This is a genomic window from Bacillus sp. AM1(2019), from assembly GCF_009906915.1.
In the GTDB taxonomy this organism is placed as follows: Bacteria; Bacillota; Bacilli; order Bacillales; family Bacillaceae; genus Bacillus; species Bacillus velezensis.
Genome location: NZ_CP047644.1, coordinates 37,501 through 95,171, shown reverse-complemented (window position 1 = coordinate 95,171; position 57,671 = coordinate 37,501). Strand labels below are relative to the sequence as shown.

At 46.2% G+C, this 57,671-nt stretch carries 57 protein-coding genes, 2 tRNA genes and 2 rRNA genes (2 of these 61 only partly in view); 1 reads left to right on the top strand and 60 read right to left on the bottom strand.

All coding sequences use genetic code 11. The features are described from left to right. From GNE05_RS00495 to metG, 49 genes are all read right to left on the bottom strand, one after another. Positions 1-2,328: ribosomal RNA gene (locus GNE05_RS00495) — 23S ribosomal RNA — on the bottom strand; it reaches 602 nt to the left of the window's first position. 175 nt (positions 2,329-2,503) lie between these two features. Further along, positions 2,504-4,053: ribosomal RNA gene (locus GNE05_RS00490) — 16S ribosomal RNA — on the bottom strand. The 16S and 23S rRNA genes sit together here, the layout of an rRNA operon. A 327-nt stretch (positions 4,054-4,380) precedes the next feature. Then, complete coding sequence (gene lysS / locus GNE05_RS00485) at positions 4,381-5,880, bottom strand: lysine--tRNA ligase (RefSeq protein ID WP_014416740.1); 1,500 nt, start codon at positions 5,878-5,880, stop codon at positions 4,381-4,383. An 89-nt stretch (positions 5,881-5,969) separates the two neighbouring features. Then, positions 5,970-6,971 carry a tRNA dihydrouridine synthase DusB gene (gene dusB, locus GNE05_RS00480; protein WP_007409948.1) on the bottom strand — a complete coding sequence of 334 codons (1,002 nt, stop codon included), beginning with the start codon at positions 6,969-6,971 and terminating at the stop codon, positions 5,970-5,972. Positions 6,972-6,992: 21 nt separating this feature from the next. Next, on the bottom strand, positions 6,993-7,202 hold the full coding sequence (locus GNE05_RS00475) for a helix-turn-helix domain-containing protein (RefSeq protein WP_043020639.1): 210 nt from the start codon (positions 7,200-7,202) through the stop codon (positions 6,993-6,995). Continuing rightward, positions 7,154-7,657: a 2-amino-4-hydroxy-6-hydroxymethyldihydropteridine diphosphokinase gene (gene folK / locus GNE05_RS00470; protein ID WP_007409947.1), complete on the bottom strand. Its 504-nt coding sequence runs from the start codon at positions 7,655-7,657 to the stop codon at positions 7,154-7,156. Before folK ends, GNE05_RS00475 begins: the two co-directional genes overlap by 49 nt. Beyond that, positions 7,654-8,016, bottom strand: a complete 363-nt coding sequence (gene folB, locus GNE05_RS00465) for a dihydroneopterin aldolase (RefSeq protein WP_003150671.1) — start codon at positions 8,014-8,016, stop codon at positions 7,654-7,656. Before folB ends, folK begins: the two co-directional genes overlap by 4 nt. Further along, entirely contained in the window at positions 8,009-8,866 is an 858-nt protein-coding gene (folP, locus tag GNE05_RS00460; protein WP_007409946.1) for a dihydropteroate synthase, read from the bottom strand. The genes folB and folP overlap by 8 nt, the downstream gene beginning before the upstream one ends. After that, positions 8,847-9,731: an aminodeoxychorismate lyase gene (gene pabC / locus GNE05_RS00455; protein WP_160182329.1), complete on the bottom strand. Its 885-nt coding sequence runs from the start codon at positions 9,729-9,731 to the stop codon at positions 8,847-8,849. The genes folP and pabC overlap by 20 nt, the downstream gene beginning before the upstream one ends. Beyond that, positions 9,728-10,315: an aminodeoxychorismate/anthranilate synthase component II gene (pabA, locus tag GNE05_RS00450; protein WP_007409944.1), complete on the bottom strand. Its 588-nt coding sequence runs from the start codon at positions 10,313-10,315 to the stop codon at positions 9,728-9,730. The genes pabC and pabA overlap by 4 nt, the downstream gene beginning before the upstream one ends. 6 nt (positions 10,316-10,321) lie before the next feature. Then, complete coding sequence (gene pabB, locus GNE05_RS00445) at positions 10,322-11,743, bottom strand: aminodeoxychorismate synthase, component I (protein WP_025650395.1); 1,422 nt, start codon at positions 11,741-11,743, stop codon at positions 10,322-10,324. A gap of 166 nt (positions 11,744-11,909) precedes the next feature. Continuing rightward, a complete protein-coding gene (gene cysK, locus GNE05_RS00440; protein ID WP_007615206.1) occupies positions 11,910-12,836 on the bottom strand; it encodes a cysteine synthase A in 927 nt (308 codons plus the stop codon). 75 nt (positions 12,837-12,911) lie between these two features. Then, on the bottom strand, positions 12,912-13,802 hold the full coding sequence (locus GNE05_RS00435; RefSeq protein WP_061861771.1) for a peptidyl-prolyl cis-trans isomerase: 891 nt from the start codon (positions 13,800-13,802) through the stop codon (positions 12,912-12,914). A 45-nt stretch (positions 13,803-13,847) separates the two neighbouring features. Then, a complete protein-coding gene (hslO, locus tag GNE05_RS00430) occupies positions 13,848-14,723 on the bottom strand; it encodes an Hsp33 family molecular chaperone HslO (RefSeq protein WP_004264606.1) in 876 nt (291 codons plus the stop codon). Positions 14,724-14,733: 10 nt separating this feature from the next. Then, the gene (locus GNE05_RS00425) at positions 14,734-15,510 is read right to left on the bottom strand and encodes a type III pantothenate kinase (protein WP_007409940.1); all 777 of its coding nucleotides are present in this window, start codon (positions 15,508-15,510) and stop codon (positions 14,734-14,736) included. A gap of 148 nt (positions 15,511-15,658) precedes the next feature. Beyond that, positions 15,659-17,578 carry an ATP-dependent zinc metalloprotease FtsH gene (gene ftsH, locus GNE05_RS00420; protein ID WP_004264608.1) on the bottom strand — a complete coding sequence of 640 codons (1,920 nt, stop codon included), beginning with the start codon at positions 17,576-17,578 and terminating at the stop codon, positions 15,659-15,661. A gap of 97 nt (positions 17,579-17,675) precedes the next feature. Further along, positions 17,676-18,215, bottom strand: a complete 540-nt coding sequence (gene hpt, locus GNE05_RS00415) for a hypoxanthine phosphoribosyltransferase (RefSeq protein WP_004264611.1) — start codon at positions 18,213-18,215, stop codon at positions 17,676-17,678. Beyond that, positions 18,212-19,630, bottom strand: a complete 1,419-nt coding sequence (gene tilS, locus GNE05_RS00410; protein ID WP_160182328.1) for a tRNA lysidine(34) synthetase TilS — start codon at positions 19,628-19,630, stop codon at positions 18,212-18,214. The genes hpt and tilS overlap by 4 nt, the downstream gene beginning before the upstream one ends. A gap of 104 nt (positions 19,631-19,734) precedes the next feature. Next, the gene (locus GNE05_RS00405; protein ID WP_014416732.1) at positions 19,735-20,736 is read right to left on the bottom strand and encodes a protein kinase domain-containing protein; all 1,002 of its coding nucleotides are present in this window, start codon (positions 20,734-20,736) and stop codon (positions 19,735-19,737) included. Further along, complete coding sequence (locus GNE05_RS00400) at positions 20,702-21,439, bottom strand: vWA domain-containing protein (RefSeq protein WP_004264624.1); 738 nt, start codon at positions 21,437-21,439, stop codon at positions 20,702-20,704. Before GNE05_RS00400 ends, GNE05_RS00405 begins: the two co-directional genes overlap by 35 nt. Before the next feature lie 67 nt (positions 21,440-21,506). After that, a complete protein-coding gene (gene spoIIE, locus GNE05_RS00395) occupies positions 21,507-23,996 on the bottom strand; it encodes a stage II sporulation protein E (protein WP_007409936.1) in 2,490 nt (829 codons plus the stop codon). A gap of 209 nt (positions 23,997-24,205) precedes the next feature. After that, positions 24,206-24,277: transfer RNA gene (locus tag GNE05_RS00390), tRNA-Glu, on the bottom strand. Positions 24,278-24,286: 9 nt separating this feature from the next. After that, positions 24,287-24,363: transfer RNA gene (locus tag GNE05_RS00385), tRNA-Met, on the bottom strand. A gap of 158 nt (positions 24,364-24,521) precedes the next feature. Beyond that, positions 24,522-24,908, bottom strand: a complete 387-nt coding sequence (locus tag GNE05_RS00380) for a S1 domain-containing RNA-binding protein (protein ID WP_004264630.1) — start codon at positions 24,906-24,908, stop codon at positions 24,522-24,524. Positions 24,909-24,988: 80 nt separating this feature from the next. Beyond that, on the bottom strand, positions 24,989-25,366 hold the full coding sequence (gene divIC / locus GNE05_RS00375) for a cell division protein DivIC (protein WP_004264632.1): 378 nt from the start codon (positions 25,364-25,366) through the stop codon (positions 24,989-24,991). 17 nt (positions 25,367-25,383) lie between these two features. After that, the gene (yabQ, locus tag GNE05_RS00370) at positions 25,384-26,019 is read right to left on the bottom strand and encodes a spore cortex biosynthesis protein YabQ (protein ID WP_011996177.1); all 636 of its coding nucleotides are present in this window, start codon (positions 26,017-26,019) and stop codon (positions 25,384-25,386) included. Next, positions 26,016-26,318 carry a sporulation protein YabP gene (gene yabP / locus GNE05_RS00365; RefSeq protein ID WP_004264638.1) on the bottom strand — a complete coding sequence of 101 codons (303 nt, stop codon included), beginning with the start codon at positions 26,316-26,318 and terminating at the stop codon, positions 26,016-26,018. Before yabP ends, yabQ begins: the two co-directional genes overlap by 4 nt. 78 nt (positions 26,319-26,396) lie before the next feature. Then, positions 26,397-26,657, bottom strand: coding sequence for an RNA-binding S4 domain-containing protein (locus GNE05_RS00360; protein WP_007409934.1), 261 nt, complete (start codon positions 26,655-26,657; stop codon positions 26,397-26,399). Between the two features lies 1 nt (position 26,658). Then, positions 26,659-28,134: a bifunctional methyltransferase/pyrophosphohydrolase YabN gene (gene mazG / locus GNE05_RS00355; protein ID WP_160182327.1), complete on the bottom strand. Its 1,476-nt coding sequence runs from the start codon at positions 28,132-28,134 to the stop codon at positions 26,659-26,661. After that, positions 28,124-29,704 carry a putative polysaccharide biosynthesis protein gene (locus tag GNE05_RS00350; protein WP_160182326.1) on the bottom strand — a complete coding sequence of 527 codons (1,581 nt, stop codon included), beginning with the start codon at positions 29,702-29,704 and terminating at the stop codon, positions 28,124-28,126. Before GNE05_RS00350 ends, mazG begins: the two co-directional genes overlap by 11 nt. Positions 29,705-29,872: 168 nt before the next feature. Further along, positions 29,873-30,409 carry a stage V sporulation protein T gene (gene spoVT, locus GNE05_RS00345; RefSeq protein WP_004264646.1) on the bottom strand — a complete coding sequence of 179 codons (537 nt, stop codon included), beginning with the start codon at positions 30,407-30,409 and terminating at the stop codon, positions 29,873-29,875. 136 nt (positions 30,410-30,545) lie between these two features. After that, entirely contained in the window at positions 30,546-34,079 is a 3,534-nt protein-coding gene (gene mfd, locus GNE05_RS00340; RefSeq protein WP_160182325.1) for a transcription-repair coupling factor, read from the bottom strand. 69 nt (positions 34,080-34,148) lie between these two features. Then, entirely contained in the window at positions 34,149-34,379 is a 231-nt protein-coding gene (locus tag GNE05_RS00335; RefSeq protein WP_004264650.1) for an anti-sigma-F factor Fin, read from the bottom strand. A 61-nt stretch (positions 34,380-34,440) separates the two neighbouring features. Beyond that, on the bottom strand, positions 34,441-35,007 hold the full coding sequence (gene pth / locus GNE05_RS00330) for an aminoacyl-tRNA hydrolase (RefSeq protein WP_025650338.1): 567 nt from the start codon (positions 35,005-35,007) through the stop codon (positions 34,441-34,443). 84 nt (positions 35,008-35,091) lie between these two features. Then, positions 35,092-35,700 (bottom strand): 50S ribosomal protein L25/general stress protein Ctc, encoded by a 609-nt coding sequence (locus GNE05_RS00325; protein ID WP_014416724.1) that lies wholly within the window; start codon positions 35,698-35,700, stop codon positions 35,092-35,094. A gap of 84 nt (positions 35,701-35,784) precedes the next feature. Next, on the bottom strand, positions 35,785-36,738 hold the full coding sequence (locus GNE05_RS00320) for a ribose-phosphate diphosphokinase (protein WP_004264656.1): 954 nt from the start codon (positions 36,736-36,738) through the stop codon (positions 35,785-35,787). Between the two features lie 21 nt (positions 36,739-36,759). Beyond that, positions 36,760-38,130: a bifunctional UDP-N-acetylglucosamine diphosphorylase/glucosamine-1-phosphate N-acetyltransferase GlmU gene (glmU, locus tag GNE05_RS00315; protein ID WP_004264658.1), complete on the bottom strand. Its 1,371-nt coding sequence runs from the start codon at positions 38,128-38,130 to the stop codon at positions 36,760-36,762. Positions 38,131-38,321: 191 nt separating this feature from the next. After that, the gene (gene spoVG, locus GNE05_RS00310; RefSeq protein WP_004264660.1) at positions 38,322-38,615 is read right to left on the bottom strand and encodes a septation regulator SpoVG; all 294 of its coding nucleotides are present in this window, start codon (positions 38,613-38,615) and stop codon (positions 38,322-38,324) included. Between the two features lie 195 nt (positions 38,616-38,810). Beyond that, positions 38,811-39,191 (bottom strand): 2-iminobutanoate/2-iminopropanoate deaminase, encoded by a 381-nt coding sequence (ridA, locus tag GNE05_RS00305; protein WP_004264663.1) that lies wholly within the window; start codon positions 39,189-39,191, stop codon positions 38,811-38,813. Next, positions 39,188-40,045 carry a pur operon repressor gene (gene purR, locus GNE05_RS00300; RefSeq protein WP_004264666.1) on the bottom strand — a complete coding sequence of 286 codons (858 nt, stop codon included), beginning with the start codon at positions 40,043-40,045 and terminating at the stop codon, positions 39,188-39,190. The genes ridA and purR overlap by 4 nt, the downstream gene beginning before the upstream one ends. 55 nt (positions 40,046-40,100) lie before the next feature. Then, positions 40,101-40,970, bottom strand: a complete 870-nt coding sequence (ispE, locus tag GNE05_RS00295; protein WP_007409927.1) for a 4-(cytidine 5'-diphospho)-2-C-methyl-D-erythritol kinase — start codon at positions 40,968-40,970, stop codon at positions 40,101-40,103. 143 nt (positions 40,971-41,113) lie between these two features. Beyond that, positions 41,114-41,302, bottom strand: coding sequence for a small, acid-soluble spore protein, alpha/beta type (locus tag GNE05_RS00290; RefSeq protein ID WP_011996172.1), 189 nt, complete (start codon positions 41,300-41,302; stop codon positions 41,114-41,116). A 162-nt stretch (positions 41,303-41,464) separates the two neighbouring features. Next, on the bottom strand, positions 41,465-41,725 hold the full coding sequence (gene veg / locus GNE05_RS00285; RefSeq protein ID WP_003218330.1) for a biofilm formation stimulator Veg: 261 nt from the start codon (positions 41,723-41,725) through the stop codon (positions 41,465-41,467). A 211-nt stretch (positions 41,726-41,936) separates the two neighbouring features. After that, complete coding sequence (yabG, locus tag GNE05_RS00280; protein ID WP_160182324.1) at positions 41,937-42,812, bottom strand: sporulation peptidase YabG; 876 nt, start codon at positions 42,810-42,812, stop codon at positions 41,937-41,939. A 172-nt stretch (positions 42,813-42,984) separates the two neighbouring features. Next, positions 42,985-43,866 carry a 16S rRNA (adenine(1518)-N(6)/adenine(1519)-N(6))-dimethyltransferase RsmA gene (gene rsmA, locus GNE05_RS00275; protein ID WP_004264694.1) on the bottom strand — a complete coding sequence of 294 codons (882 nt, stop codon included), beginning with the start codon at positions 43,864-43,866 and terminating at the stop codon, positions 42,985-42,987. Continuing rightward, positions 43,856-44,419: a ribonuclease M5 gene (gene rnmV / locus GNE05_RS00270; protein ID WP_004264696.1), complete on the bottom strand. Its 564-nt coding sequence runs from the start codon at positions 44,417-44,419 to the stop codon at positions 43,856-43,858. Before rnmV ends, rsmA begins: the two co-directional genes overlap by 11 nt. Before the next feature lie 134 nt (positions 44,420-44,553). Further along, complete coding sequence (locus tag GNE05_RS00265) at positions 44,554-45,879, bottom strand: resuscitation-promoting factor (protein ID WP_023356663.1); 1,326 nt, start codon at positions 45,877-45,879, stop codon at positions 44,554-44,556. Between the two features lie 134 nt (positions 45,880-46,013). Beyond that, a complete protein-coding gene (locus GNE05_RS00260; RefSeq protein WP_021494159.1) occupies positions 46,014-46,781 on the bottom strand; it encodes a TatD family hydrolase in 768 nt (255 codons plus the stop codon). 76 nt (positions 46,782-46,857) lie between these two features. After that, a complete protein-coding gene (gene metG, locus GNE05_RS00255) occupies positions 46,858-48,849 on the bottom strand; it encodes a methionine--tRNA ligase (RefSeq protein WP_160182323.1) in 1,992 nt (663 codons plus the stop codon). Between the two features lie 482 nt (positions 48,850-49,331). Between metG and abrB the strand changes: the two genes are divergently transcribed. Next, positions 49,332-49,622, top strand: coding sequence for a transition state genes transcriptional regulator AbrB (gene abrB / locus GNE05_RS00250; protein ID WP_169510469.1), 291 nt, complete (start codon positions 49,332-49,334; stop codon positions 49,620-49,622). Positions 49,623-49,670: 48 nt separating this feature from the next. Here abrB and rsmI read toward each other — a convergent pair whose 3' ends face one another. The 11 genes from rsmI to GNE05_RS00195 all read right to left on the bottom strand — a co-directional run. Further along, positions 49,671-50,552 (bottom strand): 16S rRNA (cytidine(1402)-2'-O)-methyltransferase, encoded by an 882-nt coding sequence (gene rsmI, locus GNE05_RS00245; RefSeq protein WP_160182322.1) that lies wholly within the window; start codon positions 50,550-50,552, stop codon positions 49,671-49,673. Further along, positions 50,527-50,826: a GIY-YIG nuclease family protein gene (locus tag GNE05_RS00240; RefSeq protein ID WP_007409921.1), complete on the bottom strand. Its 300-nt coding sequence runs from the start codon at positions 50,824-50,826 to the stop codon at positions 50,527-50,529. Before GNE05_RS00240 ends, rsmI begins: the two co-directional genes overlap by 26 nt. Continuing rightward, positions 50,813-51,556 (bottom strand): tRNA1(Val) (adenine(37)-N6)-methyltransferase, encoded by a 744-nt coding sequence (locus tag GNE05_RS00235; protein ID WP_004264717.1) that lies wholly within the window; start codon positions 51,554-51,556, stop codon positions 50,813-50,815. Before GNE05_RS00235 ends, GNE05_RS00240 begins: the two co-directional genes overlap by 14 nt. A 60-nt stretch (positions 51,557-51,616) precedes the next feature. After that, positions 51,617-51,976 carry a replication initiation-control protein YabA gene (yabA, locus tag GNE05_RS00230; RefSeq protein ID WP_004264720.1) on the bottom strand — a complete coding sequence of 120 codons (360 nt, stop codon included), beginning with the start codon at positions 51,974-51,976 and terminating at the stop codon, positions 51,617-51,619. Between the two features lie 14 nt (positions 51,977-51,990). Then, the gene (gene ricT, locus GNE05_RS00225) at positions 51,991-52,818 is read right to left on the bottom strand and encodes a competence/sporulation regulator complex protein RicT (protein WP_004264723.1); all 828 of its coding nucleotides are present in this window, start codon (positions 52,816-52,818) and stop codon (positions 51,991-51,993) included. Positions 52,819-52,820: 2 nt separating this feature from the next. Next, the gene (gene holB, locus GNE05_RS00220) at positions 52,821-53,810 is read right to left on the bottom strand and encodes a DNA polymerase III subunit delta' (protein ID WP_007409919.1); all 990 of its coding nucleotides are present in this window, start codon (positions 53,808-53,810) and stop codon (positions 52,821-52,823) included. Between the two features lie 11 nt (positions 53,811-53,821). Then, the gene (locus tag GNE05_RS00215; RefSeq protein ID WP_004264730.1) at positions 53,822-54,262 is read right to left on the bottom strand and encodes a YaaR family protein; all 441 of its coding nucleotides are present in this window, start codon (positions 54,260-54,262) and stop codon (positions 53,822-53,824) included. Positions 54,263-54,274: 12 nt separating this feature from the next. Continuing rightward, positions 54,275-54,604, bottom strand: coding sequence for a cyclic di-AMP receptor DarA (gene darA / locus GNE05_RS00210; RefSeq protein ID WP_004264734.1), 330 nt, complete (start codon positions 54,602-54,604; stop codon positions 54,275-54,277). Positions 54,605-54,674: 70 nt separating this feature from the next. After that, positions 54,675-55,313 (bottom strand): dTMP kinase, encoded by a 639-nt coding sequence (gene tmk, locus GNE05_RS00205; protein WP_007615155.1) that lies wholly within the window; start codon positions 55,311-55,313, stop codon positions 54,675-54,677. Continuing rightward, complete coding sequence (locus GNE05_RS00200; RefSeq protein WP_160182321.1) at positions 55,310-56,743, bottom strand: aminotransferase class I/II-fold pyridoxal phosphate-dependent enzyme; 1,434 nt, start codon at positions 56,741-56,743, stop codon at positions 55,310-55,312. The genes tmk and GNE05_RS00200 overlap by 4 nt, the downstream gene beginning before the upstream one ends. Before the next feature lie 77 nt (positions 56,744-56,820). Next, positions 56,821-57,671, bottom strand: partial view of a toxic anion resistance protein gene (locus GNE05_RS00195; protein WP_061861082.1) — the 3' portion only. The gene runs 268 nt beyond the window's last position; only the last 851 of its 1,119 coding nucleotides appear in the window; the start codon falls outside the window, past its right edge; the stop codon is at positions 56,821-56,823.

The window sequence follows — 57,671 nt, the reverse complement described above, 5'->3', positions numbered from 1 at the left end:
GAGGGAACCTTTGGGCGCCTCCGTTACCTTTTAGGAGGCGACCGCCCCAGTCAAACTGCCCACCTGACACTGTCTCCCCGCCCGATAAGGGCGGCGGGTTAGAAGGTCAATACAGCCAGGGTAGTATCCCACCGATGCCTCCACCGAAGCTGGCGCTCCGGTTTCCAAGGCTCCTACCTATCCTGTACAAGCTGTACCAACATTCAATATCAGGCTGCAGTAAAGCTCCACGGGGTCTTTCCGTCCTGTCGCGGGTAACCTGCATCTTCACAGGTACTATAATTTCACCGAGTCTCTCGTTGAGACAGTGCCCAGATCGTTGCGCCTTTCGTGCGGGTCGGAACTTACCCGACAAGGAATTTCGCTACCTTAGGACCGTTATAGTTACGGCCGCCGTTTACTGGGGCTTCAATTCGCACCTTCGCTTACGCTAAGCGCTCCTCTTAACCTTCCAGCACCGGGCAGGCGTCAGCCCCTATACTTCGCCTTACGGCTTCGCAGAGACCTGTGTTTTTGCTAAACAGTCGCCTGGGCCTATTCACTGCGGCTCTCTCGGGCTTGCACCCTAACAGAGCACCCCTTCTCCCGAAGTTACGGGGTCATTTTGCCGAGTTCCTTAACGAGAGTTCTCTCGATCACCTTAGGATTCTCTCCTCGCCTACCTGTGTCGGTTTGCGGTACGGGCACCTCTCACCTCGCTAGAGGCTTTTCTTGGCAGTGTGGAATCAGGAACTTCGCTACTATAATTCGCTCGCCATCACAGCTCAGCCTTCACGGGAAACGGATTTGCCTATTTCCCAGCCTAACTGCTTGGACGCGGATATCCAATACCGCGCTTACCCTATCCTCCTGCGTCCCCCCATTGCTCAAATGGTGAGGAGGTGGTACAGGAATATCAACCTGTTATCCATCGCCTACGCCTTTCGGCCTCGGCTTAGGTCCCGACTAACCCTGAGCGGACGAGCCTTCCTCAGGAAACCTTAGGCATTCGGTGGAGGGGATTCTCACCCCTCTTTCGCTACTCATACCGGCATTCTCACTTCTAAGCGCTCCACAAGTCCTTCCGGTCTTGCTTCACAGCCCTTAGAACGCTCTCCTACCACTGTTCGAAGAACAGTCCGCAGCTTCGGTGATACGTTTAGCCCCGGTACATTTTCGGCGCAGAGTCACTCGACCAGTGAGCTATTACGCACTCTTTAAATGGTGGCTGCTTCTAAGCCAACATCCTGGTTGTCTAAGCAACTCCACATCCTTTTCCACTTAACGTATACTTTGGGACCTTAGCTGGCGGTCTGGGCTGTTTCCCTTTCGACTACGGATCTTATCACTCGCAGTCTGACTCCCAAGGATAAGTCATCGGCATTCGGAGTTTGACTGAATTCGGTAACCCGGTAGGGGCCCCTAGTCCAATCAGTGCTCTACCTCCGAGACTCTTACCTTGAGGCTAGCCCTAAAGCTATTTCGGAGAGAACCAGCTATCTCCAGGTTCGATTGGCATTTCACCCCTACCCACACCTCATCCCCGCACTTTTCAACGTGCGTGGGTTCGGGCCTCCATTCAGTGTTACCTGAACTTCACCCTGGACATGGGTAGATCACCTGGTTTCGGGTCTACGACCACGTACTCAATTCGCCCTATTCAGACTCGCTTTCGCTGCGGCTCCGCATCTTCTGCTTAACCTTGCACGGGATCGTAACTCGCCGGTTCATTCTACAAAAGGCACGCCATCACCCGTTAACGGGCTCTGACTACTTGTAGGCACACGGTTTCAGGATCTCTTTCACTCCCCTTCCGGGGTGCTTTTCACCTTTCCCTCACGGTACTGGTTCACTATCGGTCACTAGGGAGTATTTAGCCTTGGGAGATGGTCCTCCCGGATTCCGACGGAATTTCACGTGTTCCGCCGTACTCAGGATCCACTCAGGAGAGAACGAAGTTTTGACTACAGGGCTGTTACCTCCTATGGCGGGCCTTTCCAGACCTCTTCATCTACCTCGTTCCTTTGTAACTCCGTACAGAGTGTCCTACAACCCCAAGAGGCAAGCCTCTTGGTTTGGGCTGGTCCCGTTTCGCTCGCCGCTACTCAGGGAATCGCATTTGCTTTCTCTTCCTCCGGGTACTTAGATGTTTCAGTTCCCCGGGTCTGCCTTCTCATATCCTATGTATTCAGATATGGATACCACTCCATTACGAGTGGTGGGTTTCCCCATTCGGAAATCTCCGGATCAAAGCTTGCTTACAGCTCCCCGAAGCATATCGGTGTTCGTCCCGTCCTTCATCGGCTCCTAGTGCCAAGGCATCCACCGTGCGCCCTTTCTAACTTAACCGTTAAAAAGAATCACTACGTGATATCTTGCATTACTAATTGAATGTGAATTACTTCTGTTATCTAGTTTTCAAAGAACAACATCTCGAAGAATCAAATGATCCTTCAAAACTAAACAAGACAGGGAACGTTCTGTTTATAAGACCCAAGGTCTTATATTCCGTTAAAATCCTTAGAAAGGAGGTGATCCAGCCGCACCTTCCGATACGGCTACCTTGTTACGACTTCACCCCAATCATCTGTCCCACCTTCGGCGGCTGGCTCCTAAAAGGTTACCTCACCGACTTCGGGTGTTACAAACTCTCGTGGTGTGACGGGCGGTGTGTACAAGGCCCGGGAACGTATTCACCGCGGCATGCTGATCCGCGATTACTAGCGATTCCAGCTTCACGCAGTCGAGTTGCAGACTGCGATCCGAACTGAGAACAGATTTGTGGGATTGGCTTAACCTCGCGGTTTCGCTGCCCTTTGTTCTGTCCATTGTAGCACGTGTGTAGCCCAGGTCATAAGGGGCATGATGATTTGACGTCATCCCCACCTTCCTCCGGTTTGTCACCGGCAGTCACCTTAGAGTGCCCAACTGAATGCTGGCAACTAAGATCAAGGGTTGCGCTCGTTGCGGGACTTAACCCAACATCTCACGACACGAGCTGACGACAACCATGCACCACCTGTCACTCTGCCCCCGAAGGGGACGTCCTATCTCTAGGATTGTCAGAGGATGTCAAGACCTGGTAAGGTTCTTCGCGTTGCTTCGAATTAAACCACATGCTCCACCGCTTGTGCGGGCCCCCGTCAATTCCTTTGAGTTTCAGTCTTGCGACCGTACTCCCCAGGCGGAGTGCTTAATGCGTTAGCTGCAGCACTAAGGGGCGGAAACCCCCTAACACTTAGCACTCATCGTTTACGGCGTGGACTACCAGGGTATCTAATCCTGTTCGCTCCCCACGCTTTCGCTCCTCAGCGTCAGTTACAGACCAGAGAGTCGCCTTCGCCACTGGTGTTCCTCCACATCTCTACGCATTTCACCGCTACACGTGGAATTCCACTCTCCTCTTCTGCACTCAAGTTCCCCAGTTTCCAATGACCCTCCCCGGTTGAGCCGGGGGCTTTCACATCAGACTTAAGAAACCGCCTGCGAGCCCTTTACGCCCAATAATTCCGGACAACGCTTGCCACCTACGTATTACCGCGGCTGCTGGCACGTAGTTAGCCGTGGCTTTCTGGTTAGGTACCGTCAAGGTGCCGCCCTATTTGAACGGCACTTGTTCTTCCCTAACAACAGAGCTTTACGATCCGAAAACCTTCATCACTCACGCGGCGTTGCTCCGTCAGACTTTCGTCCATTGCGGAAGATTCCCTACTGCTGCCTCCCGTAGGAGTCTGGGCCGTGTCTCAGTCCCAGTGTGGCCGATCACCCTCTCAGGTCGGCTACGCATCGTTGCCTTGGTGAGCCGTTACCTCACCAACTAGCTAATGCGCCGCGGGTCCATCTGTAAGTGGTAGCCGAAGCCACCTTTTATGTCTGAACCATGCGGTTCAAACAACCATCCGGTATTAGCCCCGGTTTCCCGGAGTTATCCCAGTCTTACAGGCAGGTTACCCACGTGTTACTCACCCGTCCGCCGCTAACATCAGGGAGCAAGCTCCCATCTGTCCGCTCGACTTGCATGTATTAGGCACGCCGCCAGCGTTCGTCCTGAGCCAGGATCAAACTCTCCGATAAAGTGTTTGACTGACTACGCACATCGCTGTGCGATTTATTTAAAACTTTGAATTAACAGGTACGTTTTGTCTTGTTTAGTTTTCAAAGATCATTTTGTCTTTCGTTCAAGCGACTTTATTATTATATCTTATCAATCTCTTGAAGTCAACAACTTTTTGAATTTCTTTTTTTCGTCAGCGCCTTGTTTAGCGGCAACGAATAATAATATACCACCTCACAAATAATAGTGCAATAGTTTTTTAAAAGAAAATCAAAAAAGTTTTACGAGCGGCTTGTTTCTAAAAAAGCGCCGTACTGCGATAAGCAGAAACGGCGCCTTCCCTTTTATTAGCGTTGTCTCATTTGAGGGAATAATAAAACGTCTCTGATAGACGGAGCATTTGTTAACAGCATGACAAGGCGGTCGATACCGATACCCAATCCCCCGGTCGGCGGCATGCCGTATTCAAGAGCTTCAACGAAGTCTTCATCCATCATATGCGCTTCATCGTTACCTTCTTCTCTTTCTTTTAATTGCGCTTCAAAGCGTTCCCTCTGGTCAATAGGGTCATTCAGCTCCGTAAACGCATTAGCGTGCTCACGGCCGACGATAAACAGCTCAAAACGGTCTGTAAAGCGAGGGTCCTCAGGATTTTTCTTAGCAAGAGGAGAAATCTCTACAGGGTGGCCGTAAATAAATGTAGGCTGAATGAGTGTTTCTTCAATTTTTTGTTCGAAGAATTCATTGATGATATGACCCACCGTCATTGAGTTTGTGATCTCGATACCATGCTCTTTTGCATGACCGCGCGCTTCTTCAACAGTCATCTCATTCCAGAAATCTACGCCTGTCGCTTCTTTGACCGCATCTACCATGTGGAGTCGTTTCCATTCAGGTTTCAGATCAATCTGCTCTTCTCCGTACTGGATTGTGGTGCTTCCAAGCACTTCCTGCGCAATATGTGCTACGAGGTTTTCCGTAAGACTCATAATATCTTTATAATCGGCGTACGCTTCATACAGCTCGATCATCGTGAATTCAGGGTTATGGCGTGTAGAAACACCTTCATTACGGAACACACGGCCGATTTCGTAGACTTTTTCCAATCCGCCGACAATCAGGCGTTTCAGGTGCAGTTCAATCGCAATACGCATATAAAGAGGCATGTCGAGCGCATTATGGTGCGTGATGAACGGGCGTGCAGACGCTCCTCCCGGTATGCTGTGCATCGTAGGTGTTTCAACTTCTAAGTATCCATGGTCATCTAAGTATCTTCTCATCGCTTGGATGATTTTGCTGCGTGTGATAAACGTTTGTTTGCTGTCAGGGTTTACGATGAGATCGAGATAGCGCTGGCGGTAACGCTGTTCAACGTCTTTTAACCCATGATATTTATCAGGAAGAGGACGCAGTGCTTTTGTCAGCAGTTCGAAAGATGTCGCTTTGACAGAAAGCTCGCCTACGTTTGTTTTGAAAACTTTCCCCGTGATGCCGATAACGTCTCCGAGGTCTGAAGATTTAAAGATTTCATATTGTTCTTCGCCGACACTGTCTTTTCTTACGTAAATTTGAATTTGACCTTCTAAATCCTGCAGATGCGCAAAGCCGGCTTTCCCTTTTCCGCGCTTTGTCATCATACGGCCTGCAATGGTCACTTCGATCGCTTTTTCTTCCAGTTCTTCTTTAGAAAGCTCCTGGTAGGCGTCAATGATCTGTTGAGATTGATGCGTTCTCTCGAAACGTTCGCCGAAAGGGTCAATGCCGTTTTCTCTCAGCTGGTTCATTTTATCTCGTCTGACTTGCAGCTGGTCGTTCAATTCCTCATGATTTTGCTCTTCTTGACTCATTGGTATCACTCCGTTACATTTTGATTTCACGAAAAAGCAGAAAAACTGCCAGCGGTAAGCTGGCAGTGAGCAGCAATAGAGGGTGTATATTAACCTACTTTTGCATCTTGAAGCTCTTTTGCCTCTGCTTCGGCGGTAAATGCATCTAAAAGCTGCACAACTTCTTCACGCGTCTCACATTGGTTAATTTCGTTGCGTACATTCGCATTGCCTCTGACACCTTTCAGGTACCAGGCAGCGTGTTTTCTCATTTCTCTGACTGCCACATTTTCGCCTTTTAACTTAATCAGGCGGTCTAAGTGCAGTTTGCATACCGACATTTTTTCACGGACTTTCGGTTCGTCTTTTAACTCGCCGGTTTCAAGGTAGTGCACCGTACGGTAAATCATCCACGGGTTGCCGAGTGCGGCCCGGCCGATCATGACGCCGTCAACTCCTGTTTCCTCGAGCATGCGTTTCGCGTCCTGAGGCGTTTTGACATCACCGTTTCCGATGACGGGAATGGAGACGGATTGCTTCACTTCTTTAATGATATCCCAGTTCGCAGTGCCTTCATACATTTGCACTCTTGTGCGTCCGTGCAGGGCAACGGCTTTTCCGCCGGCACGTTCAACGGCTTGGGCATTTTTCACCGCATAAATGTGCTCTTCATCCCAGCCCATTCTCATCTTCACTGTAACCGGCTTATCAACAGCATCTACTACTGCGGATACCATTTCATAAATCTTATCGGGATCGAGAAGCCATTTGGCGCCCGCGTCACATTTTGTAATCTTGGGTACGGGACATCCCATGTTAATATCAATAATATCAGCAGTCGTGTTTTGATCTACAAACTTCGCCGCTTCCACAAGGGTTTCCTTTTTTCCTCCAAAAATCTGAAGGCTGAGCGGTTTTTCACGTTCATCAATGTAAAGCATCCCCATTGTTCTTGCGTTGTTGTAAAGAATCGCTTTGTCACTGACCATTTCAGCGCATACCAATCCGGCTCCGAATTCCTTTACAGTCAATCTGAACGCTGAGTTGCAGACACCGGCCATAGGGGCAAGCACAACCCGGTTTTTCAATTGAATATCACCGATTTTAAACATTTTTCCCCTCCTTTCATTTGTCTATTTTTCAGGCGGGGCCAATTCGTCCGCACTTATATTTAAAACATCTGCCGCAGCTTGAATGATGGCATCTGACGGCAATCGGTTTCCGCGTTCAATTTCACCGACAATAGAAACTGATATACCTAATGCTTTTGCAAATCCTTCTTGAGTATAACCTTTCAGCTTTCTGAATGCACGAATTCGCCTACCCCAGATTTCTGCTTCCATACTCTTACACCTTCTTGGTTTGTTTCAGCGCTTATCGTGATATGATCCGCCTGCGGACATATTTCTTTTAACGGCGCAAGGACAAATAAGCGCTCATACATTCTCGGATGCGGAACAATCAGCCGCTCTGTTTCAATATTTTCACGATTATACAGCAAAATGTCAAGGTCTGCCGTCCGCGGTCCCCAGCGAATCTCTCTCGTTCTGCCTAATTCAGCTTCAATGCTCTGCGTTACATCAAGAAGTTCAAAAGGAGATAACGACGTTTTCACTTCAACCGCCATATTGAGAAACTGATCTTGATCCTCATAGCCGACGGGATCTGTTTCATATATGGAGGACACCTTTGACACCGTCACGCCATGATGCCGGCTGAGCATGGCCACTGCCTGACGCAAATAATGTTCACGGTCGCCCATATTGGAGCCGAGGCCGATATATGCCGTATTGTTCATGATTTCTTTCTCGTCATTTCTATGGCTACTGATTTATAATGGCCGGGAATCGGCGGGTCAGGCTTAACAACCTTTACCGTACATTGCTGCACCGGCTCAAATTTCTCAAGGACGGTGTCTGCGATCCGTTCCGCAAGGGTCTCGACCAAATTAACGGGCTCGCCCTCAACGATGCCGCGGCAGACACTGTACAATTCCGCATAGTTAATGGTATAAGAAAGGTCATCCGTTTTTCCCGCTTTGCTCAAATCCAGTTCGGCAGTCAGGTCTACTTTGAAGCGCTGGCCGAGTTTGTTTTCTTCTTCGAACACGCCGTGATATCCGTAAAACTCCATACCTTCCACATATACTTTATCCATAATGTACGCCTCCTTTGTTCAACATAGCATCCATCATCTTCGTCATTCTTGCGATCTCTTTGACATCGTGCACCCTCACAATGTCGCAGCCTTTTTGGACGCCAAGGCATACTGTCGCTCCCGTTCCCTCGGCACGTTCTTCAGGGGGAAGGTCAAGCACACGGCCGATGAACCTTTTTCTCGATGTCGCCAGGAGCAGCGGATAACCTAACCCGCTGAACACCTCCAGCTTGTTCATGACAGCCAGATTGTCCTCATAGTTTTTCGCAAAGCCGATCCCCGGATCCAGAATCATATTTTCATCTGTGACGCCGGCTTCTGCGGCAATTTTTACGCTTTCCATCAAGTCTGCAAGCATATCAGGAATAAGATCGTTGTAGTTTCTTTCCATGCGATTATGCATTAAGATAATCGGAACCCCGTGTGCGGCGGCTACTGACGCCATGTCAGGATCACCTTTCGCCCCCCAGATGTCATTAAGGATAGAGGCTCCCGCTTTGACCGCTTCGTCTGCCACGGACGCTTTGTACGTATCGATTGAAAGCGGAATGTCCAGCTCGCTTGTGATCCGCTCTATGACGGGGATGACTCGTGACATTTCCTCATCAGCCGACACGAGTGATGCGCCGGGTCTTGTCGATTCGCCGCCGATATCTATGATATGCGCCCCTTCTTCAGCCATCTTCGCCGCATGCAGAAGCGCCCTTTCCGTACTGTCGTATTTGCCGCCGTCAGAGAAGGAGTCTGGCGTTACATTTAATATCCCCATAACGAGCGTCTTCTCTTTATAGGAAAGAGCGCCTTTTTTTGTATGAATCAGTTTAGGCTGTTCAATTGTTTGCTGCGCCATTTTGTTCCTCCTCCTGTACATTCATTTTGTTTATTTCCTGCTGATACTGCTTACGGAGCAATTGCACCGTTTTTCCGCTCACTCCGGGCAGCGGCACTTCCTCTATTTTAGAAAACGGGATGATTTCAAGCACGGAGTTTGTCAACCATGCTTCATCCGCTTCAAGCATTGATTGAAAACGGAATCGGCCTTCGGTGACTTCTGTCCCCTGCCGTTTCAATTCATCAATAACAAACTGTCTCGTTACGCCGTCGAGAATGCCTGTATCCAAGGATGGTGTAAAGACCTTGTCTCCTTTTCGCCAAAACACGTTGGAGACAATGCCTTCCGCGACATCTCCTTCTCCGGTCAGGAAAATGCCTTCAAAATTGGGATCATTCCCGATCTCCCGTTTAGCATACATGTTGTTTAAATAGTGATGGGATTTTAACCGGAAATATCCTTCAGGCGTATTTCTCCTGATAGAGAGAAGCCTGCCTTCTTTTTGAACAGGCAGAGTTTCCGGATTGAGCCGGTTGACGAAACAAAGGACGGTCGGCTTTTCATAAGTCTGCGCGGCAAACCCCTTATCGCTGACGCCTGCCGAGATGTTAAGCCGGACACGCACGCTGCCGTCCTTTATGTCATTGAGGAGCAACAGTCTCCGAAGCATATCAAGCAGCTCCTGTTTGTTCACCTCATATGCAATCTGCAGATCCCGAAGCGCCCTGTTGAGCCTGGCGACATGCGCATCCGGCAGAAACGGCCGGCCGCTGTAAAGCCTGAACGTCTCGAACGCGCCGATCCCGTACAGATAACCATGGTCAAAAGGAGAAAGCGCCGCTTCTTTCTCCTCTATATATTGACCATTCAAATATATAATCACACCGTCACTTCCTTTTTGCGGTGTGTCTCTATAAAGTTTCTGAGCATCTCTTTGCCGAAGGAGGTCATGATGGATTCCGGATGGAACTGAACACCTTCAACAGGCAGCTCATTATGGCGGATTGCCATAATTTCTCCTTCTTTGGTTTGAGCGGATACCGTAAAACAATCCGGCAGCGTGTCCGCTTTGACAATAAGTGAATGGTACCGGGTGGCGACCAGCGGATTTTGCAGGCCTTTAAAAATCGTCTGTCCGTCATGCATAACTTCTGACGTTTTGCCGTGCATGAGCCGCTCTGCTCTGACGACATCGCCGCCGAATACTTGCGCAATCGACTGATGCCCGAGACATACGCCGAAAATAGGAATACTGCCGGCAAAATGTTTGATGGCTTCGAGGCTGATCCCCGCTTCATCAGGACTGCACGGCCCGGGTGAAATCATTAAGAAGTCCGGACCCAGCTCTTCTATCTGCTCAATCGTAATCTCGTCATTCCGTCTGACGATCAGTTCCTCCCCGAGCTCACCCAAATATTGAACCAAGTTGTACGTAAATGAATCATAATTGTCAATCATTAAAATCATCTCTGCTCACCTCGTCTGATTTTTTGTCTCTTCTTCGCTCAGCTCTAACGCCTTTTTCATCGCAAAAGCTTTTTTGAACGATTCCTTGTATTCATGCTTCGGAACCGAATCAATGACCACTCCTGCTCCGGACTGCATAAAAGCATGTCCGCCGGCTGCATAGATCGTCCGGATCACAATGTTAAACTGCAAATCTCCGTTGAATCCGAACCAGCCTATAGATCCAGTATAAAGCCCCCGTCTTGTCGGCTCAAGCTCTTCTATAATTTCCATCGTTCTCACTTTGGGCGCTCCCGTGATGGTGCCCCCCGGGAACACCGCATGAATAATGTCTGTCGCGTCATATCCGTCCTGCAGCTCTCCCTGTACGTTTGACACGATATGCATGACGTGGGAATACTTTTCGATCGCCATAAATTCGTTAACGCGCACGGAGCCGTAGCGCGATACGCGCCCGAGGTCATTGCGCTCAAGATCAACAAGCATGACGTGTTCCGCACGTTCTTTTTCATTGTGAATTAATTCGTCAGCCAAAGCCTTGTCTTCAGCATCGTCTTTTCCTCTTGAACGCGTACCCGCGATCGGTCTCGTTTCAAGCTTCTTCCCCTTCTTTGTCACCAATAGCTCCGGCGACCCGCATATCACTTGAAACCCCGGTGTCTCGAGATAGGCCATGTAAGGAGACGGATTGACGTTTCTCAAGTGTTTATACACCTCATACGGATGAACGGATAAGGACTGAGACTGCCTGATGGACAAATTAACCTGGAACACATCGCCGCTCGCGATATATTGTTTAATTTGTTCTACAGCCTGCGAAAATCCTTCTTCAGTGAACGGAGCGGCGTACGATCCGTCCCCATTCCGATCCAGCGGTGAAAAAGGCTCGTCCGCCGTTTGGAGGGAACACCACATGTCCTCTAAGCCGGACAGCTTTTCTTCCGCAAGATCCGCTTCTTCCGCTTCAGTATGGGTAATGAGCCATAACGCCTCTTCCTCATGGTCATAAACGGCCACATCATCAAAAACAAGAAAGTAAATATCAGGTGTTTCCAGATCATCTAACGACAGCATCTTAAAATTCTCAATATATCGGGCGTAGTCGTAACTGATAAAACCAATCGCACCGCCCTGAAAGTCCGGAAACTCAACGTTTGTTTCCGTTCCGAGCGTTCCAAACCATTCATGAAAGGCCCGCAGCGGGTCACCTTCTTTAAACAGTGTTTCCCCCTCATGCTTGATCGTTGTAATTCCGTCTTTCCCTCTGACGGACGCAATCGGATCTAGACCGGCTATACTGAATCTTCCCCCTCTCGCGCTTTCGAGCAGAACATGCCGTTTTCTCGATTTCGAAAGGTTTTCATATCGCTGTAAAAATGCTTGTTTCGTAAAAGGTATTTTTCTTCCTGCCGGTCTGCGTTGTGCCATCATATCAATCCTCTGCTTCGTTTTACTGTAGTTTTATTTTAAAGCAATCACACTGGTGAAAAAAGTGAATTTCGCTTCCAACCATAAAATTCGAAACGTTTTTTGGATTTTCGATGCTTCAGCACAAAAAAACTCCCGGATACAGCCGGGAGCCGTGTATATGTCTCTATTCAAACTGATAAAGCGGTGTGCTTAAGTAACGTTCTCCGTTACTAGGGATGATCGCAAGCACTTTCTTGCCTTTCCCCAGTTTTTTCGCGATTTCCAGTGCCGCGTAAATGGCCGCTCCGGAAGAAATGCCGCCGAGAATCCCTTCTTCTTTTGCCGTTTTACGGGCATATTCAAATGCATCCTCGTTTTTGACGGGAATGATCTGATCATAGATGTCCGTATTCAATGTTTCAGGGACAAATCCCGCTCCGATACCCTGAATTTTATGCGGGCCCGGTTTTCCGCCGGAAAGAACTGGAGAATCCGCCGGCTCTACCGCATAGATTTTGATGGATGGATATGCTTCTTTCAGCACTTCGCCCGCTCCCGTGATGGTTCCGCCGGTACCGATTCCGGCCACGAACGCATCAAGCTGGTCGTCACCAAACTGTTCTACGATTTCTTTCCCCGTCGTTTGGCGGTGAATTTCCGGGTTTGCCGCATTGTTGAATTGCTGAGGCACAAAGTATCCGTGTTCCTCGGCAAGTTCCTCCGCCTTTTTAATGGCGCCCTTCATTCCTTCTGCGCCGGGAGTCAGCACAAGCTCCGCTCCGTATGCGCGCAGCAGATTGCGTCGTTCCATACTCATTGTATCAGGCATAACGAGAATGGCTCTGAGACCTTTAGCCGCTGCCACCATTGCAAGACCGATCCCTGTATTTCCGCTTGTCGGTTCAATGATTGTGTCGCCGGCTTTTAATTTTCCTTCTTTTTCAGCCGCTTCAATCATCGCCACTCCGATCCGGTCTTTTACGCTGCTGCCCGGATTCATGTATTCAAGCTTCAGATATACATCTGCACTGTTTTCATCCGTCAGGCGATTCAATTTCACAATAGGAGTATTTCCGATTAGTTCAGTAATAGAATTTGCAATACGCACCATGTTGGACACCTCAATTTCCGACTAAATTTATTGGTATTATAAATATAAGTTATCAATTTCAAAATTTTTTGTCAATCATTTAGTTCTTTTTTCCCCGTAGAACCAAGAGACCCCCGCCTCTTTCCACAGCGTTTTGACTGTCGCCTTGTCACCTAATTGATCCATCGCGATCTGGCGTCTGATTTGGCTCTTCACTTCATTGTATGAGAAAGTTCTCGCTTTAAGCTTTTCTTTCAGCTGAATGACGGCGTATCCTGAGGAAACTTTAATCGGTTCAGCGGACCATTCATCTTCTTTAAGATTTTTAGCTTCTGTGATATATGCCTGCGGGATATTTTCCTGGTTTTCTGTCACAAAGCCGAGGTCTCCGCCATACTGAGACGTGTATCTGTCCGTGGAACGCTCAGCGGCGACGGCTTCAAAGCTGGAACCGCCTTTCAAATCAGCAAGCACCCTGTCCGCCTCTTCTTTGTTTTTGACGACGATGTGCCGGATTCTGTAGGAATCATCGAAATGGTACAGTTCTTTATTTTTATTATAAAATGATTGCATTTCCTTATCCGATATATCGATGTCCTTCGTCAGCAGTTCTTCAAGAAGAATGTTGTAGCGGATCTGGTCTTTCCATTCTTTTTCGGTAATATGGCTGTCTTCATAAAATGAATTATTCACCGCTTTGATTAAAAGAAACTCCCGCTCCAATTCGCTGTTTGAAACTGTGAGTTTATTCTTTTTCGCAAGCTCTTCCACTACTTGTGCATTAATCATGTCTTCCAGAGTTGATTTTCCGTACTGGTCTTCCATCTTTTTCATCCAGTCTTGCCGTGTGATATGTTTATCACCGATTGTCGCGATGGATTCTTCAGATGACCCCGCGGCTTGGGATTTTGTTAACTTATACGCCACTGTCACACTGCATACTAACAGCGCCGCTACAATAATCGTCAAAAGTGTTCTCGATTTCAAAATCTACCCCATCCCTTTTATAAAATAGAACAACCCGCTAAAGAGCTAGCGGGTTGTTTCGTCACGAAGCTCTTCCAGTTCTTCTTTTGTAAATAAATATTTCTCATTACAAAAATGGCAAACCGCTTCGGCTTTTCCGTCTTCTTCTATCATATCTTGTATTTCTTTTTTGCCTAGTCCTAAAATGGCCGTTTCGAATCGATCTTTTGAACAAGAACAGTGAAATTTGACCGGCATTGTTTCGAGAACGTCCGGTTTTTGACCCAGAACTTCTTCTAAGATTTCTTCCGGTGTCAGGCCTTTTTGAATCAATTTTGAAATCGGTTCGATTTGAGATAATTGCTTTTCAATTGTTGAAATGGTTTCTTCATCAGTCCCCGGAAGAAGCTGAATGATGAACCCGCCCGCAGCGAGAATCGTGTTATCAGGATTTACCAGAACACCTACGCCGACAGATGAAGGGACTTGTTCAGAAGAAACAAGGTAATACGTGAAGTCGTCACCGAGTTCACCCGAGACAATCTCTACTTGTCCCGTAAAATAATCACGCAAGCCCAAATCTTTTACGACACTGAGTGTTCCGTCAGTTCCGACCGCCCGTCTGACATCCAGTTTCCCTTGTTCATTGAGGTCAAAATGAACGTGCGGGTTTGATACGTATGCTCTTACCTCACCCTTTGCGTTCGCATCTGCGACAATGGCTCCGATCGGGCCGCCGCCTTCTATTTTGACTGTCAGCTTATCTTCACCCTTAAGCATCGCTCCGAGCATCAGAGAAGCTGTCATCGTCCGGCCGATTGCGGCTGATGCCGTCGGCCACGTGTCATGCCTTCTTTGCGCTTCATTAACCATATCTGTCGTTCTGGCTGCATAAGCCCGCACTTTACCGTCATATGCAATTGCTTTAATTAAATAATCCATCGTTTACCTCCTATACGTGACCCACACGATTTCGCTCATAAATGATTTCCAGCCCTTTCAGAGTGAGAAACGGGTCAACAATATCAATACAGTCTGATTCGTTTGCGATTAATGACGCAAGCCCGCCTGTCGCAATGACTTTCGGTTCCTGTGTTGCCTGCCATTTCATCCGCTTCACTATACCTTCAACTTGTCCGACATATCCGAAAAGGATGCCGGACTGCATGGCGCTTACCGTGTTTTTGCCGATAATATTGTCCGGACGGGCAATTTCAATTCTCGGAAGCTTCGCCGCACGTGAGTACAGGGCTTCCGTTGAAATCGTAATGCCGGGAGCAATCGCGCCGCCCATGTATTGTTTGTTTTCATCAATGTAGCAATACGTCGTCGCCGTTCCGAAATCAACAACAATTAAGGGGCCGCCATACTGCTGGATCGCCGCAACGGCATTGACGATCCTGTCAGCTCCCACTTCTTTCGGATTGTCATACTTTATATTTAAACCTGTTTTCATTCCCGGGCCGACAACTTGCGGCTCGATGTGAAAGTATTTTGTGCACATTCTTTCTAAAGAGAACATAATCGGCGGCACCACGGATGAGATGATAATCCCTTCAATCTGTTCAAACATGAGTCCGGAATGTTCAAATAAGGAGCGGAGCAGCATGCCGAATTCGTCTTCTGTTTTGTGCCTGCTCGTTTCTATGCGCCAATGATATTCTAATTCCCCATCATGATATACACCAATCACGGTGTTGGTGTTCCCCACATCTATAACCAGTAACAACCTCTATCACCACTTTTGAATAGTTTCTAATCATAACATTTTCAACATTCTACAATACCATACACGATCTGCGGCTCTTTTGTAAACAAAACGGAACCAGTAAAAAAACCGCCGGTATACGCCGGCGGTTTTCATATCAGAAAGCGAACTATTCTTTCGGCTCGTCTTTCTTTTCGTCTTCTGTTTTAGACAGGATGTTTACTTTCACATCGTCTTTTTGAAGATGGTCATCTGAGAAATTGCGCTCAGGGAGTTTTCCGTGATCCACGAGATGCTTGATTTGTTCCGCATCTAATGTTTCCACATCAAGCAATGTCTGAGCAATCAATTCAAGCTTATCGCGATTTTCAGTCAGGATGGTTTTCGCACGCTCATAACATTCTTTAATGATGCGCTGAATTTCCTGATCGATTTCGTAAGCGATCTGATCACTGTAGTTTTGCTCGTTGTTGAAATCCCGGCCCAGGAATACTTGACCGCCTTGAGATTGACCGAACTGAAGCGGTCCGAGTTTTTCTGACATACCGAACTCTGTCACCATTCTTCTGGCAATGTTCGTTGCCCGCTGGAAGTCATTGTGAGCGCCCGTGCTGACTTCGCCGAAGATAATTTCCTCGGCAACGCGTCCGCCCAGAAGACCGACAATTTTATCGAGAAGTTCAGGTTTTGTCTGGAAGTAACGGTCTTCTCTCGGAAGCATGACCGCGTATCCGCCCGCCTGCCCCCTCGGAACGATCGTTACTTTATGAACCATATCGGCTTCATCCAGCACAAGTCCGATAACGGTGTGACCGCCCTCGTGGTACGCCACGATATTGCGTTCTTTTTTCGATATGACGCGGCTCTTCTTCGCAGGGCCCGCAATGACACGGTCCGTCGCTTCATCAATGTCGCGCATATCAATTTTCTTCTTGTTTTGACGGGCAGCAACAAGTGCCGCTTCGTTAAGAAGGTTTTCTAAATCGGCGCCTGAGAAACCGGGTGTTCTTGAAGCGATCGCTTTTAAGTTCACCGTTTCATCAAGCGGTTTGTTTCTCGCATGGACCTGTAATACGGCTTCACGGCCGATGACATCCGGACGGTCTACCGTAATCTGACGGTCAAAACGTCCCGGACGAAGCAATGCAGGGTCGAGAATGTCCGCACGGTTTGTCGCAGCGATAATAATGATTCCTTCATTCGCACTGAAACCGTCCATCTCTACAAGCAGCTGGTTCAGCGTCTGTTCGCGTTCATCATGCCCGCCGCCAAGACCTGCGCCGCGCTGACGTCCCACCGCGTCGATCTCATCAATGAAGATCAGACAAGGCGCATTCTTTTTCGCATTTTCGAATAAATCACGCACACGGGAAGCACCGACACCAACAAACATTTCAACGAAGTCAGATCCGCTGATGCTGAAGAAAGGAACGCCCGCTTCACCGGCTGAGGCTCTCGCAAGCAGCGTCTTACCGGTTCCCGGAGGTCCGACCAACAGCACGCCTTTAGGGATTCTGGCGCCAAGCTCGGCGAATTTGCGAGGATCTTTCAGAAACTCAACAACCTCAACGAGCTCCTGCTTCTCCTCATCCGCGCCGGCTACATCTTTAAACTTCACGCGTTTCTTTTCTTCCGTATACAGCTTCGCTTTGCTCTTTCCGAAGTTCATGACACGGCTGCCGCCGCCCTGAGCCTGATTGAGCAGGAAGAAAAACAGAATAAAGATGATGACAAACGGAATGATCGTCGTTAAGAACGTCACCCACCCGCTTGTTTCCTGTGCGGGATCAACTTTTACGTCCGTCTTTTTAATTGCATCAAATATCTGGTCTGCTCCTTTTCCTTCAGGAACATGTGTTAAAAAGTACTGGTCTTTGTCGTATTTTTTCAGCTGTCCTTTTACCTCATAAACACCTCTGACAGGCTGAACCGATACGCTATCAACTTTCCCCTCATCGAGGTTCTTGATAAACGTACTGTACGACATATTTTCTGTTTTCGGGTTTGAAGTCTGGAAGTAACTCACAACCCCGATTACTACTAATAAAATAAGTAAATAAAAAATGGTATTACGGAAGACCCGATTCATTCCTTACCTCCTCCCACAGTAAGCACAACTATGTTCAATAGTACCATAGAAAATCATTCCAATACAACCGATAACCATCTCGGAAGCAGGCAGCCGATCAGCTTTCATAAATCGCCGGTTTTAATACTCCGATGTAAGGCAGATTGCGATAGCGTTCGGCATAATCAAGTCCGTAACCCACAACAAACGCGTCAGGAACTTCAAAGCCTACGAAGTCTGCTTTAATGTCCGCTTTTCTTCCGCTTGGTTTATCCAACAGGGTAACAATCTTAATTGATTTCGCTTTACGATATCGGAAGAGTTCTACGAGATAGCTCAAGGTTAACCCACTGTCGATAATATCTTCAATGATTAAGATGTCCCGGCCTTCTACAGATGTATCCAAATCTTTGATGATTTTGACTTCTCCGGAAGAAACCGTGGAATTTCCGTAGCTTGATACATCCATGAAGTCCATTTCCAAATATGTATCAATATGCTTTATAAGATCAGCCATAAAAGGAAGCGCTCCCTTTAACACACCGATTGCCAACGGAAACGTGTCGCTGTACTCGCTTGTTAATTGTTCTCCAAGCTGTTTTACTTTCTGCTGGATCTCATCTTCTGAGATCAGCACTTTTTCGATATCCTGTTTCATGTTAATGCTTGCCCCCTACACTTTTCATGCTGTCTATATTGTAATACAATGCGGTCACTGTTTGAAATCACAAGATCGTCAAAGATGGATTTTTTCAAGCCAGGCAGCCAGATAATTTCACCGCTCGCATCCGTTACAATCGGCCATTCGTCCCGATCCCGCAGAGGCAGTTTATGATCAATAAATATATCTTTCACCTTTTTCGAGCCATTCATCCCTTTAAGTTTGATCCGATCGCCGATTTTTCTCGTCCGGATTGTTAAAGGAAATTGCACCTTATTTCTGCTTGTCATAAAAACAGCATTCCCATTTTTGATATGAGGGTCAGCCTGATCGGCCACCTCTATCATAAAGCCGTTGGGGAGAACAGCAGTCTCGCCTTCCGCTCCTTGCAGCTGCAGCTCAAAGGGAACTTTTTCACATTGCCATTGTTCAAATGTAAACAAACATGTCTGATATGATTTGACCACCTTGAGCCCTTTCGGAAAATCAAGCACTCCCGAGGCGCTTCCATTTTCCGCCCATTCGAGAAACTGCTGTATGTGGCGGGCGGAAAACGACGATGGAACGTTTTCATAAAGATAGTTTAATATTAGTTGAACTCCTCTTCTTTGTAAAGGTATCGGAAGGGCAAGCAATTGAGAGGAATTGACTTCAACCGATGTGTCTGACTTGCTTGTAATAACCTTATTCATTCGTTCTTTCGTTAATGACTGCAGGTATTGTTCGTCTTCTGTCAGTGCTTCACTCACCTTTTGAAACATTTTATGAACGTCAGGTGATTCATGTTTTAAAAAAGGAAGCACGGTCTTTCTGAATCTGTTTCTTGTATAATCGTCTTTTGCATTGCTCTCATCCGTTCTGTAGCTGAGCCCTTCTTGACGGCAGTATTCAAGGATTTCATCCTTTGCCGTATAGAGGAAAGGCCTGATCAGCCAGCCGGATGCAAATTCGCGAACGGGCTGCATTCCCGCAAGCCCTGCCCCGAGCGTACCTTTCGCAAGCCTCATGAGCATTGTCTCAACCTGGTCATCGCCGTGATGAGCCAGCGCCAAAAACTTCGCTTGGTGTTTTGTCATCAGATCTTCGAAAAACTGATATCTGCAATCACGCGCGGCAGCCTGCTTGTTCAGCTTATTCTTCTTTGCGTATGCAGAAACATCAATCTGTACCGTTTCACAGAGGATGTGTTCAGCCTCGCAATATGACTGCACAAACTTCATATCTTCTTCAGATTCAGGACCCCTGAACTGATGGTCGACATGCGCCGCTATGATAACGGAGGAATGCCCGAAGTGCTTATTCAGCATACTGAGAAGCGCCATTGAATCAGGGCCTCCGGAGACCCCGGCAATAATCGTTTCTCCCTCCGCCTGAAGATGATATGTTTTGAAAAAATCTTCCACGCTTTTCACAATGTCCCCCTCACAATGAGCAGGTTTTTTAAAGATATACATATCCTATCACTTTCATTCCCTCCAAGCAAAGAAGAAGCATGAGCGCAGGCGTCCGGCCGGCACTAGATGAGAAAAAAGACGATGTAAGCGAAATAAAGGGCGAGAACGCTGATTAAAATAAGTGTTGTTTCAAACAAACCATTGTGCTTTGCGGGTTTTTGTTTAGGTTTATACCGCGTCTGAGATACAGTGCCCTGCCGCGGTTTTGAATGCGGCGGCTTAGGCTTGGCGGCGGCTTTCCTTTTGCTCCCGGCGCTCTGGCCCGCCGTCAGGATGTCATGCTTCATGGCTTCCGCAGACGGATATTGACCGTTTAAAGCAGAAAACAGAACCTTCTTATACTTATTCAGAAACGGGTGGCCTTCAATGATAGAACGAAGCTGTTCTTTCGGCTGTCCTGACTTTTTGCACTCTTTCTTCTGGACACAGTGGATCATGATCATTGCGACAGCAAACAGGTCATAGGATGGTTCTGCTTTTCTTGTTCCATACCCCCAATAGCCCCTGTCGTAAAACTCCGTATACTCTTTAATCGCGCGGCCCTGTTTTGTCGTTCCCCCTACATCAATGCAGCGAATGGCAGCCGGTGGCCCGGTTACAATGAGATTGTCCGGTTTGAGGTCGCCAAAAACCCACCCTTGCTGATGAAGGACTGACAGGCTGGAAAGAAGCTGCACCATCAGCACCGGAATCCACTCCGCTCCCTTACTGCTGATATATTGCGGAAGAAGCGGCCCTTCTATGTACTCCATCACGTAAAAAGAGACATTTTTATTCAGCTGCGGAATAAACGCGTCGTCCGCATCAAAAAAAGAAGGCCCCATCGTTTGCGACCGGGCCTTTGAAAAGGATTTTAAGACATTCACTTCAGAGGTAACAGACATGCTGTCGCTGCTTATTTTCAAAGCGACCTGTCCGCCTGATGCTTCTGCCAGATATACAATACCGTTAGCCCCTTTTCCAAGCTGTTTGAGCAATCTGTAGGATTTGCCGTTCCATTTGCCCTGAATTGCCGTCCCCGGTGCCAGACTACATGCCAAACTCGTTAAAGCGTCGTTCATCATCTGCCAACATGCTCCTTCTTGAGCGGATTCTCTCAAACTGCTGCGTCGCTTCCCGGATAGCGGGGCCCGTAGGGGTGATACCGCCGGTCGACAGCTTCGCAAAGAGTGCAGAAAGGGATTCAAGCTTCGGCGTCCAATTCAGCACAAGCTCAACTTCCTGGCTTTTCCCGGGAAATATACACATGGCAAATTCATTTTGCCCGGCCCGGGAATTTAAACTGATGGAAAGATCGATCAGCGCTTCTTTCACCGTCGGCAGTTTCGGCGCCATACTCGCACTCGTATCAACCAGCACAAGCACTTGCAGATGAACCGTTTCGCCGAGTTCATCAACCACTTCCATCACTTCGCCGCGTTTTTCAGGAGAAAGCTCTTCCATTTCAACGTTTTTCCCTAAGATTTGTTTAAGCTCTTGATTGACGACACCTTGCAGCGTCTGGGTCATTGCTTTTTTCGTCACCATTTGAACCGTCTGAGACAATTGTGACGCATACACAACTTGATGGACGCCGCCTCCGGCCATGGCGATGCCTTCAACTTCCTTCATTGCTTCTTGGTCAATCGCGTTTTCTTCCATAATTCCTATAACATTCACCGTAATCCCCTGCTCCTTGGCGAAAGCCGCCATTGCGATCGGGTCTTCACCATGATTGGAGCAGCCATCTGTAATCAGCAGAACTTGATTTAAATGTCCCTTATTCACATACATTCCTCCCGGTGATACGATTAGTCCCATCTTCGCCAGAAGGAAAGTGATTTATACGAATGGATTAAGAAATCTCCTTTTTATTTTGGAAAACCGCCGGCACCGGTATGGAAGCCCATTTCGGCGTGTTGTGGTCAATCCGGACAACAACCACTGTCATATCGTCTTCGATTTGGCCGGAACGCGTTCTGATGACCTCTTCCATTAATATATCAGCGATTTCTTGCGGGTCTTCGGTTTTCAGCCCTTTCATTTTCCGTTTCATCCACAGGTCGTGGTTTTCAACGTGCTTCGGCCCTTCAAAAATACCGTCACTCATCATGACGAGCAGATCTCCCGCTTTTAACTGTTCACTTACAACCTCCACATCAAATTCATTGATGATGCCGATCGGCAGATTGCTGGCCTGCACTTTCATGACTTGATCTCCCCGCTTGATAAAACTCGGCGTTGAACCGACCTTCAAGAATTTGCAGCTTGCATCCTGAAGATCAATGATAGAAAGATCGAGAGTTGAGTAGATTTCGTCTGTCGTCCGTAAAGACAGAATACTGTTGATCGTTTTTATCGCTATTTTTTCATCAATACCTGATTCGAGAATTTTTTCGAGCAGCTTAATCGTTTCATTGCTCTCATAATGGGCCCTCGCCCCATTGCCCATGCCGTCACTGATCGCGGCCGCATACTTTCTCGCCCCCAGTTCCATCATGCTGTAGCTGTCGCCGGAGACAAGGCCGCCGCCTTTTGCCGCATGAGCCGCGCCTGTCGATACCCGGTACGACTTGGTCGAACCGAACGCGACATGGCTGTAGCCATTCGGATGAGTCGAGTGCTGTTCGCTTTTGACAAGTATCTGCTCCTCAAGAATGTCAGACAGCATCGGGGCGATAATTTTCTCACTCTCGCCGTGTCCTCCGCTGAACGGGATTGTCATTTCGATATCAATATTGCCCTGCTCCAAGCTGTATATCTCGACATGCTGAATCTCGATTCCAAAATGCTGAAGCGCCTCTATCATTTGTTCTTCCTGAATAAAATGCTGCTCCCTCTCCCGTTTTATTTCCCGAGAAAAGTCCGCCATGACCTCAGAAACCCCCAACAGCTGCTCGGCAACAAGCCTTCTGCTGTCCTGAACTTTTCTCTTCAGTGTCAGATGGGCGTGATGGTGGGCAAGTTCGTCCTCAATCAGCTCTTCCACCTGTCTGGATTTGGAACAGTGCTGTTGAAACTCCTTTTTTAATCTGCGGTTTGAGGCATACTGTTTTTCTTCTGTTTCATGCATAACTTGTTTCATTAAGTCATATGTTTTATCAAAGTTTTGAACCCAGCATTTGCTTTTCTTATAGCAGGATTGGCAGGAATGCTCGGTGATTTTGCTTAAAAAGAGATCCACTTCCCCTTCTTCCGCCTGCTCATCGGAAGACGTCTGATGAAAGGTGGCGAAGCTCTCCGACAAGGCATGAAACACATTGGAGAACTGGTCTACTTTCTGGGCGGTGACATCTCTGATTTTCCTCGCGTACTGCTGCTGTTCCTGACTGTGCTCAGCAGTGCCCGGTATGTATCGCGCCACCTTTTTCGTAATCGATTGGGGCGTAATCAAAAACAAAACAACGGCAATCAAAGATTCATAAAGAGTGGTCATTAATCCGGCAGACCCTTCTCCATATAATGAAATCAGCAGTGAGCCGATCACTAACCCCACTGCGGCTCCGGCTTTCTTTCCTTCTTTCAGCAGCCCGCCAAGAAGCCCGGAAAACGCAAGCAGACTCATTTGATAGAGATTCCCGATATTCGCAAGCCCGAGGATCAGCCCGGTCACCACACCGACCGTACAGCCGATGCTTGCCCCGCCGACAAAGGAAAAACTCAGCACGACATAGCGGGCCAGGATATGTTCAGCCTGCATTCCCTGAAATGAAACACCGGCAAGCCCGGTTAAAACGGATGCGATCAAGATCATAAAACAGATGATTTCTTCTATTTTTAACGATTGCTTCACTTTTTTGATCGTGAAAATCGGCAGGCTTTGCAAAAAGATCAGCGTCAAAATAAAGGCCAGGCCCGCCTCGACAACAGCCATCACATAATCATAGGTGGTAAAAGCGCCGCTTTCAAAATAAACAAATCCGATTCTCGCGGCAGCCATAGAGAAAAACACCACGATCGGCAGCATCTTCACCCGGTCCTGCACGATATATGTACCGATTTTTGAAAATAGAGTGAAGACGGCCAAAGCTGTGAGAATCAATAAAGAGTGTTTCGGCGAAATGGTTAAAGCGCCCGCAAGTAAAGACAGACAAGCATAGAAGGCTTTATCTCTTCTAATCAAAAGCATCGCTCCGAAAAACGGCAGCGCAAACGGAAGAACCTCAGATAATATGAAAGCCCGTCCAAGTAAAAAACCGATCACGACATAAATGAAACCCTTATAGAAAAAAAGTGAATGCGCTTGATGGACTGTAAGCTTTGCCGCCTTTTCAAAAAACGATTGCAGTTTTTCCAGAGCTTGTCCCGCCATCGGCCCGTTCACTCTTCTTTCCGCTTTTTCCATTGCTCTCATCCCCCACCTGTTTTATTCGTTGCTTGTCATTATAAATGAAAGCCCAGATAGGATTTTGTCAAAAGAAGGTAACAATTCCAAAGAACTCTTCGACGCTTTCTCCCTTGTTCCCCTTTCCTTTCGTATTTCCTCCGACATTTCTCAAAAAGTTGTCTAAATATGAAAAAATCGGCTTCTGCAACAGAAGCCGATTCGCTTGATGACCCGTACGGGATTCGAACCCGTGTTACCGCCGTGAAAGGGCGGTGTCTTAACCGCTTGACCAACGGGCCAGATATATATGGTAGCGGCGGAGGGGATCGAACCCCCGACCTCACGGGTATGAACCGTACGCTCTAGCCAGCTGAGCTACACCGCCATATAAGGTGCTTATAAGCACAAGTTATATAATACAAAGGTTTCTTCATTCCGTCAACAGAAACTTTGAAGTTTTAATTTTCTGACTATAATGGCGCATACAAAAAAAGCACCCGCTGGGATAGACGGATGCTCCATGTATTTATAGAAAGCAGCAAGTTATCCTCTTCTTGCTCCGCGCCCTCCACGTTTTGATTCCGTGTTTCGTTTTAAAGATGATAAGCGGTCTTCGCTATCTTTAAGAAACTTGTTCATTTTCTGTTCAAAAGATTCTTTCGGACGGAAATCATTTCTAGGTCTGGCTTGCGGACGGTCTTTAGCTTTTTTAATTGATAAACCAATTTTCCCGTCTTTTTCAACGTTGATGACTTTCACTTCAACTTGATCGCCGACTTTTAAATGCTCGTTAATGTCTTTAACATAATTATCGGCTACCTCACTGATATGAACGAGACCGGTTGAGCCTCCAGGCAATTCAACAAATGCTCCGAAATTTGTAATACCTGTTATTTTCCCTTGCAACTTGCTGCCAACTTCAATCGACATAAAAAAAGTGCTCCTCCTTAGGCTTATAAAAAGATCGTTTGTTTAATTATACCTAAATAAAAATTTAAGTGTCAACAAGGCTACTTGCTCTTCTTTTCTACATTGAAGAGAATCTCACCATTTCCTGACATAAACAAGTCTCTTCTGGCAAGCTCTGTGACGTAATCCTCATCCTTTAATTTGGAAATTTCATCTTTTAAATCAGCCTGTTTCGCGTTCAATTCTTTCACTTGTTTTTCCAGCTGAGCTTTCTTTTCTTCGTTTGCGCTAAGGGAAGAGGTCTGTGACCACAGAGAACCCGCTAAGACAATAGCCGTCAACAACACAAGGGCGCCGAATACGATCAACCGTCTGAAAAGCCCTTTCCGCCTTCTTTTCATAAGCTGGGATTGCCGTTCAACCTGCTCTTTATAGTCGTTTTGGATTTCAGTTATTGTACGTTCTCTAGATAGATTCAAACCAGACGGTCCTCCTTTCACCTTTTCAAAATACGTATCATGGTCGATCTGATTGTTATGATTAGTTTCTTGCTCTTTTGTAAAAATCCTGCACTTTTTTGAAAATATCGTTTGAAAGTAAGACGCCACTTTTCAGGAAGAAGTTTCAATAATTGTTTCAACAGGAAAAACAGCGGATACAGCAAAAACGTTACGATCTTAAAAAGACACTTCGCAAAAAAGGCACTCACCCGATAGGAGTATAAAGAAACAACCGTGATCAGCCCGATGAGCAGCTTAAAGAGCAGAAGCACCGGACGGAACAGCACGTGCTGAATGAGCTTTTTTGCGAATTGGTAAAGAGACACCGCAAGATGAATGGCAAATTTCAGTATTTTTATATACATTCGTTTAAACAGGCTTTGGTACGTCGCAATACCCAGTAAGACAGCCAAGAAAATGTATACCCTGAGTTCTCCTTCATTCACGTTGAGCAGCACATAGAAAAACAGCAGACCTTGTACAATCCAAAAGAGAATGTCATGAATGAATAATAGCCATCTGGCCGTTTTGGCACGGCTGACAAACAGCCTGTATGTATCAAGCGACGCTCCGAGCCAGGCGCCCATACCGGTCATTGCCAGCATCGTATAAAATTGGGTGGTCAGCGTCATTTAAACAACTTGCTAAAAAACCCTTTAGCTTTATCCCCTTGCTGCTCGTCTAAATATACAAGGTCAAACACCCTGCCTTTTATAGATACAATCCCTTTTTCCACATCAAGATTTTTCATCTGCAGGTTCTCGCCTCTGACGGAAAGCATTCCCATAACCGTTTCCAGCAAAAACTCTTCGTTGTCAAAACTTTCTACATGCTTGACGCCCGAAATGTCTAAATGCTTTCTCCCTTTCATCGTTACATCATGCTGTTCCGGAACAGAAGAAGAACCTTTTTGCTCATAATATGAATTCATCTATTCAGCCCCCATATCCTCGATACTTTTAGCATTATTACTGCATTGTATGAGGCGGGAGCCTTGTTTAGAACAAGCCTATTCGCCGAGTTTTTCTTCCTTGACGATTGTATACATGCCCGCGGCTTCTTCTTTTTTCGTTGTTTCTTTCAATTCGTTTACCTTCACGGTGACAAGCTTCTGGCCGAAGCGGACCGTCAGTTCATCACCGGCTTTTACGTCTGAGCTGGCTTTCGCCTGATTCCCGTTAACTGTGATTCTCCCTTGATCGGCGACCTCTTTCGCCAATGTGCGGCGTTTAATCAATCTGGATACTTTTAAAAACTTATCAAGTCTCATATCAGAATCTCCTCTCCATTTCTTTTGCTTCATCCCACAATTTGTCCATTTCCTCAAGTGACATTGCGGTCAATTCAAGGCCCTTTGCTGCCGCTTCTTTCTCAATATAAGCAAAGCGTCTGCGAAATTTGTCATTTGTCATGGCGAGCGCTTCCTCAGGCTCAATTTTATAGTATCGGCCGATATTGACCAATGCAAATAAAACATCGCCGAATTCAGCTTTTAAGCTGATTTCATCTGCTGATTCGGCGGAAGCCTCTGCAGAAAATTCCTTCAGCTCTTCATTTACTTTATCCCATATATCCTGAACGTCATCCCAGTCAAAGCCGGTTTTTGCGGCTTTTTTCTGAAGCTTGGCGGCTTTCGCAAGAGAAGGCAGTGTTTTCGGCACGGCATCCAGCAATGAAGAGGATGTTGTTTGCTTTTCCGCCTTTTTGATTTCTTCCCAGTTGGCGACGACATCATGTTCATCCTGAACCTTAACATCCTTAAACACATGCGGGTGCCGTCTGACCATCTTCGCATTGATGTCTCTGATGACATCATCAATTGAGAAATACCCCTCGTCTTCTCCGATCTGGGCGTGCAGCATAACCTGAAGCATGACGTCCCCGAGTTCTTCTATCATGTGATCCGTGTCCTCTTCGTCAATGGCCTCAAGCAGTTCGTAGCATTCCTCAATCATATATTTCTTTAATGACTGGTGTGTCTGCTTTTGATCCCACGGACAGCCGTTCGGCCCGCGAAGCTCGCGAATAATACTTCGGAATGCAGAAAATTCCTGGTAAAGGAGTTCTTCTTTTTTAATCGGCGGAACATACACGCTTGTTAAGTTATTTATTTCTACATTGCGGTCAAGTTCAAACAAAGGCACCTTGGTCATCTTTTCTCCCTTGCTTCCGGCTGCCGTGACGATGACCACTTCATAGTCGTCAGGCAATTTCTCCATAAGCGTCAGCTTCACCTCAGAGGCCGTCATCTGGTCATAAACCTGGCAAATGATCAAGTGATGGCGGAGTTCGAGCTCATCCGGCGTCATTGTTTGCGCATCCGTAAATTGAAACCCTTCAATCGGATCAATTCGCAATGCATTAAAAGTGGCATCCAGAAAGCTTTGCCCTCCGGCAGTATGAACAGCTACCTGTTGTTCTTCCCGGCGTTCAAATAACAGCTGAACGGTTTTCTCAGCGACAAACGGATGCCCGGGCACAGCGTAGACGACATCCTCTTGCTTCGCTTTTTCAAACAGAATGTCCGCGATCTCTTCATAGACCGCTTCAAACTGATCATGTTTTTCATAAATATCATCAAAATACCGGATGTCCGCTTCCGTCTCTTGCTCTAATTCCGGAATCAAAGGGTGGTCTTTCGTTCTTATATATAAATGCTTCGCCTGAGTCAGCAGCTTATGTACGCCCACTGTCAACTGATCCATGTCTCCGGCACCGAGGCCGACGACCGTAATGTTACCTGCCATGTTTTTCTCTCCTCTTTTTCAATTTACTTAAAGCACTGCCGAAAGGAAGGCCGCTCAGCTCTTCGTCCGTGAAAATCTTCATTCTTATCATACAATAAATAAACAATAGCCCTCCGATGACCGACGCAGACAGACTCTCACATACAGCTCCGGCCCTGCTGACGGGAACAAATAACTGCCATAGCTTCATATATACGAGCAGAAAGAAGACCATCAGCAGACTGCACCAGCACAGACGGGCAATCACGCCTCCGATATTCGTCAGCCAGCCCTTCGACCAAATTCTCCGGAGATTCAGGCACGCAACTGCGGCAAATGCCAAGACGGTCGCCAGTGCCGCTCCTGTAATACCCCAGCCGGGGACCAGCCAAACGTTCAGCACCCATTTCAGCGCCCCTCCCGCCAAAACGGATACGGCGGGGAAAACGGTATGTCCCGCTCCTTGCAGAATCGCGGCTGCCGTAAGCGCAATTGAGGCAAAAAAGATAGATAAGCTGAATATTTGTAAGGTCTGCGTCCCCTCACTGTTTTGGAAAAGCATGATATTCACCGGCTCTAAAATGCAAAAAAGCCCGGCTGATGCACCGATCCCTACCGCAAGGCAGAGCTTGACGGCTGATGTCGCTTTCTCTTTTATGATAAACGGCTTATTCTCATGCACCGCTTTTGAAATTGAAGGAACCAATGACGCGGCGATACTGACGGCAAACACGGTTCCCAGCTGAAGGAGCGGCTGTCCGCGGTCATATATGCCTTTCAGCTGTTTCGCGGCATGACTCTCCGTCCCGTCTGAAAGCAGTGAATATAAGTTTAAGGCGTCTACAAGCTGAATCAAAAGCATGAGTACACTGCTGATACAGATGGTGACTGAATAAAGCAGCAGCTTTTTTACAATGACGGCCGTTTCGATATGTCCGCCGTCTTTCTTGGTTTCTTCCCGCTTATACCAGAAAACAGCCAATACACAAAGGGCCGCCAAGCTTCCGGCAATTGATCCCGAAGCCGCCCCCGCACCAGCCGCGTATAATGAACGGCCGCTTTTCAAAAGCCAGAAGGATAAACCGAGAAGCACCGCCACGCGAAGAAGCTGTTCCGTAATCTGGGATAAGGCTGACGGCATCATATCATGCACACCTTGGAAATACCCCCGGAAAACCGACGTAAACGGAAACAGTATGAAAGCGAACGCCGCGACCCTTATCAGCATCACAAGGCGGACGTCACCCATAAAACCGGCCAACGGCGCCGCCCCGGCATACATGAGCGCAAACAGAACAAGTCCGGCCGCCGTGACATAAAGGGCGGAAATTTTCATTATTTTTTGTTTATGATCGCTATAATCGTTCATTAATTTTGAGATGATTACCGGAAAACCGGATGTTGACAGCATGACCGCGATCCCTAAAAACGGATACACCTGCTGATAAATGTAAAACCCGACGTCACCGACAATATTCTGAAAAGGAACCCTGTACACGGCGCTTAATATCTTCGTTACGATACCCGCAACGACGAGCACAAAAGCACCTTTCCATGCCGATTGCCGCTTGGCGCCAACTGAATCGTTCATCCAAAAGCTCCTTCCAGCCGCTAGAAAATTACGTCTATAAAACGAGCTTATTATATCACAATCCTAACGGCCGAACCGATAGAGAGCACATATGAATATGAAAAAGAACAGCACTTGTATAAGAGCTGCTCTTTCTCCGTTTTCTTATTTCAATAATGGTAATAAGACCTACTGCTCCATTTGTCTCGCCAAAAAACTGGCTGCCGTTTCTACCGCTTTATGTTCTACTTCTCCAAGCGCCTGTTCCTTGGAAAAGATGACCACGGCGCCGATAGGATCGCCATTTGCCACGATCGGGGCTATTGTATAGGAGCTCATATCTTCATCAATGTCATTAACAAGCTGCGCGGACTTCACGTCGTTTTCTACCACTGAGCTGCGCTGATCCATCGTTTTTTCGAGCAAATCGCTGATGGCTTTGTTCAGAAATTCTTTTTTCGAACTGCCTGAAACGGCAATATACGCGTCACGGTCGCAAATCAAAACGGAATGGCCGAGACTGTCATACAAAGCATCTGCATATTCCTTCGCAAAATCGCCAAGCTCACTGATAGGAGAATATTTTTTCAATATAACTTCTCCGTCGCGGTCAACGAATATTTCAAGCGGGTCTCCTTCCCTGATTCGCAGTGTTCTCCGAATTTCTTTAGGAATGACGACCCGTCCTAGATCATCAATACGACGTACGATACCTGTAGCTTTCATCTCTCTGGTGCCTCTCTTTCATGTGATGATATTTAAGGGAAAGTACTAAAGCTCTTTACTTTATGTAGCTTCCGCCACTCGCTTGAAATTAGTATCCGTCACATCAAATGTAATATACACCAGAGAGTAACAATTTTTATGAAGACGCGATTGTTTCTTTCTTCACATCCTGAAGGCCTTTCAGCATGCCGAGCACGGTCTCCAGCCACTCTTCCGTTTTGCGGCCTTTCGTCTGTACTGAGATTTTCAGCTTTTTCCCTTCCATTCCCAGTCCGATCTGCCGGCCGTATTTATTGCCGAGTTCGAACAATTTCTGGCCGTCAATCTGTGCGCTGGCCTCTTCAGAAATGGTAAATCTGATCGCGTCTTTATCCTGCTTGATGAGTTCGACGCGTTCATATTTTCCGTATACCTTCATCTCAGCAACCGTAAACAGCCATTCAACCTCTTTAGGGTAGCTGCCGAACCTGTCGATGATTTCATCTTGAAGCTCATTTTTCTCCTCAATTGTGGCGATCGACCGGAAGCGTTTATACATGTCGATTTTTTGCTTACCGTCTTGTATATAGTTTTCAGGAATATACGCGTCTAGCTCGATATCGATTTCTGTCTCAAACTGTTCGCTTTTCGGAATATCGCCTTTCCGCTCTTCAATCGCTTCCTTGAGCATTTGCGAGTACAGGTCAAAACCGACTGAGTCGATAAAGCCGTGCTGCTGGGCGCCGAGAAGGTTCCCCGCTCCCCTGATCGTCAAGTCACGCATGGCGATTTTAAAGCCAGATCCCAGCTCGGTAAATTCTTTAATCGCCTGCAGCCGTTTTTCCGCCACCTCAGTGAGCACTTTGTCTCTGCGGTACGTAAAATACGCGTAAGCGACGCGGTTGGAACGGCCGACCCGTCCTCTCAGCTGATACAGCTGAGACAGCCCCATTTTGTCTCCGTCGAACACAATCAAGGTATTGACATTCGGTATATCTACGCCTGTCTCAATAATAGTCGTGCTGACAAGGACGTCTGATTCCCCTTCCAGAAAATTGAGCATGACGCTTTCCAATTCATTTTCAGTCATTTTTCCGTGGGCATATGCCACTTTCGCATCGGGAACAAGCATGGAAATTTCATCAGCCTTCCGCTCGATGTCATCCACGCGGTTGTACAAGAAATATACCTGTCCTCCGCGCGCCAGTTCTCTTTCGATGGCTTCCCGCACAAGCGCGCCATTGTATTCCACGACATATGTCTGAACAGGGAAACGGTTTTCCGGCGGCGTTTCAATAACAGATAAGTCCCGCACACCGAGCATGGACATATGAAGCGTACGCGGTATCGGCGTCGCTGTAAGAGTCAGCACATCGACATTGGCTTTGATCTGTTTGATTTTTTCCTTATGCGTTACGCCAAAGCGCTGCTCTTCATCAATGATGAGCAAGCCGAGATCTTTATAGACGACGTCTTTAGATAAGAGCCTGTGGGTTCCGATTACGATGTCTACCGTTCCGTTTTTCAGGCCTTTAATCGTTTCATTGGATTCTTTTCTCGTTCTGAATCGGCTGAGAAGACCGATGTTAATCGGATAGTCCTGAAAACGCTCCATAATGGTTTCATAATGCTGCTGCGCGAGTATTGTCGTCGGCACAAGAAGCGCGACCTGCTTTCCGTCTGCGATCGCTTTAAAAGCCGCTCGGATGGCTACCTCCGTCTTCCCGTAACCGACATCACCGCAAAGCAAACGGTCCATCGGGCGCTCTCTTTCCATGTCCTTTTTAATCTCCTGAATGGAACGGAGCTGGTCCTCTGTTTCCTGATAAGGGAAAGCAGATTCGAACTGCCGCTGCATTTCATGATCCGGCGAGAACGCATAGCCTTTGCTTGCTTCCCGTTCCGCATAAAGCTTAATCAGATCATCGGCAATATCCTGAACGGAGTTTTCAACTTTTTTCTTCACCCGTTTCCATTCACTGCCGCCCAGTTTATAAAGCTTCGGTTCTTTTCCTTCAGAGCCGACGTACTTCTGCACCTGGTCGATTTGTTCTACAGGGACGTACAGCTTATCGCTGCCCTGATAATGAATGTTGAGGTAATCTTTATGAATGCCTTTGATTTCTAATGTTTCAATCCCCAAATACTTACCGATCCCGTGGTTGACGTGGACGACATAGTCGCCGACCTGAAGCTCGGAATAGCTTTTGATCCGTTCGGCATTTGTCAGCTTCTGCTTTCTCGGCTTTTTCTTAATTCGGTTTTTGAACAGCTCTTCCTCCGTAATGACGGCCAGCTTCATCAGCGGCAGTTCAAAACCGGATTGCAGCTCGCCTTCCATGACATAGACCTGTCCTTGCACAAGCGCTTTGGAGCTGTTCGTTTTTGCGGCTTCAATTTCGTAATCAGCCAGCACGGATGCCAATCTGTCGGTTCTGTCCTTATTTGCGCCTAAAAAGACGACGGTGAAGTTTGATTTCTTAAAGCGCTCCATTTCACCTGCGAGCACATTCATCTGCCCGTGAAAACTCTGCATCTGCCGGCTTGTCACATTCACGATATTCTGAGGGCTTGTATGCTGGACATGACGCAAAAATAATGAATAATAAATAGCCGGGCGCCGCTTTTCGCTCATAAGCTCCTGAAAGCTGAAGGATAAATGAATGTCATGCAGAATTTTCCCTTCCTCGAGCAGACTTGTCATAAATTCGGCCTCTTCTTTTTGCAGCTGATCCTCCATTTCATGAATGCGGCTGACCTCGTCTAACAGTAACAACGTGTCTGCTGGTGTATAATCTAGCAAACTAGCAGGTTTTTCGTAAAAGTACGAGAGATACTTCACAAGTTCCTGATCAGTCTGTCCCGTTGATAACCGTTCTTTATCATGTGAGATATTGATATGAAGCATTTCCTTTTGTTTGTCCTGCTTCAGCTTTTTCAGACTGTCGGCAAGCCCTTTATCGAGCCTTTCCATCGCCCGGGCTTTTTCTTCCGCCCTGATGATCAATTCCTTCGCCGGTCCGATCGCCACACGTTTGAGCGTCTCAATTGATCTCTGGTCATCAGAATTGAAGCTTCTGATGGAATCGACCTCCGTATCAAATAGTTCAATTCGCACCGGATGCTCCGACGTCAGCGGATAAATGTCGATAATTCCGCCGCGAATACTGAATTCACCGGGTGCAGAAACCATATCGGAACGCTCATACCCCACCTCTACAAGGCGCGCGGACAGCTGATCCGGTTCTATTTCGTCTCCGAGTGAAATGACGAGCTGGCTGCTTTTCCACAGCTCCTTCGGCGGAAGCATTCTTCTCACTGCCGCAACGGGCGCCACAACGACCGGCGCTTCTCCGTTTGTTAATCTATTAATGACATCAAGCCGCTGAGCGCGCAGTTCAGGGCTCGCTACCGCAATTTCTGAAGAAATCAATTCATTCACGGGGTATAAAAAAACAGATTGATCCCCGAGAAGCGCCGTCAGATCTTCCGTCACTTTTTGGGCCTGATATAAATTATGGGTGATAAAGAAAATCGGCCTTTTCGTTTCCTGTGCAAGGGCGGAGGTAAAAACAGAACGCGCGGAACCTGACAGACCCGCAAGCAGCTGTTCCTTCAGCCCCTCATGTAAACCGTTGACAATGGATTTAAAATCATCGCTTTCTTTAATAAAGGTTTGAATGTTGTCCATATGGGCCCTCCTCTCTATTTTCTGCAAGAACAGAAAAACGCTTTGGTCTAGAATCTACACCAAAGCTTCTTATTGAATAAATGTGTTGTGTTCATGGTAGTGCGGATTGCGTTCCAGCGCCTCTTGGCAGTCTTCACAAATTGTAAGAACATGGACATCTCCATTGTCTTTATATGAAATCATATCGTTTCTTTCCTCATTTGTTAAGTGCTGAAATCCAAGTGACTGTGTCGGCACCGTCGAATATTCCAGGCTCCCTACCTTAAAGCCGCAGTGGCGGCAGAAATAATGCAAAGCCATACGTTGGACCTCCTGATGTGAAAAAATCATTTTTCCCTAGTATGGTCTCCCATTATTTATCTTATACATTTGCATTAAATTCGTTCATGACTTCTAAAAATGGTTTCGTTAAGGAAGCTTCGCAGGCTTTTACGGTTTTTGAGACGGCATCATTGATATGCGGCGCTTCTTCCTTCGTAAAAGCTCCCAGTACATAGTCAACGACTTTCATTCCGCCAGCGGGGCGGCCGATTCCGATTCTGACCCGGTCAAATTCAGGGGTTCCGAGGTGCTGTATAAGCGATTTAATTCCGTTATGTCCGCCTGCGCTCCCCTTCGTCCGGAGCCTGATTTTTCCCGTCGGAAGATCAAGGTCATCGTATATGACTTTCAGATCTTCATGATCGGCATCATAATAATCCAGTAGCGGCCGCAAACATTCCCCTGATAAATTCATATATGTAAGCGGTTTAACAAGTAGAACTTTTTTTCCGGAAACAAACCCCATTCCGTAAAGTCCGTTGAATTTCGTTTTATTCAGTTCAATATTCCATTCTTTAGAAAGCTCGTCAATGGCCATAAAGCCGACATTATGTCTCGTGTTCTCGTAGGTTTTCCCGGGGTTACCGAGACCAGCAATCACAAGCATCGTAAATCCTCCCTCAACATCGCTGTAATTCTTCTCATTCTAGCACAAAAGACGTAACCTCGGGCGGGTTACGTCTTAAAGCGCTTATTGATTTTCTCCTTCGGGCTCTTCCCCAGGAGACGGTTCTGCATCTTCTTCGAATGCTTCCTGCTTAGGAGGAAGGATGGAAGCCACGACTTCTTCCGGATCGTTTGTAAATGTATAATTGCCGTCAGCAGTCAGATCTGCGATGGTCAGCACATCATTCATCTCAAGTCCTGAAATATCAACATTGATTGTCTGAGGGATGTCCTTCGGTCTGGCCTTAATCGAAAGCTCATGCAGCGGCTGCTGGATGACGCCTCCGTCTTTGACTCCCTTCGCCTCTCCCGTCAGCTGAATCGGCACCTCGGCCTCCAGCTCCTCACTCATATTCACGACTTGAAAATCGGCGTGCGTCAATTCGTTTTTGAGCGGGTCTGTCTGAAGATCAGTCACCATAACCGATTGCTGATTTCCGTTGACATCAATTGTGATAATCGTGTTTTTTCCTTCGTCCCGCAATGTTTTAAGCAATTCGACACTGTCTAAAGAGACAGGCGTATTCGTTGTTTCTTTACCGTATATAATCCCTGGAACATGTCCTGAATGACGGATTTTCCGAAGCGTCGAACGTTTAAAATCTGTTCTTTCATTTGCTTTTAAAGTTGCCATATTCAGCACCATCCTAATTATCGTTTTATCGTCCTATTAGAACAATACCCACAATAACTGGGATTTAAACCTTAAAGTTTCGGTTTAGCTGAATAAATAGCTGACAGATTGTTTCTCGTGAACGCGGATAATCGCTTCAGCCAGAAGCGGTCCGACAGAAAGCTGCTTAAAGCGGTCGATTTTTTTCTCATCAGGAAGCTTGATACTGTTCGTTACGACAAGCTCCTTGATTTTAGAGTTATTGATCCGCTCAACGGCAGGGCCTGACAGTACAGGGTGCGTACAGCATGCATACACTTCTGCAGCTCCGTTTTCAACCAGCGCGTTAGCGGCAAGTGTGATTGTGCCGGCCGTATCAATAATATCATCGATCAGAATCGCTGTTTTACCTTCCACGTTACCGACGATATTCATCACTTCTACCTCATTCGGTCTAGGACGGCGTTTGTCGATAATCGCGATCGGCGCTTTCAGACGGTCCGCAAGTTTGCGGGCGCGCGTCACACCGCCGTGGTCAGGAGAAACAATGACGATATCTTTCAAGTCTTTACCTTCAAAGTAATGGCCTAAAATCGGAACACCCATTAAGTGGTCAATCGGAATATCAAAGAAACCTTGAATTTGCGGCGCGTGTAAATCAAGCGCGATCACGCGTGTCGCACCCGCTGTTTCAAGCAGGTTTGCAAAAAGTTTTGCCGTAATCGGTTCACGTGATCTTGCTTTTCTGTCCTGGCGCGCATAACCGTAGTACGGAATGACAATGTTGATTGTTTTCGCGGAAGCGCGCTTTAAAGCGTCAACCATAATCAGCAATTCCATAATGTGCTCATTAACCGGCGCACTTGTAGACTGAATGATATAGCAATCACAGCCGCGAATACTTTCTTCTATGTTGATCTGGACCTCTCCGTCACTGAATCTTGTAACAGAGCACTTTCCTAATTGAACCCCTACATTATCCGCGATTTCTTTTGCAAGTTCTGGATTTGAATTCAAAGAAAAAATCTTTAAATTCTTATCTCCGTATTCGTTAGACATGGTAAACCTCCGATTTTAGGATTATTTTTTATGAATGTTTTTCACATAATCTTCTTTATTTACTTGTCTTGCTCTGGCAATGGCAAGCGCTTCGCCCGGCACATCTTCAGTTACGGTTGAACCCGCAGCGACGTACGCGCCTTCTCCCACTGTAACAGGAGCGACCAGATTGGAGTTGCAGCCAATAAAGGCGCCGTCTTCAATTTTGGTTAAATACTTTTTCTTCCCATCATAATTGACCGTGATGGAGCCGCAGCCCAGATTCACATCCGTGCCCACTTCGGCATCACCGATATAGCTTAAATGAGATGCTTTGCTTCGGTCGCCGAATTGTGTTTTCTTGATTTCAACAAAGTTTCCGATCTTCACTTCATTGCCGATTGCGGAATCGGGTCTGATGTGAGCAAAAGGACCGATATTTACATCATTCCCAACTTTGCTGCGATTGACAACGGATTGTTTAATCACAGTGCGGCTGCCGATTGAGCTGTCCTCTATCTCAGTGTGAGGGCCGATGACACATTCATCGCCGATTTCAGCTTGTCCCTTTAACACAGTTCCGGGATAAATAACTGTATCTTGTCCGATACGTGCGTCAGGTGAGATGTACGTATTCATCGGATCGATTAAAGTGACTCCGTTCTGCATATGCCGTTTGTTAATACGCTCTTTCATATACATTTCAGCCTGAGAAAGAGCGACTCTATCATTCACTCCGAGCGTCTCTTGGAAGTTACCAGTCTGGTAAGCGGCAACAGTTTCGCCTTCGTCTTTGAGGATTTCGATCACATCCGGCAGATAATACTCGCCTTGGGCATTTTCATTCGAAACCTGTTCGATGACACGAAAAAGAGCCTCGTTATCAAAACAGTACGTTCCCGTGTTAATTTCTTTCACAAGACGTTCTTGCTCCGAAGCATCCTTGTGCTCCACGATTTTTTGAACGGCGCCGTCTTCACTGCGGATGATTCTTCCGTATCCGGCGGGATCGTCGGCAACGGCCGTTAACACCGTGGCTTTTGCACCTTTGTCTGTATGTTCATTCAGCATGGCTTCCATCGTCTCCGCCGTCAGAAGCGGTGTATCGCCGCAAATAACGATCGTGACACCCTTTTCTCCGTGAAGAAATGGTTTTGCCTGTTTGACCGCATGAGCCGTACCGAGCTGTTCTGCTTGGAGAGCGTAATCGCTTTTCTGTCCGAGCTGCTTCTTCACATCTTCGGCGCCGTGTCCTACGATGGTGACAAGCTTCGCTAAAGATAATTTCAGAGCTTCGTCTGCGACGTGCTCTACCATAGGCTTTCCGCATACCGGATGAAGGACCTTGTAAAGCTTCGATTTCATTCTCGTTCCTTTTCCGGCAGCTAAAATCACTGCAAACCGCTTATCCATTTAATGGCCTCCAATATCCCTTTTATCCATAGAAAAATATATCCTAAATAGCTGTTGATTTCAAGAAGACATCAAAAAGTGCAAGAATTTTCTATGTAATCGCTTTATTACTGAAAAATCAGATTTAAAAAAGGACTGCCGGAAAAGGCCTTGTGTCAGCCTTTATCAGCAGTCCTTACATTTTGTTATGTTTAAGAAGCCCCGGCTTCTTCATATTCTAATGCTTCAGAGTCACCCAAACGATGATACTCATTTAAAACAGCATCCTGGATCTTGCCCCGCGTGCTGGAATTAATAGGATGAGCAATATCGCGGAATTCTCCATCAGGGGTGCGTTTACTCGGCATCGCAACGAAAAGACCATTGTTTCCATCAATCACACGAATATCATGTACGACAAATTCGTGATCCAGCGTGATGGATGCAATCGCTCTCATGCGACCATCGGTATTCACGCGGCGTAATCTTACGTCAGTAACTTCCACAGTAGTTCACCACCTTTTCCCTATATAAAAGCATTAGTCTAACAATTCCACGATTCTTTTTAAATTCCTGCACGTTTCAAAAAGTTTTTTTGAAAATATAGGATATACATACACAATTAGGTGATAAACCATATTTGGGGATCATATACTGCATAAAAAAAGTGATCCCGGAGACCGGAACCACTTTTCTGAGATTTAAGATTTCACCAGCGCAATGACTTCAATTTCCACGAGAGCGTCTTTCGGCAGTCTCGCCACTTCCACACAAGACCTTGCCGGCTTATGTACATCAAAGTATTGTCCGTACACTTCATTCACTTCCGCAAACTGCTCCATATCAGCAATAAACACCGTTGCTTTTACAACCGTCTCGAGCGAAGCGCCCGCTTCTTTCAGCACAGCTTTTAAATTGCTGAACACCTGATGCGTTTGTTCTGTGATATCACCGTTTACCATTTCTCCTTCAGCAGTAAGAGGAATCTGGCCTGAGCTGTAAAACATGTTGTTTACGATGATTCCCTGTGAATATGGCCCGATCGCTGCCGGCGCGTGTTTTGTATGGATTGCTTTTGTCATTTTTCTGTCTCCCCATTCTTTAAATGCTGTTCTTTAAAAAATCGCAGAAAATTGCCGTTTTGAATCTCAATCGTTTTGTCTTTCATATTGATGGTTGAAAGCGTGAGCAGTGACATGTATTCATCGACAAGCCGTTCATTCACTCCCTCGGCTTCAACCAAGACGCCTATTCCCGCGACGTTTGCATTAAACTCATCAAGCAGGCTGATCATGCCGTTAATGGTGCCGCCGGCTTTCATAAAGTCGTCAATAATCAAAACGTTCGAACCCGTAGCCAAACTTCTTTTCGCAAGCGACATCGTTTGAATGCGGTTAGATGACCCTGATACATAATTGATGCTCACCGTGGAGCCTTCCGTCACTTTGTTGTCCTTTCGCACGATGACAACCGGAACGTTCAGATAACTGGCCGCTGCGTAAGCAAGAGGGATTCCTTTTGTCGCAACGGTCATCACCACATCAATCTCCCGCTCCGCAAAAACGGAAGCAAAAAGCCTGCCTACATGAGAGAGGACAGATGGCTTTCCTAAGATATCCGTTAAATATACATAACCGCCCGGAAGGATACGCTCAGGATTTACTAAAGACTGTCCCAGCTCCTGTATAAACGCTTCTGCTTCAGCCTGTTTCACTTTCGGAATGTATTTGACGCCTCCGGCAGCTCCCGGCACTGTAAGCAGCGTCCCAATGCCTTGCTGTTCAAAGGTCTGTTTAATAATCGTTAAATCTTCACTGATTGATGACTTTGCTGATTGATACCGTTCTGAGAAAAACGTTAACGGTATTAATTCATGCGGATGGGTTAACAAATAATTTGTTAAGTCCACCAATCTGCCGCTGCGACGAAACTTCATGAACTTACCCCCAAAATCCGAATAATTTAAAAATAATATAACTTAACATACGGATTTAATCAAGAGCATTCTGTTCGCCGATCATCCGCACCGCGTACACTTGATCACAGAAACCTCTTAACCCGTTATAAATCCGCTGCACCTTCGATTCGTATTGAACCAAACCGAATACAGTCGGTCCGCTTCCGCTCATTAACACCGCATCAGCGCCGAAGCGTTTCATTTGATTTTTAATCATCGCCACCTCGGGATGGAGGCTGAGCGTAACCGACTCCAATACGTTTCCTAATTGTCCGCATACCTTTTGGAAGCTTTTTTCTTCAATCGCGTCAATCATCGCCTGCACATCAGGATGCCGAACCTGCTGTAAGTTCAGCCGGCGGTACACTTCGGCAGTCGATACCCCGATCGTCGGTTTGGCGAGCACGACCCAGCAATGAGGCGGAGCACTGATGTGCCTGATCTTCTCACCGCGTCCGGTTGCCAGGGCAGTGCCTCCGTATACACAGAAGGACACGTCTGAACCGATTTCAGCTCCAAGCTCCGCGAGCTCTTCGACAGAAAGCTTTAAATCCCAAAGCCTGTTCAGCCCTCTGAGCGTGGCTGCCGCATCGCTGCTTCCGCCGGCAAGGCCTGCCGCAACAGGGATCACTTTTGTAATCATAATGGAAACGCCTTTTTTGACTTGAAACCGTTCTTTAAGCAGTTTGGCTGCCTGATAAGCCAGATTCCTTTGATCATCCGGAACAAAGCGATTATGCGACGCCACTCTGATAACGTTTTCGGGCAGTTCTGTCAGTTCAATCCGATCTGCCAAATCAATTGTCGTCATGATCATCTCCACTTCGTGATAACCATCCGGGCGTTTACTCGTCACATCGAGGGACAGATTGATTTTGGCCGGCGCTTTTTCTAAAATACGCATAGCTTTCACCTACTTCTCCATCTAAACATAAGTATGAACATTGTATCACATTTGGAGACCCGGAGGTACTTATCCGAAATTGACGCCGGTTTTGACAGCCGATAGAAAAAACCGGGGAACGGATTGTCCCCCGGGCCACTGCATTATCGGTTATTTTGGTTCTGAGCCGCCATCTGCTGTTCGGCAATCTCAATCGCGCGCTTTACCATATTCCCGGCGTCACGCGCCCGAATGCCTCCCCAGCCCTCGTTTTTCACCGTATCGTAAAAACCAAGGTCCTTCGCCAGCTCATATTTGAACTCATCTGACATAACTCCACGACGTCTGCCCAAACGAAACAACCCCTTTTATAGAATTGATCACCATTCGTGCACGCCACGATAAAACATGTGACACCTATAGCTTCCGTTTAATCGGCTGAAACTTTCGAGGGAATAATTAGAAGAGCTTTAGAAGGCAAAACAAAAAGCAGTAAACAAAAGGTTCACTGCCCATTAAAATGCTACTGAGCTTGCCGCATCGTCATTGAATGTCAATTCAACAGTCTCAGTCAGAATATCAGCATAACTGTATGAAACTCTTTCAAACGAGTTCTCGTCTTGATCTAGTTGTATCACAAAAACAGAAGGGTACGTCTCAGCTAAAATGCCCGAACGCTCAATCGTTTTTCGGCGGCCGCCGTTTGCTTTTAACGTAAGCCGTTTACCTAAATTCCCATCAAGCGATCTTTTTATATCGGACAACGTCTTCGCCATTGCATCCACCTCACTACATTTATTGTACAACAAGAGCCCAATTTTGTCAAATAAAATTTAAATTATATCAACGTTAATAAGTCATTGTCAACAAAATTATTTTGACAAAATTCTATTGATTTCTGCGTTATTTTTCACAAGTTCCGGAAATTTATGTATCAATATGTAAAATAATTAACCCGCATAGCGAAATATATGCGGGTTTTATCACTCATCCATTTGATTTATACGGCATACCGACACGCAGCACACCCTTCGTTTCAATTCCTCCCAGCCCTTTCTCTCTCGTCAGCGTATTTCTCAGGACATCCCATACATTGATCCGCTCCATAAACGGAGTGAAGCTGATTTTCGCGACAATATATACCGGGTCAAGCGCATGGATATTGACGCGTGACGGCGAACTTGCAAAATTGGCGCCTGCCCTGATTAAAGACTCGAAATGAGATTGGCAGGCCCCCGCGAATATGACCAGCTGATCCAAATGAGGTACTTTACGCCTCGCTCTTTGAACGGTTTCGACAAAGTGTTTGGAATGCCTGTAGGCGCTTAAATCGTTCACGCCTCCCTTATGCTTGGAATATGCATCATGGCCGGTGATGACTAAAATATCCGGCCTGTATTTATCAAGCAGCTCGTCAATTGCTGCCGGCATTTTTTTCTCATGGCAATGAATTCCGTATACCGGCACACCGATTTTTTCATAAAAGTTCAGGCACTTTTTCAAATAGGCCTCATCGCCGTCCAGATGCAATACCTTTCCGGGCATATGAAAGTAGTGCTCCTGATGCTGATATTGATTTGTCGCATAATATTCCTGTTTTTCCCGAAGCAGCTTATAATCCTGGCGGAGCAGCTCGAGAGATTCATTCATCCTGCTTTCATCTCTTTTCTTTCTCATGGCCTGTTCGTCTTTTCTGACAGGCTCCAAATCAGAAAAATCAGCATCCGCAATCAATCTGACTTCGTCACCATGCAGGATGGCAATTGAATTTCCGTTGCTTGTTTGCTCTATACCGATAATGCGAAATAAAACATCCATTTGATAGGATTTCCTGGCTACCATATCTCCTATTTGAAATTGCACGTTACCCACTCCACAAATAGACTAAGCCTCATCATGAAAGAAGTCTTGGCAAATACACCTCTTTCCGCTGCGGCGCTTGATGTTTCAAGCTTTTGTTGCAGTTGAATGAATAAGGTTCTCCTCTAGCCTATGTTGCGGCAGTCCAAGTGGTGACGCAAAACAAAAAGCCCTCTTAGAAAAGGGCTTTATGCAATCCGTTGGACAGGAGCGCGAATTCTTCTATGGACAGGGATTCACCGCGCCGCTTTCCGTCAATATTCGTTTCTTGAAGAACTTCTTCAATTTGAGCTTTTTTCTCTTTTCCGCCCGGAAGATTGTTCACAAGGTTGTTCAGCAAGGTTTTCCGGCGCTGTGCGAAGCTTGCTTTAATCAGCTGGAAGAAAAACGGTTCATTATCGACGTCAACCGCCGGGCCGTCACGAAGCAAGAGACGGATGACGGCTGAATCGACATTAGGCTGAGGCACAAACACCGTTTTCGGGACGGTCATGACGGTTTTGGCCTCCGTATAGAACTGAACCGCAATGGAAAGCGATCCGTACTCCTTAGAGGAAGGATCAGCGGCCATCCGCTCAGCGACCTCTTTTTGCAGCATCACGACAATTCCTTTTAACGGAAGATGTTCTTCCAATAGCTTCATGATGATCGGCGTCGTCACATAATATGGGAGATTCGCCGTCACCATAATTTCATCACAATCCTGAAACTGCTCTTCAATGACAGATTTTACGTCTGCTTTCAGCACATCTTGATGAATGATCGTTACATTGTCATATGGAGACAGCGTATCATTGAGAATGGGCAGCAGGCGCTGATCAATTTCAAACGCGACGACCTTTTTCGCCCGTTTGGCAAGCTGCTCTGTCAGCGCGCCGATTCCGGGCCCGATTTCAATGACTCCGGTCCGATCCGTAATTTCCGCATGGTCCACAATTCTGTCCAATATATTTGTATCAATTAAGAAATTCTGTCCCAGACTCTTTTTAAAAGAGAAACCGTACTTTTTCAGAATTTCCTTCGTTCTGATAGGTGTCGCGATATCTTTATTGTTCATCCTGTTCCTCCTGCCTCATAGCATCGAGCGCATCAATAAAATCACTTCTTTTGATTTGAAACATTTGCAGCCGTTTTTGAAGCTGCTTGCCGTTTGTATAGCCGATCTTCAGCAGGTCGCCCAATCGTTCGCGGCGTCTTTTGGCAGCCGGTCCGCCGATCAGACCGGCCTGTATGACATCTTCAGCTGAAATCTCACTCGGCTTTGCCTCCATCTCTTCATGCACATTTTCCAGACATGCTCTGATGCTTTCAATGGATGCGTGCTCAACGCCAATGCCGCGCTTGTTTTTCGGTTTGGCAAGATGTTTGGGCAGAAATGCGTGTTTACAGCCGGGTACTGCTTCAGAAATGGTTTTCCGGATCTTTTCCCCCGGAAAATCCGGGTCCGTCAGCACGATGACCCCTCTCGTTTCCTGCGCCAGCCGAATCTGTCTGATGACTTCGTCTCCGATTGCGGAACCGTTTGTCTCGATCGTATCCGCATCAACGGCAAGTTTTATGCGCGCAGTGTCATCGCGTCCCTCGACTACAATAATTTCTTTAATTTTCATTACTTCCTCCAAAAAAACTTTTTATATCCAAAACGAAACCTTTGCTTACATGTCACGTCTAATATACTGAAAATACACTTTACCTATTATAACGAAAAAAACAGAGGGCGCAAAACCCTCTGAGTGAATCGGAATTAATTTAAGATTTTTATTTTGACCTGTTTCTTTCCCCAGCGGTAAGCTGAAGATTTTTCAGGGAAAAAGACATCAATCCGTCTTCCTTTAATGGCTGAGCCCGTATCAGCGGCCACGGCATCCCCGTATCCGTCTACGTGGACTCTTGTGCCGAGCGGGATGACGCTTGGGTCTACCGCAATGACTTTGGCATTCGGATTGCTTGTCAGGTTAACGCCTGTAGCCGTATGGCCGGAACAGCCGCTGCAGCTTGCGGTATAAGCCGTGGAAGACACGGTAATCACTTTACCGGAAGATCCGGTTTCGCCCGAAGATGCCTTCACAGGTGCACTGAGCTGCTCAATCTTGGGACTGTGCCGCTTTGTGCCGACCGCAATGATCTGATCTTTGCTTTTTTCAGATGTTTCTTCTTTAACAAGCTTTCTTGAAACTTCTTTTCCATTTTCTTTGACAACATGAAAATGCTTTTTAAGTTTGCCTTCTTTTCCTTTTTGAACGATCTTTTCTTTCCCGCTGTCGAGAGACGCATCTTCTTTTTCTTTCACTTGATACGCTATTTTTTCCTCAACTACATCGGTGACTTTTTCGATACGAGTGATTTGTATACCGGCCTGATTTTTTGTGAGCTTTTCGTGTAATGCCGGTTTTACTTTATCTTCGTCTTTCATGTCCATCTTATGCTGCGTTAAAAAGTCAGCGACCGTAGTCGAAGTCGTCCATATTTTCTTTTTCTTTCCCGCATCATTTACAGTGACCTGAAAAGCCGGGTCGACCGTGACTTTCATGCCGTTTGTCACTTTCGTATCTGCTGCTGGATCTATTTTATCGTGCTGATTCACAGGTGTATGCTGTTCGTTCAGAAATGCGCCGACTGTTTTTGCCGTTGACCATAAAGTCTTTTCTTCTCCGCCTCTTGTCACACGGATCTGCTTTGCAGCTTCATACACGACATTCATGTTGTCTGCCAATGCTGTCTGCTTAGACGGGGTAATCCGGTCTTCATTTCTCGTCTCTATATGTAAATCTTCCAGAAGTTCCCCAACCGTTTTTGCATGAGTGCGTATTTGCTTTTTCTTGCCGTTGATGGAAACAGAAACTGATTGTTTTGAGAGCTCATGTGCCCCGTATGCAGTTCCGGTTCCGCCCAGCAGAATAATAGCTGCAATAAGAATAACCTTGCTTTTACCAAGCTTTACGGAAAACAGTTTTTTCATTTTTTGTGTGATGAAAAACGCCTCCTTCTCCTCGGAGAGATTATATAGAGTATCTAAAATGCTGTCAACCCTCCCATCTCGAAGATGAAAAACCTTCAGCGTATCCCTCATTATGCAAAAACAAAGCAAAAAAAGGAAGAGAGACATATCGACAACCTATCTTATGAGGAGAAGGAAGCTTGTAGAACGGTTTTACATATCCACTGAATCGGACAAGCCTTTACACGTTACGACAGCGCATTCTGTCAGTTCATGCGGAAAAGTCTTTTTGCGTTTTCGGTTGTAATTGAGGCAATTTCTTCATATGTCAGCCCTTTTAATGCAGCGAGCTGTTCAGCAACATATTTTACATAGCTTGGCTCATTTCGTTTACCGCGGAAAGGATGCGGTGTCAGGAAAGGACAGTCCGTTTCAATCAGCAAACGGTCATTCGGAATTTCCTTTGCCACTTCTTTTGGTTTCTTCGCATTTTTGAAGGTAACCGGTCCGCCGAATGAAATATAAAAATTCATATCCATACACTGCCGCGCAACCTCCGCGCTCCCCGTAAAGCAGTGCATAATGCCGCCGACTTCTTCCGCCCCCTCTTCTTTCAAAATCGTGACAACATCTTCCGTTGCATCACGATTATGAATGATAATTGGAAGGTTCACTTCTTTGGCGAGAGCGATTTGTTTCCGGAATACTTCTTTCTGAACGTCTTTTGGTGATTTATCCCAGTGGTAATCAAGGCCCATCTCTCCGATTGCCACGACTTTTTCGTGAGAGGACAGTTCCTTAATCCATGATAAATCTTCCTCTGTCATGTCAATTGCATCTACCGGATGCCAGCCGATCGCAGCGTATATAAAGTCATATTCCTCAATCAGCTCCATCGCACGCGTGATAGTGGGTTTGTCGAATCCGACAACGACGATTCGTTCAACTTTTTCAGCCTTTGCACGCGCAATGACTTCCTCTAAGTCTGTGTCAAATTGCTCGGCATTTAAGTGCGCATGTGTATCAAAAAGCATCATAAAAACTCCTTTCTTGTTGAAAAACAAAAGGTGTTCGACGGAATGTTACACGTGAAACACCTTTTGCATCTATTTATTTAATTCGAGTGCCTTTCGGTAATGACTGGTCGACAGCTACAACTTTGAGAACGCCGTCCGATTCTCCTGCCAGTATCATTCCTTGAGAAAGCTCGCCTCTCAGTTTTACCGGTTTTAGATTCGTTACACAAATGATCTTCATTCCCACAAGCTGATCCGGTGTATAATGCTTCGCGATACCTGATATAACTTGGCGCTGTTCAAAGCCCAGATCAATTTGCAATTTCAGCAGCCGATCTGCTTTTTTCACCGGCTCTGCGGACAAGACTTCTGCGACGCGAAGTTCTGTATCCATAAATTGATCAAACGTAATTTCAGGAAGACGCTCTGCCTCTTGCGGCTCTTCCGCCTTTTCTTCTTTAGCAGGAGCAGTTCCTTGCATTTTTTGCTTGATGTAAGCTACTTCTTCTTCAGCTTCAAGACGAGGGAAAAGCGGTTCCCCTTTTTTCACTTTCGTGTTCTTCAATTGGCCGAATGTCTGAATGCTGTCCCATGCTTTAAGAGACTGATCCTCAACTCCTAGCTGGGCAAACATTTTTTCAGGCGTTTGTGTCAAGAAAGGCTGGAGCAATACGGCTGAGATACGTAATGATTCAGCTAAATGATACATGACAGAACGTAATTCTTTTTCTTTTTCCTGATCTTTAGCAAGCACCCACGGAGCAGTTTCATCAATATATTTGTTCGTACGGCTGATTAATTGCCATAGCGTTGATAAAGCGACTGAAAACTCCATGTTTTCCATTGCCTTTTCATAAGCTTTAACCGTTTCACCGGCTACAGAAGAAAGCTCTGAATCAAAATCTGTCACATTTCCTTCATATGAACCAATCTCGCCGTCAAAATATTTTTGGATCATTGCGACTGTACGATTCAGAAGGTTTCCTAAGTCGTTCGCCAAGTCATAATTAATCCGTTCTACGAAACCTTCCGGCGTAAAGACACCGTCTGAACCGAACGGTACTTCGCGAAGCAGGTAATAGCGAAGTTCATCCAAGCCGTAGCGTTCAATTAACGTTACCGGATCAACGACATTTCCTTTTGATTTCGACATTTTTCCGTCTTTCATCAATAACCAGCCATGCGCGAATACTTGCTTAGGCAGCGGGAGATCAAGCGCCATCAGCATAATCGGCCAGTAAATGGTATGAAAACGGACAATTTCTTTACCGACAAGATGGACGTCCGCCGGCCAGTACTTTTTGTAAAGCTCATCATTTTCCGTATCGTAACCGAGCGCTGTAATATAGTTGAACAGTGCGTCAATCCATACATACACGACATGCTTCGGATTTCCCGGTACTTTTACGCCCCAGTCGAACGTCGTTCTGGAAACGGCCAAATCTTCAAGCCCCGGTTTAATGAAGTTGTTAATCATTTCATTTTTGCGTGATTCAGGCTGGATGAAAGAAGGATTTTCCTCATAAAACTTCAGCAGGCGGTCTGCGTATTTGCTCATGCGGAAGAAGTATGACTCCTCTTTGATTAATTCGACCGGATGGCCGCTGTCCGGGCTTTTTCCGCCGACAACCTCACCCTTCTCATTTCTTTCCACATCCACCAGCTGTGTTTCCGTATAGAATGTTTCATCAGGGATGCTGTACCAGCCCTCATACTCATCCAGGTAAATGTCACCATTATCAAGAAGTTTTTGAAACACTTTCTCGATAATTTCTTTGTGCCGGCTTTCCGTCGTCCGGATGAAATCATCGTGAGAAATGTCGAGCTGCTTCCATAGTTTTTGGATTTCAGCAACTGCACGATCTACATAAGCTTGAGGCGTGATATTCTCTTCCTCCGCTTTCTGCTGGATTTTCTGTCCGTGCTCATCCGTTCCGGTTAAGTAGCGTACGTCAAATCCTTTTAATCTTTTGTAACGCGCCATCGCATCGCCGGCCACGGTAGTATAAGCATGGCCGATATGTAATTTTCCGCTCGGATAATATATCGGGGTCGTAATATAAAAAGTATTATTGTCTTGCGGCATGTTGCAACCTCCCATTCAGAATGTCGAAAAGCTCACGCCCAAAGGACGAGAGCGGTTTTATTTGATATACAATATTGATATTTGTCCTCTATCTATGATACCATCTTAGCCTTTAAGATCAAGGATATATACGTACTGCGCGTAAAAGAGTAAATAAAATTAAAAATTTTTATTGAAATTAAAAAAAGTCTTAACATGTCGAAATTTGTCGTATATAATCTACTAATATAAAACATCTTGGTTCGAAAGTCTTGATTTAAAAGGATTTTCAGTAGGATAATAGGTTCGAAAAAGCAGTTAAAAAGCCTGTTATTTCAGGATTTCCAAGGCTTTACTTACTATAAGAACTAATTCTTACAAACAATAGCAAACAAAAAGATTGACGATTATTGGAAACCTTGTTATGCTAGGAATGTAAGGAATTTTGTCGAATAATGACGAAGAAAAATATAAACTACAAATAATTATCTCTCGGGAGGAGACTGTTAATGAAATCTACTGGTATCGTACGTAAAGTTGATGAACTTGGACGCGTAGTTATCCCTATCGAACTTCGCCGTACACTGGGCATCGCAGAAAAAGACGCTCTTGAAATTTATGTTGATGATGAAAAAATCATCCTTAAAAAATATAAACCAAACATGACTTGCCAAGTAACTGGTGAAGTTTCTGATGATAACCTTAAACTTGCCGGCGGCAAATTGGTACTCAGCAAAGAAGGCGCTGAGCAAATCATCTCTGAAATTCAAAACCAGCTTCAAAACCAAAAATAAGCTATTTCATAAAAAAACCGTTCTTGTTACGACACAAGAACGGTTTTTTTATGATTGAATGTGATAAGCGTCATAAATCTCGCGTTTCGGCACGTCCCGATCTACCGCTGTTTGTTTTATGGCCTGTTTGGAAGAAGATCCTTCATTTATGTAATGCTCCACATGTTCTTTCTCAGAAAGCTCCGTCCACCAAGGCTTTTCCTCTTCATCCGGTTCAGCGGTTTGATTTCCTTCGACAACGAGACAGAACTCACCGCGGATTTGATCTTCATTTGCCCATTCAATCACCTCGGCGATGGTTCCTCTGATGAATTCCTCGTACTTTTTCGTTAATTCTCTCGTGACGGCGATGGTTCGATTACCCAAAACGTCATGCATTGCTGTTAATGTTTCTTTTAATCTGTGCGGCGCTTCGTAAAATATCATCGTTTCCTGCCGTTTTTTCAGGAGTTCGAGTTCTTTCTTCTTTTCTTTTTTCTGTCTGTTTAAAAATCCGTAGAAGAAAAACGGCTGCGGGGTGATGCCTGATGCGGTCAGCGCGGTTAATGCCGCATTTGCACCCGGAAGCGGAACGACATATCCGCCGATTTGGGTGAAATCTCTCACAATCTCAGCCCCCGGGTCGGAAATTGTCGGCATGCCGGCATCACTGACCAATGCCACATTCTTTCCGCTTTTCAGCCATTCAATGATTTTATGGCCGCTGCTTTCTTTATTATGTTCATGATAGCTGATGAGAGATGTTTCTATGGCATAAACATGGCACAGCTTTTTCGTCTGTCTCGTATCTTCGGCAGCTATGACATCGGCCGATTTCAGCGTCTCTACTGCACGAAAGGTCATGTCCTCCAAATTGCCGATCGGTGTAGGAACAAGGTACAGAGTTCCCATTTCAGATTTTCCGTTAAAACTCATCTGGCGTCTTAACATATACAGCCTCCTTGCTGCGTCGTTTTTCTTCTATATATTGCTCTTTTTTCTTTCGGGTCAGCTGTTTAAAACGGTATTCCGCCTGCATCGCTTCCCGTTTTGTTTCAAATGATTCCGCATGGCATAACGAAACCGGCCTCCGCGCCCTTGTGTACTTCGCGCCCTTTCCCTCATTGTGGGTTTTCAGCCGTTTTTGCAGATCATTTGTATAACCGGCATACAGACTGTTGTCATTGCACAGCAGCACATAAAAGAAATGACTATTTGTCTCCATATAAAATCGTGCGGATCTCTTTCGTATATTCATTTTGTTCATTGTATACGAACAGCGGGGGAAGAATTTTGAGATCAGGGCGGCCGCCTTTAATTCCTTCAACCAAAATGGTATTCGCTTCTTTACCTTGTTTCGGATAAATAAACTGAACCCGTTTCGGTTCTATTCGGTATGCTTTCATTAATTCAAAGATTTCCAAAAGCCTCCCCGGCCGATGAACGAGAGCCGCTTTTCCGCCTTGCTTCAGCAGTTTGCTGCTGACGGAAATCACATCTTCAAGCGTGCAAAGGATTTCGTGCCTTGCGATTCTGAGATGTTCGTTCAGGTTCTGCTCCGCCTCTTTCGGTGTTTTAAAATAAGGCGGATTGCAGGTGACAACATCATATTTATTATGTCCGAGTCTTTCCGGCATATTTTTCAGATCATCATGAATGAGACTGATCTGACCGCCCAGCCCGTTGTATTCCACGCTTCGGAGCGCCATATCATACAAGCGTTCCTGAATTTCAACCCCGGTGATATCGGCTTTTGACCTTGTGCTGAGCAAAAGCGGCACAATGCCGTTCCCCGTGCATAAATCAACGATGTTCCCCTTTTGAATCGGAACGTATGCAAACTTAGACAGCAGCACGGCATCTAATGAAAAAGCGAAAACCGTCGGACTCTGTACTATTTTCATATCCTCTGCTAATAAGTAATCCAATCTTTCATCATCACGTAATGAAACCATAATCTTATTCCTTTCGGCACTCTTTGAAAAAGGCTTCCGACAACAGCGGAAGCCTTTTCCTTATTTTTTATTTAAGAAGGACAGACAAAAAAGGCAATCTCCCTTGCGGACGCTCCCATAATGGACGTTGCAAATATGAAAGCCTTCTTGATACAGCCGGGCCAGATTGTCGTACCCTTCTCCTATATCACTCTGCTCTGCCTTCTGTGTTTTTGTTTCTTTCTGATCGGCTTTGAATTTCTCAATTTGCTCTGTCGTGTCATCAAGCCGCTTACGCAAATGCTTATTTTCAAGCTGAAGATGGTGATTCTCTTCAATCATTTCGCCGATATGCTGCTTTAAGTCACCCAGCTGACGGTACAGCGAACCGATTTGTTCCTCCAGGTTTATGACAGTATCAAATAACTCTTTTTTATCCAAGGTTCCACACCTCGTTAATCTGTGGTTTGTGCGGATACGACGCCCTCTTCCAAGAGCTCTTCCCAAGTATATTCTATCACTTTTTCACGATTCTTCAGTTCCACCTGAAGCACCCGTTCCAGAATATTAAGACCGACAACCTTTGCGGGGCCGTTTGCCGTCGTAATCATTTCGCCTAAATCCGGCAGCTGTTCTTTTGCCGTCTCATACTCATCATTTTCGTACTTCAAACAGCACATCAAACGGCCGCACAGACCGGAAATCTTCGTTGGGTTCAACGATAAATTTTGATCCTTCGCCATTTTGATGGACACCGGTTCAAAATCACCGAGGAACGTGGAGCAGCAAAGCATTCTCCCGCATGGTCCGATACCGCCGAGCATTTTCGCCTCGTCCCTCACCCCGATTTGGCGCAATTCGATTCTCGTTTTAAAGATAGAAGCCAAGTCTTTGACCAATTCCCTGAAATCTACCCGTCCGTCTGCTGTAAAGTAAAAAATGACTTTATTGCGGTCAAATGTAAACTCAACATCAACCAGCTTCATATCTAAGCCGTGGTCAGCCACTTTTTTCTGACAGACTTCAAAAGCGGACAAGGCCTCCTGTTTGTTTTCTTCTACAATGAGAAGATCGCGTTCATCAGCAACGCGTATGACCTTTCGAAGCGGAAGCACAACATCATGCTCGTCCACTTGTTTATTTGCGATGACAACCTGCCCGTATTCGACACCTCTTACGGTTTCAACAATGACGCAGCTGTCTTGTTCTATATCAAATCCGTTCGGATCAAAATAATAAATTTTCCCCGCTTTTTTAAAGCGGACGCCTATTACGTTGTACAAGCTTATCCCTCCTGCAACGTTAACACCAAGTGCTCCATTAATCCCTGCACATTCACATTGGAATGAAGCCGTTTTTTTGCTTCTAAAACAGCGAGAATTTGGTTCGTAACGCTTTGTTGTGTAAATTGCAGCGCATGCTGTTTTATTGATTGGAATAAGTCTTGATAAATCAGTTTATCTTCATTTCCAATTTGGATGGATAATACATCACGGTATATCAATAAGAGCATATCAAGACCCATTTCTTGATGGGTTTTTTCTTTGAAAAAGGGCACCCACTGATCCTGAATGAAGAAAAAGGCATGTCCTTTCCGCTGATGTAAGACTTCATACAATTTTATCACTTTCGCTCTGGACTCTGCAAACTCATCATTTCGACTTAATTCGACTGCTTCCGCAATATTATTTGTCATATTTGCTAAGAGCCGGGCCATGTGAGGGCTCACTTCCTGTTCAATCAGTCTTTCTTCTATGGCTTTCGGCTGAAGCGGCTGGAACGGAAGAACCTGACATCTCGAAACAATGGTATCCAGTATTCGATGGAGCTGCTCAGTAATAAGAATTGCGATGGTGTCTTGACTCGGCTCCTCTAAAAATTTCAGCAGACTGTTTGCTGCATTTGTCGTCATTTGATCCGCATGGGATATAATGTACAGCTTTTTATGCGATTCCAGTCCTGTTTTAGAAAACTCTTCCTGAAGCGATTGGATCTGAGCCTTTTTAATGGATAATCCGTCGGGCTGAACCACATGTAGGTCGGGATGGTTTCCGGATTCGATACGCTTACAGTTCCGGCATTCCCCGCAAGGCTCAGTCCCGTCTTCAAGGCAAAAAAAGCTTTTTGCGAGAAGCAGTGCGGCATCCAATTTGCCCGTACCTTTTTTGCCTTCAAACAGATATGCGTGAGAAAGCCTTTTCTTTTCAATGCTGTTATGCAAAAGCCGCATCACTCTGGGCTGCTGCCCGGTCATTTCCTTCCATGATATTGCCATTGTATCACTCTCTATGTGTAAAGGTTAATCAATAAACCTTTTATTTCTCCGATTCGATCCAGCAAATCAATTGCCGGTTTTTCCTGATCTAACATTTCTTCCGTCAGCTGAAGCAGTTTTTCATCTATTTCTTTCACAAGCCCCAGAGTCCGGCTGCTGCCGTACAGGTCAAAGCTTTTCTCCGTCTCATGCGATAATCCGCTGTCTACGGCCTCTTTTACAAAACGTTTTACCAATCCTTTGAATTTCGCTAAGTCTTTGAAGTTTCTCGACTTCGTCAGCCTTTTCCCGAACGTTTCTATATCCGTTAAGAACCTGCTCAGCTGATCAAATTTCAGCTTGCTGCTTTGGCTGTCCATTGAACTTTTAAATGTTCCGGAAAGCTCTGCCGCTTTATAAGCAGGCTGCTGCTTTTTCTCAATAAATGTACGTAAGTCAGAATTTATTTTCACGTCGTCAAATCCTTAAAATTGATGAAATTCATCGACCGGGAGGACAAAGACCGTCGCTCCGCCGACTTCCACTTCGACGGGATATGGAACGTAGGAATCCGCATTCCCGCCCATCGGGGATACCGGGGCAATCATCTGATCACGTTTACAGCCATTCTCTTTAATGAGGCTGAGCGCTTTATCGACACGGATATCTTCCACCCCGATCATAAACGTCGTATTGCCTGATTTAAGGAATCCGCCTGTTGTCGCAAGTTTCGTCACCCTGAAGTTGTGGTCGGTTAATACTTTCAAAAGCCTGTTGCTGTCCTGATCCTGCACCACTGCCACTATTAGTTTCATTCTCTAGGCCCCCTTTAGGTTGGAAAGAACATTGTCGTTACATTCATTATAGCAACTTATGAGAAACAGGTCACAACTGAATTTTTTTCAATGCTTCATTTATCACTTGAAGTGCGTCCTGAATGACGAGTTCCTTCTTTTTCGATGCGTCGATTGTATGGAATCTTTCCGGAAAACGCTGCATTACCTTTTGGTATCCTTCCCGTACTTTCGTGTGAAAGTGCAGGGCCTCAAGATCGAGACGATTCTTTTCTCTTGAATCATTCGACGTAATCCGTTTCAACCCTTCTTCCGGCTCAATAGAAAAATAGATGGTGACATCAGGCATCGTATCGCCGATTGCAAACTGGTTGATAGAAAGAACTTCATCAATCCCGAGCCCTCTCGCATAGCCTTGATAAGCCAGCGAACTGTCGATGAAACGATCGCACAGCACAATGCGCCCTTCTTTCAATGCAGGCTGCACCTTTTCGGCTAAATGCTGTCTTCTCGCCGCAGCGTAAAGCAGTGCCTCCGTTTTTGCATCCATCAGTGTATTGTTTTTATTTAAGATCACTTCTCTGATCTGTTCCGCAATGTCGATGCCGCCCGGTTCTCTTGTCGCTGTCACCGGAAGCCCCTCTGCCGACAGAATCTCTTTCATTTCCTGAAGCACAGTCGTTTTCCCTGCACCTTCAGGACCTTCAAATGTTATAAATAAACCGCTCATGATTTCTCCTCTTCTATATAGACAAGTAATTGTTCCCCGTTTAACAAGCCTTGAATATGCGCGTCCATGCCGATTAAACGGGAAAGCTTTTGTACGATCTCTTCTGTTATCCGTTCTCCGTCCATGATCAGCGGAATTCCCGGCGGATAAGGAATAATGTTCCCCGCATGCAAGCGCCCGGCCGCCTTATTTATATCTGCAGGCTCTTTTGTAAACTTCCGCATCTCATTTTGCGGATATTCAAGTGTCGAAATGGACGGAAATGTCCAATTCACGGCATCCGGCAATTTATCGGGCGGTGTATTCTCCAGTTTCTGCTGTATGTTTCTTACGGTTTCCTGTTCTATCATCCGCCGGCCGCCTATCGGCAGGACGAGCAATACTTGGTATTCGTCAGCCAGCTCGGCAACAATGTCTTCACTCTCCAAAATACGTTGTAATGAATAGCCGGAATGTCCGAGCTTTGAGCGAAGAATTAATTTTAACGGATCCGCCCGCAGCCCATATCCGGAAGGCTCGATTATTTCAATAGAAGAAATTGATGCGAACCTTCGTTTGATTTTCTCAATATGCTCCATATGAACGGGAAGTGTCCCTTTTTCAGCAATATCCTGTACATAAGCGCGCGCCGTATCTAAAGATGCCATAATCGGGTATGACGGGCTGCTGCTTTGCAAACTGCTTACATAATAAGTTAATCGTTCTCTGTCAATTCTGGTGCTGTTCAAATGAAAGTAAGACCCCATCGTCATAGCCGGAAGCGTTTTGTGAGCCGATTGAACAACGGCGTCCGCCCCCATAGCCAATGATGAAGGCGGGAAAGGCTGGCCTAACACAAAGTGAGCCCCATGAGCCTCATCCACCAGTACAGGAACGCCGTATGAATGGGCTTTTTTAACTGCCGCAGTCAAATCGGCGGCGTGTCCGAAGTAAGTCGGATTGGTCAGAACAAGTCCTTTCGCGTTCGGATATGACGCCAGCGCTTTTTCGATGACTGAAAGGGATACATGTGCCGGCACATGCATGTTTTCATCGATTTCCGGCAACAAATAAACCGGCTTGGCTCCGGCCAATGCCGCCGCATGGAAAACAGACTTGTGACAATTACGCTGGATCAGAATGGGTTCACCCGGTTCACAAACAGCTAAAATCATCGCCAGATTGCCGGCGGTCGTTCCATTGACGAGAAAGAAACTTTCCTGAGAGCCGTAAAATCTGCTCACCAAATCCTGCGCTTCCTTAATGACCCCCGTCGGGTGGTGCAAGTCATCAAGACCCGTGATCTCAGTCATATCAATAGATAAAAGAGATTGATATACAGATTTGGCTTCATCAAAAAAGACATCTCCATTGTGATGTCCCGGAACATGAAAAGAATACGTATTTCGGTGCGCATGCTTCATCAGCGCTGTATATAAAGGTGTGTCCATTTTTAAACAAATCCTTTGCCTGTCTTTCTTATTATATCGTGACTGCGAGCCAACTTAAAGCTAAGACTTTTTGCCATCTAGCCGTTATCCCGGCCGGCCCCCATATCAAGCAGCTTCTTTTTTAAATCGCCTTCCATGATAACAAGCTCCTCCTCGGCACGCCTGCGTTTCATCCTGCCTTCTTCTTGAATAGACATGATTTCTTCAAGTGTGCTGACTAAGCTTTCCTGCACTTTTTTGAGGGTCTCTGCCTCAACAAGTCCGCGCTCATTGGCTTTGGCGGTCTCGACTGTACTTGTTTTCAGAAGTTCGGCGTTTTTCAGCAGCAATTGATTTGTCGTATCCGCCGCCTTCTGCTGCACATCTGCCGCACTCCGCTGCCTCATAAGCGTCAGCGCGATGGCGACTTGATTCTTCCATAAAGGAATAGCCGTAACAATGGAGGACTGAATTTTCTCTGCCAGTGCCTGATTCGTGTTTTGAATCAGACGGATTTGCGGCGCACTCTGGAGCGTAATCTGCCTGCTCAGCAGCAGATCATGCACCCTCTTATCCAGACGGTCGGCAAACTGGCGAAGATCATTCACCTCCTGCGCGGCCATTTGATTGTGTTCTTGTAATTCGGCTTTTCTTGCCGCTTCGGGTATCAGCTTTGTTTTCAGCTCATCTAATTTTAATTCCCCCGCTGCTATATACATAGTTAAATCAGAAAAGTATTGTTTATTTTGGGCGTACAGCTGATCTAACAATTTATTGTCACTCAACAGCACATTTTTAGAATGTTCCAGCCTTCTGCTGATACGGTCAATCTGCACACTTGTCTTTTGATATTTCGAAAGCACTTCCTGCACAGAACCGGATACCCTTTTAAACAGCCGGGCGAAAAACCCTTTGTTCTTCATCTGCAGATCATCAGGGTTTACCTGGT

Bases quoted from the DNA above. Each gene is read 5' to 3' on its own strand.
- veg (WP_003218330.1), bottom strand. From the start codon at position 41,725: ATGGCGAAGACGTTGTCCGATATAAAAAGATCGCTTGATGGGAATTTA.
- hpt (WP_004264611.1), bottom strand. From the start codon at position 18,215: ATGAAACAGGATATCGAAAAAGTGCTGATCTCAGAAGATGAGATCCAG.
- GNE05_RS00360 (WP_007409934.1), bottom strand. From the start codon at position 26,657: ATGAGACTTGATAAGTTTTTAAAAGTATCCAGATTGATTAAACGCCGC.
- rnmV (WP_004264696.1), bottom strand. From the start codon at position 44,419: ATGAAAATTAAAGAAATTATTGTAGTCGAGGGACGCGATGACACTGCG.
- spoIIE (WP_007409936.1), bottom strand. From the start codon at position 23,996: ATGGAAAAAGCGGAAAGAAGAGTGAACGGGCCGATGGCGGGACAAGCT.
- ftsH (WP_004264608.1), bottom strand. From the start codon at position 17,578: ATGAATCGGGTCTTCCGTAATACCATTTTTTATTTACTTATTTTATTA.
- yabQ (WP_011996177.1), bottom strand. From the start codon at position 26,019: ATGACGCTGACCACCCAATTTTATACGATGCTGGCAATGACCGGTATG.
- ispE (WP_007409927.1), bottom strand. From the start codon at position 40,970: ATGCGTATTTTAGAAAAAGCGCCGGCCAAAATCAATCTGTCCCTCGAT.
- folB (WP_003150671.1), bottom strand. From the start codon at position 8,016: ATGGATAAAGTATATGTGGAAGGTATGGAGTTTTACGGATATCACGGC.
- GNE05_RS00325 (WP_014416724.1), bottom strand. From the start codon at position 35,700: ATGGCAACTTTAAAAGCAAATGAAAGAACAGATTTTAAACGTTCGACG.
- lysS (WP_014416740.1), bottom strand. From the start codon at position 5,880: ATGAGTCAAGAAGAGCAAAATCATGAGGAATTGAACGACCAGCTGCAA.
- holB (WP_007409919.1), bottom strand. From the start codon at position 53,810: ATGGCAATATCATGGAAGGAAATGACCGGGCAGCAGCCCAGAGTGATG.
- pabB (WP_025650395.1), bottom strand. From the start codon at position 11,743: ATGGCACAACGCAGACCGGCAGGAAGAAAAATACCTTTTACGAAACAA.
- cysK (WP_007615206.1), bottom strand. From the start codon at position 12,836: ATGGTGCGTATTGCAAATTCTATTACTGAACTAATCGGAAATACTCCT.
- purR (WP_004264666.1), bottom strand. From the start codon at position 40,045: ATGAAGTTTCGTCGCAGCGGCAGATTGGTGGACTTAACAAATTATTTG.
- GNE05_RS00200 (WP_160182321.1), bottom strand. From the start codon at position 56,743: ATGGACACACCTTTATATACAGCGCTGATGAAGCATGCGCACCGAAAT.
- metG (WP_160182323.1), bottom strand. From the start codon at position 48,849: ATGCCGCAAGACAATAATACTTTTTATATTACGACCCCGATATATTAT.
- folK (WP_007409947.1), bottom strand. From the start codon at position 7,657: ATGAACAATACGGCATATATCGGCCTCGGCTCCAATATGGGCGACCGT.
- rsmA (WP_004264694.1), bottom strand. From the start codon at position 43,866: ATGAACAATAAAGATATCGCGACACCTATCAGAACGAAGGAAATTCTG.
- rsmI (WP_160182322.1), bottom strand. From the start codon at position 50,552: ATGTTAAGACGCCAGATGAGTTTTAACGGAAAATCTGAAATGGGAACT.
- glmU (WP_004264658.1), bottom strand. From the start codon at position 38,130: ATGGATAAGCGGTTTGCAGTGATTTTAGCTGCCGGAAAAGGAACGAGA.
- GNE05_RS00405 (WP_014416732.1), bottom strand. From the start codon at position 20,736: ATGATGAACGACGCTTTAACGAGTTTGGCATGTAGTCTGGCACCGGGG.
- ridA (WP_004264663.1), bottom strand. From the start codon at position 39,191: ATGACAAAAGCAATCCATACAAAACACGCGCCGGCAGCGATCGGGCCA.
- tmk (WP_007615155.1), bottom strand. From the start codon at position 55,313: ATGAGCGGTTTATTTATAACATTTGAAGGTCCTGAAGGTGCAGGGAAA.
- GNE05_RS00320 (WP_004264656.1), bottom strand. From the start codon at position 36,738: ATGTCTAACGAATACGGAGATAAGAATTTAAAGATTTTTTCTTTGAAT.
- dusB (WP_007409948.1), bottom strand. From the start codon at position 6,971: ATGTTTAAAATCGGTGATATTCAATTGAAAAACCGGGTTGTGCTTGCC.
- mazG (WP_160182327.1), bottom strand. From the start codon at position 28,134: ATGGCAGGTAACATTACGGTCGTCGGCCTCGGTGCCGGAGACATGGAT.
- GNE05_RS00350 (WP_160182326.1), bottom strand. From the start codon at position 29,704: ATGAACGATTCAGTTGGCGCCAAGCGGCAATCGGCATGGAAAGGTGCT.
- GNE05_RS00475 (WP_043020639.1), bottom strand. From the start codon at position 7,202: ATGGAAGCAGAAATCTGGGGTAGGCGAATTCGTGCATTCAGAAAGCTG.
- GNE05_RS00335 (WP_004264650.1), bottom strand. From the start codon at position 34,379: ATGGCTTTGCATTATTTCTGCCGCCACTGCGGCTTTAAGGTAGGGAGC.
- GNE05_RS00240 (WP_007409921.1), bottom strand. From the start codon at position 50,826: ATGGAGACAAATAGTCATTTCTTTTATGTGCTGCTGTGCAATGACAAC.
- pabA (WP_007409944.1), bottom strand. From the start codon at position 10,315: ATGATTTTAATGATTGACAATTATGATTCATTTACGTACAACTTGGTT.
- pth (WP_025650338.1), bottom strand. From the start codon at position 35,007: ATGCTTGTGATTGCTGGTCTCGGTAACCCCGGGAAAACCTACGAGAAC.
- hslO (WP_004264606.1), bottom strand. From the start codon at position 14,723: ATGGATTATTTAATTAAAGCAATTGCATATGACGGTAAAGTGCGGGCT.
- spoVT (WP_004264646.1), bottom strand. From the start codon at position 30,409: ATGAAAGCTACAGGTATCGTACGTCGTATTGATGATCTAGGACGGGTC.
- yabP (WP_004264638.1), bottom strand. From the start codon at position 26,318: ATGAATTCATATTATGAGCAAAAAGGTTCTTCTTCTGTTCCGGAACAG.
- GNE05_RS00235 (WP_004264717.1), bottom strand. From the start codon at position 51,556: ATGGTTTCATTACGTGATGATGAAAGATTGGATTACTTATTAGCAGAG.
- GNE05_RS00265 (WP_023356663.1), bottom strand. From the start codon at position 45,879: ATGAGGGATACGCTGAAGGTTTTTCATCTTCGAGATGGGAGGGTTGAC.
- GNE05_RS00380 (WP_004264630.1), bottom strand. From the start codon at position 24,908: ATGTCGATTGAAGTTGGCAGCAAGTTGCAAGGGAAAATAACAGGTATT.
- mfd (WP_160182325.1), bottom strand. From the start codon at position 34,079: ATGGACAACATTCAAACCTTTATTAAAGAAAGCGATGATTTTAAATCC.
- darA (WP_004264734.1), bottom strand. From the start codon at position 54,604: ATGAAACTAATAGTGGCAGTGGTGCAGGATCAGGACAGCAACAGGCTT.
- folP (WP_007409946.1), bottom strand. From the start codon at position 8,866: ATGGCGCAGCAAACAATTGAACAGCCTAAACTGATTCATACAAAAAAA.
- GNE05_RS00260 (WP_021494159.1), bottom strand. From the start codon at position 46,781: ATGCTTTTTGATACACATGCGCACTTAAATGCCGAGCAATTTGACACA.